Origin of the sequence: Mesorhizobium sp. M0184 (assembly GCF_040322215.1) — a bacterium.
Taxonomy (GTDB): domain Bacteria; phylum Pseudomonadota; class Alphaproteobacteria; order Rhizobiales; family Rhizobiaceae; genus Mesorhizobium.
The window spans coordinates 1-54,397 of the sequence record NZ_JAMYSZ010000027.1; the positions used below are offsets into that span (position 1 = coordinate 1).

Annotated in this window: 56 protein-coding genes, 1 tRNA gene and 1 pseudogene (1 of these 58 cut by a window edge); 32 read left to right on the forward strand and 26 right to left on the reverse strand. The window is 62.2% G+C overall.

Features of this window, described 5'->3' with window-relative positions:
- Nucleotides 1-1,011: 1,011 nt before the first annotated feature.
- Entirely contained in the window at nt 1,012-1,179 is a 168-nt protein-coding gene (locus NKJ23_RS26045) for a hypothetical protein (RefSeq protein ID WP_352649049.1), read from the reverse strand.
- A gap of 158 nt (nt 1,180-1,337) precedes the next feature.
- Between NKJ23_RS26045 and NKJ23_RS26050 the strand changes: the two genes are divergently transcribed.
- A tRNA-Thr gene (locus NKJ23_RS26050) sits at nt 1,338-1,413 on the forward strand.
- Nucleotides 1,414-1,554: 141 nt separating this feature from the next.
- The gene (locus NKJ23_RS26055) at nt 1,555-1,794 is read left to right on the forward strand and encodes a hypothetical protein (RefSeq protein WP_352541361.1); all 240 of its coding nucleotides are present in this window, start codon (nt 1,555-1,557) and stop codon (nt 1,792-1,794) included.
- A 178-nt stretch (nt 1,795-1,972) separates the two neighbouring features.
- On the opposite strand, the gene NKJ23_RS26060 is transcribed toward NKJ23_RS26055, so the two are convergent.
- Nucleotides 1,973-2,392, reverse strand: coding sequence for a hypothetical protein (locus tag NKJ23_RS26060; protein ID WP_352683311.1), 420 nt, complete (start codon nt 2,390-2,392; stop codon nt 1,973-1,975).
- On the opposite strand from NKJ23_RS26060, the gene NKJ23_RS26065 reads away from it, so the two are divergent.
- Both NKJ23_RS26065 and NKJ23_RS26070 read left to right on the forward strand, forming a co-directional pair.
- Entirely contained in the window at nt 2,391-3,029 is a 639-nt protein-coding gene (locus NKJ23_RS26065; protein WP_352472779.1) for a cupin domain-containing protein, read from the forward strand. The two genes, NKJ23_RS26060 and NKJ23_RS26065, sit on opposite strands and share 2 nt — an antisense overlap.
- Nucleotides 3,030-3,077: 48 nt before the next feature.
- The gene (locus NKJ23_RS26070; RefSeq protein WP_023679908.1) at nt 3,078-3,278 is read left to right on the forward strand and encodes a DUF2905 domain-containing protein; all 201 of its coding nucleotides are present in this window, start codon (nt 3,078-3,080) and stop codon (nt 3,276-3,278) included.
- 55 nt (nt 3,279-3,333) lie between these two features.
- Here NKJ23_RS26070 and NKJ23_RS26075 read toward each other — a convergent pair whose 3' ends face one another.
- The gene (locus tag NKJ23_RS26075; protein ID WP_352472778.1) at nt 3,334-3,948 is read right to left on the reverse strand and encodes a TetR/AcrR family transcriptional regulator; all 615 of its coding nucleotides are present in this window, start codon (nt 3,946-3,948) and stop codon (nt 3,334-3,336) included.
- 90 nt (nt 3,949-4,038) lie between these two features.
- Between NKJ23_RS26075 and NKJ23_RS26080 the strand changes: the two genes are divergently transcribed.
- From NKJ23_RS26080 to NKJ23_RS26110, 7 genes are all read left to right on the forward strand, one after another.
- Nucleotides 4,039-5,145 carry a polyamine ABC transporter substrate-binding protein gene (locus tag NKJ23_RS26080; protein ID WP_352683313.1) on the forward strand — a complete coding sequence of 369 codons (1,107 nt, stop codon included), beginning with the start codon at nt 4,039-4,041 and terminating at the stop codon, nt 5,143-5,145.
- Between the two features lie 13 nt (nt 5,146-5,158).
- Nucleotides 5,159-6,001, forward strand: coding sequence for an ABC transporter permease (locus tag NKJ23_RS26085; protein WP_352683315.1), 843 nt, complete (start codon nt 5,159-5,161; stop codon nt 5,999-6,001).
- Between the two features lie 2 nt (nt 6,002-6,003).
- Entirely contained in the window at nt 6,004-6,786 is a 783-nt protein-coding gene (locus NKJ23_RS26090; protein WP_352683317.1) for an ABC transporter permease, read from the forward strand.
- Nucleotides 6,783-7,853, forward strand: coding sequence for an ABC transporter ATP-binding protein (locus tag NKJ23_RS26095; protein ID WP_352683319.1), 1,071 nt, complete (start codon nt 6,783-6,785; stop codon nt 7,851-7,853). Before NKJ23_RS26090 ends, NKJ23_RS26095 begins: the two co-directional genes overlap by 4 nt.
- On the forward strand, nt 7,850-8,611 hold the full coding sequence (locus tag NKJ23_RS26100; RefSeq protein ID WP_352636981.1) for an MBL fold metallo-hydrolase: 762 nt from the start codon (nt 7,850-7,852) through the stop codon (nt 8,609-8,611). The genes NKJ23_RS26095 and NKJ23_RS26100 overlap by 4 nt, the downstream gene beginning before the upstream one ends.
- A gap of 460 nt (nt 8,612-9,071) precedes the next feature.
- On the forward strand, nt 9,072-9,845 hold the full coding sequence (locus NKJ23_RS26105; RefSeq protein ID WP_023679915.1) for an NAD kinase: 774 nt from the start codon (nt 9,072-9,074) through the stop codon (nt 9,843-9,845).
- Between the two features lie 190 nt (nt 9,846-10,035).
- Complete coding sequence (locus tag NKJ23_RS26110; protein ID WP_352451079.1) at nt 10,036-11,631, forward strand: DEAD/DEAH box helicase; 1,596 nt, start codon at nt 10,036-10,038, stop codon at nt 11,629-11,631.
- 81 nt (nt 11,632-11,712) lie between these two features.
- Here the strand turns inward: NKJ23_RS26110 and NKJ23_RS26115 are convergent, their stop codons facing one another.
- Nucleotides 11,713-13,725, reverse strand: a complete 2,013-nt coding sequence (locus NKJ23_RS26115; RefSeq protein ID WP_352683321.1) for a BTAD domain-containing putative transcriptional regulator — start codon at nt 13,723-13,725, stop codon at nt 11,713-11,715.
- A gap of 174 nt (nt 13,726-13,899) precedes the next feature.
- On the opposite strand from NKJ23_RS26115, the gene NKJ23_RS26120 reads away from it, so the two are divergent.
- Complete coding sequence (locus NKJ23_RS26120) at nt 13,900-14,145, forward strand: hypothetical protein (protein WP_352683323.1); 246 nt, start codon at nt 13,900-13,902, stop codon at nt 14,143-14,145.
- A gap of 27 nt (nt 14,146-14,172) precedes the next feature.
- Here the strand turns inward: NKJ23_RS26120 and NKJ23_RS26125 are convergent, their stop codons facing one another.
- Complete coding sequence (locus NKJ23_RS26125) at nt 14,173-15,066, reverse strand: LysR family transcriptional regulator (RefSeq protein ID WP_352683325.1); 894 nt, start codon at nt 15,064-15,066, stop codon at nt 14,173-14,175.
- A 126-nt stretch (nt 15,067-15,192) separates the two neighbouring features.
- Between NKJ23_RS26125 and NKJ23_RS26130 the strand changes: the two genes are divergently transcribed.
- The gene (locus tag NKJ23_RS26130; protein ID WP_352683327.1) at nt 15,193-16,077 is read left to right on the forward strand and encodes an NmrA/HSCARG family protein; all 885 of its coding nucleotides are present in this window, start codon (nt 15,193-15,195) and stop codon (nt 16,075-16,077) included.
- A gap of 48 nt (nt 16,078-16,125) precedes the next feature.
- Nucleotides 16,126-16,398, forward strand: coding sequence for a DUF2798 domain-containing protein (locus tag NKJ23_RS26135; RefSeq protein ID WP_352683329.1), 273 nt, complete (start codon nt 16,126-16,128; stop codon nt 16,396-16,398).
- A gap of 90 nt (nt 16,399-16,488) precedes the next feature.
- Here NKJ23_RS26135 and NKJ23_RS26140 read toward each other — a convergent pair whose 3' ends face one another.
- The 7 genes and pseudogenes from NKJ23_RS26140 to NKJ23_RS26170 all read right to left on the reverse strand — a co-directional run bounded on the left by NKJ23_RS26140 (nt 16,489) and on the right by NKJ23_RS26170 (nt 23,912).
- Nucleotides 16,489-17,136 carry a YiaD family glycine zipper/OmpA-like lipoprotein gene (locus NKJ23_RS26140; protein ID WP_352683331.1) on the reverse strand — a complete coding sequence of 216 codons (648 nt, stop codon included), beginning with the start codon at nt 17,134-17,136 and terminating at the stop codon, nt 16,489-16,491.
- A 175-nt stretch (nt 17,137-17,311) separates the two neighbouring features.
- Nucleotides 17,312-17,679 (reverse strand): annotated as a pseudogene (locus NKJ23_RS26145) (GFA family protein).
- Between the two features lie 174 nt (nt 17,680-17,853).
- Entirely contained in the window at nt 17,854-18,240 is a 387-nt protein-coding gene (locus NKJ23_RS26150) for a hypothetical protein (RefSeq protein WP_031212810.1), read from the reverse strand.
- 473 nt (nt 18,241-18,713) lie between these two features.
- Nucleotides 18,714-19,845 (reverse strand): peptide chain release factor 2 gene (gene prfB, locus NKJ23_RS26155; RefSeq protein ID WP_352451084.1). Its coding sequence is split into 2 segments (ribosomal slippage): nt 18,714-19,778 and nt 19,780-19,845, totalling 1,131 coding nucleotides; the frame shifts between segments, so codons are not numbered across the junction.
- A gap of 133 nt (nt 19,846-19,978) precedes the next feature.
- Entirely contained in the window at nt 19,979-22,435 is a 2,457-nt protein-coding gene (locus tag NKJ23_RS26160; protein ID WP_352683332.1) for a penicillin-binding protein 1A, read from the reverse strand.
- A 30-nt stretch (nt 22,436-22,465) separates the two neighbouring features.
- Entirely contained in the window at nt 22,466-22,648 is a 183-nt protein-coding gene (locus NKJ23_RS26165) for a hypothetical protein (RefSeq protein WP_352457449.1), read from the reverse strand.
- Nucleotide 22,649: 1 nt separating this feature from the next.
- Complete coding sequence (locus NKJ23_RS26170; RefSeq protein ID WP_352683334.1) at nt 22,650-23,912, reverse strand: N-acetylmuramoyl-L-alanine amidase; 1,263 nt, start codon at nt 23,910-23,912, stop codon at nt 22,650-22,652.
- Between the two features lie 666 nt (nt 23,913-24,578).
- On the opposite strand from NKJ23_RS26170, the gene NKJ23_RS26175 reads away from it, so the two are divergent.
- Nucleotides 24,579-27,563 carry an Rne/Rng family ribonuclease gene (locus NKJ23_RS26175; RefSeq protein ID WP_352683336.1) on the forward strand — a complete coding sequence of 995 codons (2,985 nt, stop codon included), beginning with the start codon at nt 24,579-24,581 and terminating at the stop codon, nt 27,561-27,563.
- A gap of 199 nt (nt 27,564-27,762) precedes the next feature.
- On the opposite strand, the gene NKJ23_RS26180 is transcribed toward NKJ23_RS26175, so the two are convergent.
- Nucleotides 27,763-28,728: a glutaminase gene (locus tag NKJ23_RS26180; protein ID WP_352683338.1), complete on the reverse strand. Its 966-nt coding sequence runs from the start codon at nt 28,726-28,728 to the stop codon at nt 27,763-27,765.
- 11 nt (nt 28,729-28,739) lie between these two features.
- The gene (locus NKJ23_RS26185) at nt 28,740-29,888 is read right to left on the reverse strand and encodes a pyridoxal phosphate-dependent aminotransferase (RefSeq protein WP_352683340.1); all 1,149 of its coding nucleotides are present in this window, start codon (nt 29,886-29,888) and stop codon (nt 28,740-28,742) included.
- 145 nt (nt 29,889-30,033) lie between these two features.
- On the opposite strand from NKJ23_RS26185, the gene NKJ23_RS26190 reads away from it, so the two are divergent.
- From NKJ23_RS26190 to aat, 6 genes are all read left to right on the forward strand, one after another.
- Nucleotides 30,034-31,428 carry a M48 family metalloprotease gene (locus tag NKJ23_RS26190; protein WP_352472763.1) on the forward strand — a complete coding sequence of 465 codons (1,395 nt, stop codon included), beginning with the start codon at nt 30,034-30,036 and terminating at the stop codon, nt 31,426-31,428.
- Between the two features lie 70 nt (nt 31,429-31,498).
- Nucleotides 31,499-32,302 carry a DsbA family protein gene (locus NKJ23_RS26195; protein ID WP_352683343.1) on the forward strand — a complete coding sequence of 268 codons (804 nt, stop codon included), beginning with the start codon at nt 31,499-31,501 and terminating at the stop codon, nt 32,300-32,302.
- A gap of 163 nt (nt 32,303-32,465) precedes the next feature.
- Nucleotides 32,466-32,900 (forward strand): type II 3-dehydroquinate dehydratase, encoded by a 435-nt coding sequence (aroQ, locus tag NKJ23_RS26200; protein ID WP_352683345.1) that lies wholly within the window; start codon nt 32,466-32,468, stop codon nt 32,898-32,900.
- A gap of 26 nt (nt 32,901-32,926) precedes the next feature.
- Complete coding sequence (gene accB, locus NKJ23_RS26205; RefSeq protein ID WP_352451093.1) at nt 32,927-33,385, forward strand: acetyl-CoA carboxylase biotin carboxyl carrier protein; 459 nt, start codon at nt 32,927-32,929, stop codon at nt 33,383-33,385.
- Between the two features lie 19 nt (nt 33,386-33,404).
- Nucleotides 33,405-34,748: an acetyl-CoA carboxylase biotin carboxylase subunit gene (accC, locus tag NKJ23_RS26210; RefSeq protein ID WP_023674822.1), complete on the forward strand. Its 1,344-nt coding sequence runs from the start codon at nt 33,405-33,407 to the stop codon at nt 34,746-34,748.
- Between the two features lie 15 nt (nt 34,749-34,763).
- Entirely contained in the window at nt 34,764-35,381 is a 618-nt protein-coding gene (aat, locus tag NKJ23_RS26215) for a leucyl/phenylalanyl-tRNA--protein transferase (RefSeq protein WP_023674821.1), read from the forward strand.
- Between the two features lie 81 nt (nt 35,382-35,462).
- On the opposite strand, the gene NKJ23_RS26220 is transcribed toward aat, so the two are convergent.
- The 3 genes from NKJ23_RS26220 to NKJ23_RS26230 form a co-directional block, all read right to left on the reverse strand.
- Entirely contained in the window at nt 35,463-35,831 is a 369-nt protein-coding gene (locus tag NKJ23_RS26220; protein ID WP_352683424.1) for a hypothetical protein, read from the reverse strand.
- An 88-nt stretch (nt 35,832-35,919) separates the two neighbouring features.
- Nucleotides 35,920-36,402: a DUF2155 domain-containing protein gene (locus NKJ23_RS26225; RefSeq protein ID WP_352683347.1), complete on the reverse strand. Its 483-nt coding sequence runs from the start codon at nt 36,400-36,402 to the stop codon at nt 35,920-35,922.
- Nucleotides 36,403-36,543: 141 nt separating this feature from the next.
- Nucleotides 36,544-36,942: an NADH:ubiquinone oxidoreductase subunit NDUFA12 gene (locus NKJ23_RS26230; RefSeq protein WP_023674818.1), complete on the reverse strand. Its 399-nt coding sequence runs from the start codon at nt 36,940-36,942 to the stop codon at nt 36,544-36,546.
- Nucleotides 36,943-37,197: 255 nt separating this feature from the next.
- Here NKJ23_RS26230 and NKJ23_RS26235 point away from each other — a divergent pair, with 255 nt between their 5' ends.
- The 5 genes from NKJ23_RS26235 (at nt 37,198) to NKJ23_RS26255 (ending at nt 42,212) form a co-directional block, all read left to right on the forward strand.
- A complete protein-coding gene (locus tag NKJ23_RS26235; RefSeq protein WP_352683349.1) occupies nt 37,198-38,358 on the forward strand; it encodes a helix-turn-helix transcriptional regulator in 1,161 nt (386 codons plus the stop codon).
- Nucleotides 38,359-38,566: 208 nt separating this feature from the next.
- Nucleotides 38,567-39,967 carry an ArnT family glycosyltransferase gene (locus NKJ23_RS26240; protein WP_352683351.1) on the forward strand — a complete coding sequence of 467 codons (1,401 nt, stop codon included), beginning with the start codon at nt 38,567-38,569 and terminating at the stop codon, nt 39,965-39,967.
- Between the two features lie 94 nt (nt 39,968-40,061).
- Nucleotides 40,062-40,361 carry a hypothetical protein gene (locus tag NKJ23_RS26245; RefSeq protein ID WP_352646745.1) on the forward strand — a complete coding sequence of 100 codons (300 nt, stop codon included), beginning with the start codon at nt 40,062-40,064 and terminating at the stop codon, nt 40,359-40,361.
- A gap of 146 nt (nt 40,362-40,507) precedes the next feature.
- The gene (locus NKJ23_RS26250) at nt 40,508-41,719 is read left to right on the forward strand and encodes a hypothetical protein (RefSeq protein WP_352683353.1); all 1,212 of its coding nucleotides are present in this window, start codon (nt 40,508-40,510) and stop codon (nt 41,717-41,719) included.
- Between the two features lie 151 nt (nt 41,720-41,870).
- Nucleotides 41,871-42,212: a hypothetical protein gene (locus tag NKJ23_RS26255; RefSeq protein WP_352683355.1), complete on the forward strand. Its 342-nt coding sequence runs from the start codon at nt 41,871-41,873 to the stop codon at nt 42,210-42,212.
- Nucleotides 42,213-42,228: 16 nt separating this feature from the next.
- Here the strand turns inward: NKJ23_RS26255 and NKJ23_RS26260 are convergent, their stop codons facing one another.
- From NKJ23_RS26260 to NKJ23_RS26275, 4 genes are all read right to left on the reverse strand, one after another.
- The gene (locus NKJ23_RS26260) at nt 42,229-42,717 is read right to left on the reverse strand and encodes a GNAT family N-acetyltransferase (protein ID WP_352526510.1); all 489 of its coding nucleotides are present in this window, start codon (nt 42,715-42,717) and stop codon (nt 42,229-42,231) included.
- Between the two features lies 1 nt (nt 42,718).
- Complete coding sequence (gene gatB / locus NKJ23_RS26265; RefSeq protein ID WP_352683357.1) at nt 42,719-44,218, reverse strand: Asp-tRNA(Asn)/Glu-tRNA(Gln) amidotransferase subunit GatB; 1,500 nt, start codon at nt 44,216-44,218, stop codon at nt 42,719-42,721.
- Between the two features lie 189 nt (nt 44,219-44,407).
- Nucleotides 44,408-44,839, reverse strand: coding sequence for a CBS domain-containing protein (locus NKJ23_RS26270; RefSeq protein WP_352451102.1), 432 nt, complete (start codon nt 44,837-44,839; stop codon nt 44,408-44,410).
- 100 nt (nt 44,840-44,939) lie between these two features.
- Nucleotides 44,940-45,710, reverse strand: coding sequence for a rhomboid family intramembrane serine protease (locus NKJ23_RS26275; RefSeq protein ID WP_352451103.1), 771 nt, complete (start codon nt 45,708-45,710; stop codon nt 44,940-44,942).
- A 391-nt stretch (nt 45,711-46,101) separates the two neighbouring features.
- Here NKJ23_RS26275 and NKJ23_RS26280 point away from each other — a divergent pair, with 391 nt between their 5' ends.
- From NKJ23_RS26280 to NKJ23_RS26290, 3 genes are all read left to right on the forward strand, one after another.
- On the forward strand, nt 46,102-46,740 hold the full coding sequence (locus NKJ23_RS26280) for a PAS domain-containing protein (RefSeq protein WP_352451104.1): 639 nt from the start codon (nt 46,102-46,104) through the stop codon (nt 46,738-46,740).
- A 117-nt stretch (nt 46,741-46,857) separates the two neighbouring features.
- On the forward strand, nt 46,858-47,475 hold the full coding sequence (locus tag NKJ23_RS26285) for a PilZ domain-containing protein (RefSeq protein ID WP_352683359.1): 618 nt from the start codon (nt 46,858-46,860) through the stop codon (nt 47,473-47,475).
- Between the two features lie 262 nt (nt 47,476-47,737).
- Nucleotides 47,738-48,337: a transglutaminase-like cysteine peptidase gene (locus tag NKJ23_RS26290; protein WP_198023528.1), complete on the forward strand. Its 600-nt coding sequence runs from the start codon at nt 47,738-47,740 to the stop codon at nt 48,335-48,337.
- Between the two features lie 301 nt (nt 48,338-48,638).
- Here NKJ23_RS26290 and NKJ23_RS26295 read toward each other — a convergent pair whose 3' ends face one another.
- Nucleotides 48,639-49,535, reverse strand: a complete 897-nt coding sequence (locus tag NKJ23_RS26295; protein ID WP_023674806.1) for a LysR family transcriptional regulator — start codon at nt 49,533-49,535, stop codon at nt 48,639-48,641.
- 96 nt (nt 49,536-49,631) lie between these two features.
- On the opposite strand from NKJ23_RS26295, the gene NKJ23_RS26300 reads away from it, so the two are divergent.
- Together NKJ23_RS26300 and NKJ23_RS26305 are read left to right on the forward strand one after the other, a co-directional pair.
- Nucleotides 49,632-50,819, forward strand: coding sequence for an MFS transporter (locus NKJ23_RS26300; RefSeq protein ID WP_352683360.1), 1,188 nt, complete (start codon nt 49,632-49,634; stop codon nt 50,817-50,819).
- A gap of 30 nt (nt 50,820-50,849) precedes the next feature.
- Nucleotides 50,850-51,596 carry an SDR family oxidoreductase gene (locus tag NKJ23_RS26305; RefSeq protein WP_352683362.1) on the forward strand — a complete coding sequence of 249 codons (747 nt, stop codon included), beginning with the start codon at nt 50,850-50,852 and terminating at the stop codon, nt 51,594-51,596.
- Between the two features lie 57 nt (nt 51,597-51,653).
- On the opposite strand, the gene NKJ23_RS26310 is transcribed toward NKJ23_RS26305, so the two are convergent.
- Together NKJ23_RS26310 and NKJ23_RS26315 are read right to left on the reverse strand one after the other, a co-directional pair.
- Nucleotides 51,654-52,181 carry a gamma carbonic anhydrase family protein gene (locus tag NKJ23_RS26310; RefSeq protein WP_352683365.1) on the reverse strand — a complete coding sequence of 176 codons (528 nt, stop codon included), beginning with the start codon at nt 52,179-52,181 and terminating at the stop codon, nt 51,654-51,656.
- A gap of 18 nt (nt 52,182-52,199) precedes the next feature.
- A complete protein-coding gene (locus NKJ23_RS26315; RefSeq protein ID WP_352683367.1) occupies nt 52,200-52,544 on the reverse strand; it encodes a DUF6949 family protein in 345 nt (114 codons plus the stop codon).
- A gap of 119 nt (nt 52,545-52,663) precedes the next feature.
- Between NKJ23_RS26315 and NKJ23_RS26320 the strand changes: the two genes are divergently transcribed.
- Complete coding sequence (locus tag NKJ23_RS26320) at nt 52,664-53,395, forward strand: hypothetical protein (protein ID WP_352683369.1); 732 nt, start codon at nt 52,664-52,666, stop codon at nt 53,393-53,395.
- Nucleotides 53,396-53,658: 263 nt separating this feature from the next.
- On the opposite strand, the gene NKJ23_RS26325 is transcribed toward NKJ23_RS26320, so the two are convergent.
- Nucleotides 53,659-53,862, reverse strand: a complete 204-nt coding sequence (locus tag NKJ23_RS26325) for a DUF3126 family protein (RefSeq protein ID WP_023674799.1) — start codon at nt 53,860-53,862, stop codon at nt 53,659-53,661.
- Nucleotides 53,863-54,073: 211 nt separating this feature from the next.
- Nucleotides 54,074-54,397, reverse strand: partial view of a serine O-acetyltransferase gene (gene cysE / locus NKJ23_RS26330; protein WP_023717455.1) — the 3' end only. Its footprint extends 525 nt past the window's final position; the window shows 324 of its 849 coding nt (coding positions 526-849); its start codon lies beyond the right edge, outside the window — the gene reads right to left on this strand; its stop codon occupies nt 54,074-54,076.

Below are 54,397 nucleotides of genomic sequence, written 5' to 3' on the forward strand. Positions count from 1 at the left end.
CATCACAAGGTGTCCACCTATTTTGGTGGACACCTCATGCATCAGAGCACTCAACAGCAAAAGGTGCGGGGAAATTCGCGCTTACCTTGGAGATATCCCGCCTTACAAAGGAATTCCTACCCATGATCGCAGTCGGCCCGAACCAGTCATTGCACAAATGCGTTGCCTCGGATCGGGTTTACTGGCCCATTTGATTTGACGGCCCAAAGTTGCCTCCTCTCCGGTGCTCGCGAAGCGGGTTATGAGGTCGGACGTCGATCCTGCGATCACAGTGGTAAGCCTTGCCGAGATCAGACACGATTTCAACCTCGCAAAGAGCATTCGTCGGACCCACCATGGAAAATCTGATGTAGGCATCCGCAAACCAGCTATGCGGCATCTCATTCGCATCCATAAGCCGCAACACCGCTCCTTGATAGTAGGTAGCCGAGGCGCCAAATTTGGAGCACTCAGACAACGTTGATCCCCTCTGCAACTGTAGCCGCAACTCCCGTTGACCGGATTCCGTCAGAAAGGTTGCGTATTGCCCCAAGGCCCAGTAGCCATCCAGGTCGTTGTATCTACTGACAAAGCTTTCAAGAATATCGTGGCAAATTCCCCTAAATTGCTTTCTTCTCGGCATTGAAAATCCAACACAGGCGCTGCGCGACAATCTTATGGCTTGAAGGGAAGCATATCGAAATGTTTCGCAGTATCAACGGCCTCAAATCGTCGCCACTGACTGGTAGTGACGCACGTTGCCATAAGGTTCAGCGGCCAATGGCATCTGACACCGAGCGGCCGAATTATCCGAGCAATGTGTGAGGAGCACATCGCTTACAGTAAGACTGCGCTTGGACATGATGATCTCCTCGATCTTTGAATGAGGCGATCATTCGCCTCTGGAGATCAGTCGCGGCGCGGCAGCGAAAGGTTCGGAGGTTCTGAGAATTCTTAGTGAGCGGTTCTTAGTGATTTTCGTGTTGATTGGTGAGTAGTGAGAATTCGCGGTTTCACTACTCACTCTCTCGCTCAGCCCATGCCGGTGATATGGCGAAGCCAGAAGGCGAGCGCGATGAAGCCGACGATGGTGGTGACGCCGGTCCAGTCGATATTGGCGTGCTTCAGGTCCTTGATGAGCTTCACCAGGAGAACCCAGGCCACGACGACGAGCGGGAGAATGATGACAAACCTGATCATGCGACTGCCTCGCTGATGCGATTGCACCTTCCATCAATATAGGAAGCGAATTGGCCGTTTTCAGGACGCCCCGGCGGCAGAACCGGCGCGTTCGCCGGGAACCGAAAAACGGAGTTTTGTCTTTACTGGCGCATCAAATATGGTAACCGAAGCGCCGTGCCCTTGTAGCTCAGCTGGTAGAGCAGCGGTTTTGTAAACCGAAGGTCGGCGGTTCGATCCCGTCCGGGGGCACCAGCAAGCAAGGATTGCTTGCGAGGACTTCCCAACGCGCATCGATATCTGGTCATCCCCGATTTCCACAGGGTCGGGCCGTCAAGAGCGGTGGCACATCAATTCAAACGCATATAACTGCATCGGAAACCATGGGAGTTTCCGTTGGAGCAGAAACGCACGACCGCCCCCTTCATCAACGGGATGTTTGGCGGCCTTATCGTCTTCGCCTTCGCGTTCGGTTTTCGTTTGCTGACAAGTCCCGACCCCGATCCAACATCAAGAGCAACGACAAGCCTTTCCGTACTGGCCTTCGCCATTTGTTTCGGCGCAGCCTTCCTGCGCGAGCACCGACGCCAGATTGCCGCCGCCAGAGAATATCTTAGCCGCCCAAGAACGTTTTAGGGCCACGCGTTCCGTCCCCGTCGGGGAACCACAAACGTCGCGTGAAATTGCCGGCTTAATCTGACGCCAGATTGCACTTTGGCATCTCATACCAAGAGACGCCGAGCCCATTAGTGCCTAGCCCTTACAGCCATCATTTCGGCCTCTCTCCGGCTCCGGGCCATTTAACAGCATTCGATTAAATTGCCCCTGTGTATATTAGCACTCGCTCAATTAAGCGCGCCGACAATGCCCCGTGTGGCGGGCCAAACCAACGGGTGTTGTCATGCGAAGTGATTTCGCCGCGGCGCGCGAGCTTTTGGAGTGCGCACAAAACCGCCTCTGCGGCGCAGATGAAACGAGCCGACGCGTCAACGAGGTCCTCGACGCGCTGATTGAAGAAATAGCCATCGCGGAATTCCGCAAGGCGCCACTGACGGTCGTGCCGTTTCCGCGTGCGCGGCCTCCCAAGCATGTTCGGTAGAGCGCTGATCGCCCGCGTCGCCGAAGAGCCGGCAGCTGGTGTTTCCGCAATCGCCTGTTCGAGCGTCGTTGAACGATCAATCGGTTGACGATAAAGTTGCTGGACACCGGTGCTCTGAACCCGGAGCTGATCCATGTCACACTGCGGAGATGTCTACGAGAACAAGGTGACCGGCGAATATGCCGTCATCCTGCGTGGCACAGAAGACCGCGGCCAGGGACCTGGCATCGCTCATCTGACCGCCCGGCCGGGAGCCGCAGTGGTGGGCGAGCACTTCCACCCGAACCTGACGGAACGGTTTACCGTCCTCCGTGGCCGTCTCGACGCTTGCATCGCCGGGAAGACTTTGTCCCTGGAGCCTGGCCAATCCGCCACGGTCGAAGCAGGCGTCGCACATGATTGGTGGAACAGCAGCAAAACCGAAGAAGCGCATGTCCTGGTCGAAGTCGACCGGGCGCCAGGTGCGGACAATGTCGACCCGAACCGTTTCGAGCTGCTGATCGGCATGCTCTTCGGCCTGGCCAATGCCGGCAAGGTGGACAGAAAAGGTAGACCTTCGCCGCTTCAGGCAGCAGTCATCGCCAGGGAATTTGCCGACGTGATCGTCTTCACGCACCCGCCACCTGCGATTCAGCGAGTGGCGCTGGCGATCCTGGCGCCACTCGGCCATCTGCTCGGCTATCGCGCGATCGACCCGGACTACTGCAAGCCGCACGGGCATGTCACGCCGGCTCCTGAAATCCTCGCTCGAGCAGGCCTAGTAGCCGGATGATCGGGGTCCATATTGGGCGCCCGGCATTTTTGTCGGCAGGATGCTGCCATGTCGCGAACTCTGATCGTCGTTGGTCTCAGCATAGTCGCCATAGGCCTGCTGTGGCCTTGGTTGGCCCGGACCGGCCTTGGCAGGCTGCCCGGCGATATCGTGATCGAGCGTGAGAACTTCAGGCTTTATGTCCCTATCACGACGGGGATACTGGTCAGCATCGTGCTCTCGGCCATTCTATGGCTGATCAACCGGTAGGCGATGCTCCGGCTGCGGCGATTTGTGTTGCAGGCCCAACTCGCCCTTGATCTTCTTACACTCCGATCGCCGCCACCAATATCCTGTTCTGCCTGCGTATCGCCGTGCGCAGTTCGGCAATCCTCGCCTCCTCGCGCTTCACGAATTCGATGAACATCATGTTCATGTTGTTGAAGATGAGTTCGCCGAGTGCCGGCCCGTCGATGTCGCGACGCACCAGGCCGAGCGCCTGCAGGCGGACGATCAGCGCGCGGATCTGCTCGGTCAGCGCGCGGTCCAGCCCGGTATAGGCCTGGCCGAACGGGCTGTCGGGCAGCTGCGTCGAGATCGCCATCGCCTGCCGCCACATCTCCTTGCTGAGATAATGCAGCGAATGTTCGATATAGATGCCGAGCAGCGTATCGAGAGCGTCGCCGACATTGGCCGGCGGGTTGGCGACGACGCCGCGCCCGGCATTCAGCACCTCGTTGACCTCCATCGAGACGATGGCGCCGAGGATGTCGCCCTTGTTCTGGTAGTAATTGTAGATGGTGCCGACCGAGACTTCGGCCTGCGCCGCGATGGTCTCGATCTTGGCGCCTTCATAACCGGCATCGCGGAAAAGCGCCGCCGCCGCCTCGATGATGCGGCGGTGCCGATCCGCCTTCTGCCTTGCCCGCAATCCGCTCATAACGGCTGTTTGCCACAAAAACAGAATTGACTCAATTTTAGAATTGGTTCAATTTTTCCTACAAGCCAAAAAGGCAAGGGAGAACACTCGATGTCCGTCAATCCAAAGACCCCCAATCCAACCGTCAGGAATCCGCTTTCCGTTCTGAAGAGCCATCTCCAAGGCGCGTGTGCCGCGGCAGCACTGCTGCTGGCGGCGGGCAGCCTCGCTCAGGCGCAGGATCTCAACGCGCTGATCTGGTGCGATCACGCCGATCCGGCGCTGCTGCAGCCGTTCGAGGAAGCGAACGGCGTCAAGGTCAATGTCAAGGAGTTTGAAGGCACCGGCGCCGGCCTGGCCATCGTCGATCAATCACAGCCCGGCGACTGGGACGTGATGGTGATCGACAGCATCGACATACCGCGCGGCGTCGAAAAAGGCCTGTTCGAGCCGCTACCGGAAGACAAGCTGCCGCTGGCTGACCTGTTTCCGCAGGTGAAGATGGATAGCTCCACCGTCGTCGACGGCAAGCGTTACGGCATCACCGAAAAGTTCGGCTACAACACGATCGGCTACAACAAGACCAAGGTCGACCCGGCCGACATGCAGTCAATGGCGGCGCTGACCGGCGACAAATACAAGGGCAAGATCGCCATCTACGATTATTACCTGCCGGTCATCGGCATGGCCGCACTGGCGATCGGCAAAAAGACCGCCGACCTGACCGAAGCCGACCTTCCCGCCATCAAGGAAGAGCTGCTCAAAATGAAGGCCAATGCCAAGCTGGTCGGCGAAGTGACCGCCAGCCAGACGGCGCTGGCGACCGGCGAGGTCGACATTCTGGTCGGCGGCGGCGAATGGGTGACGGCGGGGCTGGCCAAGGAAAACCCTGCCCTCGACTTCTCGATCCCGAAAGAAGGCGCCGTGCTGTGGTCGCAGTCGCTGGCAATGTTCAAGGATTCCAAGAACAAGGAGCTGGCGCTTAAATTCATCCAGTACATTATGAGCCCCGAAGGCCAGGCGCGGCTCGCCACCTCGTCCTGCTATTGGGGCATGCCGGCCAACAGCAAGGCGGCGTTGAGCGACGAGCAGAAGAAGATCCTGCGCTTCGACGAGCAGCCGGAATTCCTCGCCCGCGCCCAGTCCTATCCTGCGCCGAACGCCGACCTCGACAAGAAGATGCAGGACGTCTGGACCGAAATGCTGCAGGCGCAATGACCGGCTGCCGGTCGTGAACGCCGTCAACAGTGGGCGTGCCCTGCCCTGGGCGCTGGTCGCGCCGGCGCTCGGCTGGACGCTGGTGTTTTTTGTGCTGCCCTTCGTCGCCATGGCGGTATCCAGCCTGACGGCACATGAAGGCGGCGGCTTCACGCTGTCCAACTACAGCCAGTTCTTTGCCAATCCGTCCTACTGGCAGGCGATGGTGAACTCGCTGCAGGTCACAGCGATCGTCACCGTGATCTCGGTGCTGCTTGCCTATCCTTTTGCCTGGATCCTGGCCGAACAGGTGCCGGAGCGCTGGCAGCGGCTGGCGCTGATGCTGGCGGTGCTGCCGTTCTGGACCTCCTATGTCGTGCGCTCCTATTCGTGGCTGCTGGTGCTGGCGCAAAACGGCGTCGTCAACCGCGCACTGACAGGCTCTGGCCTGTCCAGCGAACCGCTGCAGCTCGCTAATACTCGGCTGGCCACCATCACCGGCTTCGTGCATTTCTTCGTCATGCTGTTGACGCTGACGATCTTCGCCAATCTGAAGCAGCTTAGCCCCAGTTATCGCAAGGCCGCCGCCGACCTCGGCGCCGGGCCGGTTCGGACTTTCCTGCATGTCGTTCTGCCGCTGACGCTCCCCGGTATCATGGTCGGCGCCTTCCTCACCTTCGTGCTGTGCATCGGCGACTACATCACGCCGCAGATCCTCGGCGGCAACAACGAGCTTTTGATGCCGCAGCTCGTCATGATGCAGATCGGCCGGCGCGGCGACTTTCCGCTCGCTTCGGCGCTGTCGATCATCCTGATGGCGGTGGTCACCGTTGCCTATCTCGCCTGCTCCCGCTGGCTGAAGATCGAGCGGGCCTGACCATGCGCGCGCTCATCCGCCTCGTCTCCGGCCTTTACGCCATCGCAATCTACGGCTTTATCTTTCTGCCGGTCATCGTTCTGGTGCTGTTTTCGCTGCAGGCAACCTCGTTTCCGATCCCGCCCTTCACCGGGCCTTCGCTGCGCTGGTACGAGGCCGTGCTCGCCGACACGCGGCTGACTTCGGCTCTGGTCAATTCGCTGCTGGTGGCGGTCGTCTCCTCGGCTGCCGCCGACACGTTGGGCTTTCTCTCCGCCTGGGGTTTTGCGCGCTTCGCTTTGCCGGGCTCGGGCCTGATGCGCGGGCTGATCACCTTGCCCTTGACCGTCAGCTATCTCATCATCGGCATGGGGCTGCTGGTGCTGTTCAACTGGGCCGGCGTGCCGAAGTCGCTCACTGCCGCCGGCATCGGCCACGTCGTGATCAACCTGCCGCTCTGCTTTGCCATCGTCTACAGCCAGATGGGCGACCACCAGATCAACATCGAGCGCGCCGCGCGCGACCTCGGCGCGCCCGAATGGAAGGTGCTGCTGCTGATCACCGTGCCTGTCATGGCACCGGCGATCTTCGCCGGTTTCTTTCTGTCGATGACCTTCTCCTGGGACGAATTCGTCATCTCGTTCCTATTGACGCGCTTCGATACGACGCTGCCGGTCGAGATCTGGAACCTGCTGCGCTCCGGCCTCAATCCCAAGACCAACGCCGTCGGCTCGCTGGTCTTCGCCGTCTCCATCGTGCTGGTGGTATTGTTCGAGCTGATGCTGTTGCGGAGGAAGCCGGCATGAGTGCGCCACTGGTCGATATAAGCTCCGTCTCGCATCGCTTCGGCCAGCATACCGTGCTGAAGAACGTCTCGCTGACGATCGAGCCTGGCAGCTACACGATCCTGCTCGGGCCGTCCGGGTCCGGCAAGACGACGCTTCTGTCCATCCTCGGCGGCTTCGTCACGCCGAGCGAAGGCAAGGTGCTGATCCGCGGCGAGGACTGCACTGCCGTGCCACCGGCGAAGCGGCCGACGACGACCGTGTTCCAGGACTACGCGCTGTTTCCGCATATGAGCGTCGGCAGCAATGTCGGCTTCGGCCTGCGCATGCGGGGTGTCGATGCCGCAACCCGGGCAGCAAGGGCGCGCGAGGCGCTGGCGCTGGTTGGGCTGGCCACTGCCTTCGACAAGAAGCCGCACCAGCTTTCCGGCGGTCAGCGGCAGCGCGTGGCACTGGCGCGCGCCCTGGTGGTCGAGCCGGCGGTGCTCCTGCTCGACGAGCCGCTCGGCGCGCTCGACCTGAAATTGCGCCGGCAGATGCAGGATGAATTGAAGGCGATCCAGAAACGCGTCGGCACCGCCTTCATCCACGTCACCCACGACCAGGAAGAGGCGATGGCGCTGGCCGATCATTGCGTGGTGATGAATGACGGGCGCATCGAGGACGAAGGGCCACCCGAGCGCGTCTATGCACGGCCGGCGACGCGCTTTTCCGCGACCTTCATGGGCGAAAGCACGCTGTTATCGGGAACGGTGACCGAGGCAAAGAGCGGCAAGATAACCGTCACCACGAAGCTTGGGCCGCTCTCGCTGCCCGGCACATTGCCGGTCGGCTCGACCGTTGCGCTGGCCGTCCGGCCGGAGCATCTTGTTCTCGGCGCTGCCGGCGGTGCTGTGGCGCTCGGTACGGCCAAGGTCAGCGACGTCGTCTTCCAGGGCAGCTTCAAGCGTGTGCTGGGGACCTCCACGACCGACCCGGCGCTGCACTTCATCGCCAAGGTCGCGGCAGCATCGGCCGTCCAGCCGGGCGACGTGGTCGCGGTATCGTGTGATGCTGGCGACATCATCCTGCTTGCGGACCAAACATGAGCACGCTTCCAATCATCGACGCTCCTGACTGGTACGAAACTATCCGCATGGGCGATGGCGTGACGCTGATCCACGAGCCGTGGATCAAGCCGTTCTTCCGCTGCAACATCTGGCATGTGCGCGGCCGCGACCGCGATCTTCTGTTCGACACCGGCCTCGGCCATTTCAGCCTGCGCCGCCACGTGCCGCTGGTCACGGAGCGCAAGCTCACCTGCGTGGCCAGCCACACCCATTTCGATCATATCGGCTGCCATCACGAATTTCCCGACCGCTGCGTGCACCCGGCCGAGGCCGAAATCCTCGCCGATCCACGCAACGAATGGACGGTTGCCGACCGCTATGCCACCGACGAGATGTTCGACGGCATGCCGCAAGGCTGGGACACGAAGCGCTACCGGATCCTGCCCGCACCAGCCGGCCGGTTGCTCGAACAAGGCGACGTCGTCGACCTCGGCGACCGTGCCTTCGAGGTCATCCACACGCCCGGCCATTCACCCGGCGGCATTGCGCTCTACGAAAACAGGACGGGCATCCTGTTTTCCGGCGACATCATCTATGACGGCCCGCTGATCGACGACGTCTATCACTCCGAGATCGACGATTATGTCGAAACGCTGCTGCGCATGCGCGATCTCGATGTCTCGGTCGTGCACGGCGGCCATTTCCCGAGCTTCGGCAAAGTCCGCTATCGCCAGCTTGTCGACGAGTATCTCGCGCAAAAGCGCCAGGCCGGCTGCCATCTGTTGCAAGCCCGATAAGCACTGGCGCTGTGGCGTCAAAGCGCCCTTTGCGGACAGGGTGTCCCCGCCGCGTCGCCGCAGCGTGAGGCCGTGGGCTCGGGTCTAAAGCTCTTTTCCTCCGACTGGCGCACCAATTCCGCGAAAGCCAGGGCAAAACTTGCCAGCATCAGGAAGACAATAATCAAGCGTGCCAGCGGCAATAGATCGGCCTCGACTGGTTAGCCCCACGCCGCCCGTCCGCTGCCGGCTAACATGATCGATCCGGCTTTACGAGAGTTTAAGGCGGGCCTTAACCATCACATCATTTTGTCCTCCGACATGATGCGCGAGCGCGCCTTGTTTGGTCGCCATCTCCAGGCACCTCCCTCCCTTTGCAGAAATGCCCACCCATGCTAACCCGGCGCTGGCGCGGCCCAGCAACCGGTCGCCGCCAATCGGTCGCCAGACGGTCGTCGCCAATCGGTTGTCGTAGAGAGCCATGAGCAAAACCGCCAGCCGTTTCGCCTTCGTCTCATCCGGTACAGCCGACGCCAATGCAGCGCTGGAAAGCCTCTCTGCACGTTACGGCCAGGCGTCCGTCGAAGAAGCCGGGATCGTCGTGGCGCTCGGCGGCGACGGCTTTCTGCTGCAGACCCTGCGTGAGACGATGAGCACGGGAAAGAAGGTCTACGGCATGAACCGTGGCACCATCGGTTTCCTGATGAACGAATACCGCGCCAGCGGCTTGACCGGGCGCATCGCGGCGGCCGTTGCCGAAACGATCCGTCCGCTGGAGATGCAGGCGGTGACGGCCGAAGGCGAGACGATTTCGGCGCTCGCGATCAACGAGGTCGCGCTTTGGCGCCAGTCGTACCAGACGGCCAAGATCCGCATCACCGTGGATGGGCAAGAGCGGCTGGAGGAATTGCACTGCGACGGCGTGATGATTGCGACGCCGGCCGGCTCGACCGCATATAATCTGTCGGCGCACGGGCCGATCCTGCCGCTCGACGCTCCGCTGCTGGCGCTGACCCCGGTCAGCCCGTTTCGTCCGCGCCGCTGGCGCGGCGCGCTGCTCTCCAACAAGGCGATCGTGCGTTTCGACATTCTGGAGCCGGAAAAGCGGCCGGTGAATGCCGCCGCCGACCACACCGAGGTCAAGGCGGTGACGACGGTCACGGTGAGGGAATCGCCGACGGCAACGGCGACGCTGCTGTTCGATCCCAACCATTCGTGGAACGAGCGCATTCTCGCCGAACAGTTCAGGTATTGAGCCGGCGCAGCGGCCACTGCGCAAATTAAGCATCGCGATTAAGGTTACGACTTCACAATCGCGCCAATGCCGCCCGTTTGTGTTGACAAATCGTGGGCTTGCGCCTACCTGCAATACCAATCTTGCAGGCGCGCGGCGCTTGCCGCGACTGCGTATGTTGCGCCCCCGAACCAGCCAAAGACAGCCAAACTTGTCCTCAGACACCCAGATCGCTCAAGAAGCGTTGACCTTCGCAGACCTCGGCCTGTCGCCGAAGGTTCTTTCCGCAGTTACCGATGCCGGCTACACCGAGCCGACGCCGATCCAGGCTGGTGCTATCCCGCACGCCTTGCTCGGCAAGGACGTGCTGGGCATTGCCCAGACCGGCACCGGCAAGACGGCGTCCTTCGTCCTGCCGATGCTCACCCGGTTGGAAAAGGGCCGCGCCCGCGCCCGCATGCCGCGCACGCTGATCCTCGAGCCGACGCGCGAGCTCGCCGCGCAAGTCGAGGAAAACTTCGTCAAATACGGCAAGAACCACAAGCTCAACATCGCACTGCTGATCGGCGGCGTGTCCTTCGACGAGCAGGACAAGAAGCTCGAGCGCGGCGCCGACGTGCTGATCGCGACGCCGGGCCGCCTGCTCGACCATCGCGAGCGCGGCAAGCTCCTGCTCAACGGCGTCGAGATCCTCGTCATCGACGAGGCCGATCGCATGCTCGACATGGGCTTCATCCCCGACATCGAGCGTATCTGCGAGATGATTCCGTTCACCAGGCAGACGCTGTTCTTCTCGGCGACGATGCCGCCGGAAATCACAAAGCTCACCGAGAAATTCCTGCACGCACCGGTGCGCGTCGAAGTGTCGAAGGCAGCATCGGCCGCCACCAACATCATCCAGCGGCTGGTGAAATCCGGCCCGAAACCCTGGGACAAGCGCGAGACGCTGCGCAATCTGATGAAAGCCGAGGATGCCGAGCTGAAGAACGCCATCATCTTCTGCAACCGCAAGATCGAGGTATCGGAGCTGTTCCGCTCGCTGCTGAAATATGACTTCGACGCCGGCGCCCTGCACGGCGACATGGACCAGCGCGCGCGCATGCAGATGCTGGCCAATTTCCGTGACGGCAAGCTGCGCTACCTCGTTGCTTCGGATGTCGCGGCGCGTGGCCTCGACATTCCCGATGTCAGCCATGTCTTCAATTACGACGTGCCGATCCACGCGGAGGATTACGTCCACCGCATCGGCCGTACCGGCCGCGCCGGGCGCTCGGGCAAATCCTTCACCATCGCGACCAAGTCGGACACCAAATACATCGACGCCATCGAGCGGCTGATCGGCACGAAGATCGAGTGGCATGACGGCGATTTGTCGACGGTCGTTGCCAGCGAAGGCGGCGAGGATGAGGCCCCGCGCCGTGGCCGCGGTGCGCCACGCCGTGCCGGCCGCAAGGACGACGCCAAGGACAGGGGCGAGCGCAAACCGCGTGAACGCCACGCCAAGCGCAGCGAAGAAGCAGCGCCAGAAGCAGTTAGCGAGGAACAGCCGGTCGTGGCCGAAGCCACCGTCGCCGACATCGACGAGCGGCGTACCCGCAAAGAGGCGATCCGCTCGGAAAACAGCGAGCGCCAGGCTTCACCTGAACGCAAGGCTTCGCCCGATCGCAACGAACGGCGCGCGCCGGAACGGGGCGACACCAGGCCGCAGCGCGAGCGCCCTGCCCGCCAGCGCCAGGAAGACAATGACGCGACCGTCGGCTTCGGCGACGACATGCCGGCCTTCATGCGGATCGTCGCCAAGGTCTGATGCTGCAGGGCTCGCGCGTCGCGCCGACGCGCGAAGCACCGAAAGCTGCGTAAGACGGCCTCGCTTCGCGCTGATACTGCGTTAGTCCCGCAGGCCCGCCTTGCGAAGGCCTTCGATATATCTGCTGCGATCGTCCGGTCGATAAAACGGCGGCAGCACCTCGGCGAGATTCGAAAGCCGCAGCGAGGGATCGAACTCGCAAAGCCGGGCCATCATTTGCTGCGCTTCCGTTAGGCGCCCCGCAAGGGCATGACCCGCCGCCACTACACGCATTGCGCTCACGTAGTTCGGCTGGTGCCGCAGCGACTTTCCCGCCCAAGCGACGGCGTCATCGTAGTGGCCTGCACAAAAATGAGCGAGCCCGGTGTTGAACTGCCAAGCGAACAGGCGTGGATCCAATGGGCTTAGGCGCATGGCAAGCGCGGCGTGCTCGATGGCCTTGCCTGGCTCGCCCAAGCAAGCCCTCACCCAGCTGCTGACGCCCAAAGCAGCGGCCAAGTTCGGGTTGAGAGCGAGCGCGCGATCGATGCAAGCCGCACTATCATCAAGGTCGCCGCCTACATAGCCGAGGACGTATCCACCGTAGGAAAGCGCAATTGCATCGTCCCTTCCGAGTTCGACCGCTCTCCTGGCCAGTCGAGTAGCTTCGGCAATCTCTTCTGCACGGTCGACCATCCAGCCGTTGCTTTTTCGGGTAGCGTAGCACCGCGCCGCCCGCGCATGGGCTATCGCGAACTCCGGGTCACGGTCGATCGCCTTCATGAAGAGGCGCAAGGCGTCGTCAATGGCCGATCTACTAGTGATCGTTCGGTCAAAGGCCGCCAGTCCGCGGAGATAGTAGTCATAAGCATCGAGGCTTTCTGTCGGTTTGCGTTTGGCACGCTCGATCTCAGCCTCCTCCATTTTCGGTGTGATTGCGCCGACGATGCTCGAGGCGACCTGGTCCTGCAGATTGAAAACTTCGGCGAGCGTTCCATCAAAACGGTCGGCCCAGAGATAGGCCCCCGTCGAGGTGTCGATGAGCTGCCCGGCGATGCGCAGGCGGTCGCCCGCCCGGCGAACACTTCCCTCGACCACATAGCGCACGCCCAGCTCACGCCCGACCTGCTTTATGTCTATGGACCGTCCCCTGTAGGTGAAGCTCGAATTCCGTGCGACCACGAACAGGTGACGAAAGTGAGCCAAGGCGGTGACAATGTCTTCCACCATGCCGTCGGCGAAATATTCCTGCTCCACATCACCGCTTAGATTCTGAAACGGCAGCACCGCAATCGACGGCTGGTCGTCGCGCCTCGTCGGGGCCGCCAGAACCTGCGCCAGTGATGCGGCGCCAGAGCTTGGCTCCGGCCGCTGACGTTCAGTTCTTTCACGGGACTGCAGGGAAGCCGCAAGTGAGCTTGTCTGCTCCTCTGGGTCCGCATTCAGATGTTTTTTTAAAGCTGCCCGACACAGCTCGAACTGGCGCAAGGCCGCGTTTTCGTGACCTCGATGAGCGTGGATGCGGATAAGCGCCCGATGGGCTGCCTCCGCCGTCGGATCCGAGGCGAGCAATCTCTCCGCGAGCCCTTCGCAGGCCGTCTCTTCCGCTGAGCCGGGTGCGGGCAGCGCCAGGCTCAGCCGATCGACCAACTGCAGCGCCTTGCGCTGATACTTACTCAGAAAGGGTCCAAACCACTCGTCCAGTTCGTCAGGAATCGTTTGCCCGGCAAGCAGCTCACCGCGATAGAGATCCGCAGCGAAGGCGAGATCGGTGGTCCGGCCCTCCTCCAGCTTCCGGTCGAACACCGAGATGTCCGCCTCATCCGGACCGGCAATCAGCACGACGGTCTCCTGATCCCCATCGATGTAGACGGTGGCATCCAAGCTGGCCGGGAACGAGCGCCTAATGTCGACAAGCGCTTGCCGCAGACTATTGCGGGCCTGCCCATTGCTTCGCCCCGGCCAAAAGGCTTCGGAAAGCTGCTCGCGACGATGGCCGCGGCGGCCTGCGAGAACCAGAGCAGCAAAAAGAAGCGAAGTCTTGCGTGTGGCGAACCGGACGGGCCGTTGCTCCGGGGAAGCAACCTCGAGGCCACCAAGCAACCGGATGCGCACAAATCGTCTCCAGACTTCGACCGCAGCGACAGAATAGCATCTCGGCGGATCGATTTAACACCGATTTAACGGCGGATCGTCGGACTCCTCCCAATTGTTCACGCACAGCCGAACAGCCCGAAAACACCTGCGTGGCACGCTCCCACCCGCAAACTCGAAACGGGAGACTAAGAAATGGCTCACACGGGAACTCGCGCCGGCAGCAGCGCGTCCAAACGCCGCTTGCTTGGGTCTGGCCTGAAAAGCGCAGCAATGATGATCACTGCCTTCACGGGGTGGCGGCGGACCGTCGCAAGACGCAGGGCATTGGCAAATTTGACGACCGATCAGCTGAATGACATCGGCCATTCGGAGGTCCATCAACCCGTGGTCAACGCCGCCAAGGCAGTTCTGATCACGAACTTGATGTCGATGAGGTAAGATCGGCGCTCAAATTGGTTTTGCGCCCTAAAGGTTCTTGAGCTCCAGGCGGGATGCCAGCAGGTCCAGAAAAGCGCGAACTTTGGCGGAGGACGACCTGCCCTCCGGCCACACGGCGTGTATCGGCACCGGTACCGGCTCGAATTCGGTTAGAACCAGTTCCAGGCGGCCATCGTCCACGAGGTGTTTTATCTGCCAAAGCGGCGAGTAGCCCAGACCCAATCCGTGAACCGCGGCCGCATAGATGGATATCATCAAATTCGACCGGAAAGTGCCAGCGACCTTCACCGGCCGGGGCTTGCCTTCAATCTGAAACATCCATTCGCCCGGGCGACCATCGACCGTTCGTACGATGCAATCATGCCGAGGCAATTCAAGCGGATGGGCCGGTCGGCCGCGTTGCAGAAAGTAGGCAGGTGCGCCGAACACGACACGCCGCAACGCCCCCAGCCGCTTCGCACGTAAATTGGAATCCGGCAAATTGCCGATCCGGACCGCCAAATCGAGACCCTCGGCATCAAGATCGACAAATTCATCGGAAAGCTGGAGGTCAACCTCAACCCGGGGATATGTCCGCATATAGTCGGCGATAACCGGCACGAGGAAGTCCGGGCCGAACAGAACAGGGGCACTCACACGCAGGATGCCCGACGGCTCCGACCGTCGGTTGGCCGCCTGAAGCCTGGCTTCGTTAATTTCCTCGACGGCGGGTTTGATGCGCTGGAAAAAGGCCGCTCCGGCTTCGCTCGGCGTCGAGCGGCGTGTCGTCCTGTGCAGAAGCTCGACCCCGATGGATTCCTCCAACGTTGCCAAGGACCGGCTGACCGACTGCAGCGAGCGGTTCAGCCGGCGTGCGGCAGCCGTCAGGCTGCCATGCTCGACAATGGCAATGAAGGCTTCGAAATCATCTATCCGGCTCATCGCTCATCGCTCATTCTCCCGACAATCGGGATAAACTATCGCAAACTCGATCAATTGTAACGCAGTTCGCTAGATTTTATCTTCTCTGCACAGGCCGAAAGGCAGACTCGAGGGAAGGAGATCATCATGCGAACACCCAGTCCAACGGTCATGGTCGTAGGCGCCGCAGGCCGCGTTGCCGGTTTGGTGGTGCCTGAACTCGTCGGCCGCAATGCCAGGATTCGGGCGCTTGTTCGTGACGCCGCGAGTGCCGAAAAAGCCCGGAAAGCCGGCGCATCCGAGATCGCGATCGGAGATCTGCGCAACCATCGGAGCCTTGAGCAGGCCGTGAAAGGTGTCGACGGTGTCTTTCACATCGGACCGGCCTTTGCTCCCGACGAAGCCGCCATGGGGGTTGCCATGGTTGAGGCGGCGGCGCGAGCAGGCGTTCGAAAATTCGTCTTTTCGTCCGTGATCCAGCCGACCAATACGAGGCTGGAAAACCATGCAAGCAAGGTACCCGTCGAAGCTGCCCTCTATTCGACGAACATGGAATACACCGTTCTGCACCCGGCCAATTTCATGCAAAATATCGCGCCGGCCTGGCCGTCCGTCGTCGAGCACGGCGTTTTCGCCGAGCCGTTTCCAAGGACGGCGAAGCTCGCCCGCGTCGACTATCGCGATGTGGCTGAAGTGGCGGCAATCGCACTGACCGAAGCGCGTTTGTCCTATGCGACCCTCGAGCTGTGCGCCGACGGTATGCACAGCCGCGAAGAGGTCGTCGCCATGATGAGCGAAGCGCTTGGCCGGCCGGTTTCGGCCGGCGAGCCGACATTTCAGGACTGGGCGGCGAAGGCCCGCCTTCCCTATACCGACCGGCAGTTGCAGATGCTGGCCAAAGTACACAGCCACTACGCCAAATACGGCCTCGGCGGGAACAGCCTGACGTTGCGTGCCGCGCTTGGCCGCGAGCCGCGTTCGCTGCGAAGCTTCATTCGGGAATTGGCGCTGCAGGCGGCATATGCCGCCTGATCGTCCTCACAGTAACGCTGACGCATATTTTTTGATTGGGAGATTTCGATGCAAGCATCACCGGATCGAGCCTTCAAGTTGAGAAAGCTGCCGCCCTCCTACGGCGCGGTGGTGATGCCGTTGGTTCTTTCGATTCTGATGTCCTCGATTGTCTCGGCGGTTTCGACGGCAATCGGCGCAGGCTGGACGAACGGGTTCATAGTGGCCTGGAGCTATGCGTGGGGCGCTTCATGGCTTGTTGCGTTTCCCAGCCTGCTGATTGTGCTTCCGATCGTGCGCCGGATCGTTGCCGCAATTGTCGATCAGCCGGCCCGGTCCTGATATCGCGAACGAAGGGCCCCGGCGGCCGGTGGTCCGGCATAACCATTAGAGCGGCCCCTTGCGGGGCCGCTCTCGGTTCATGTGCTTGCCTCAGGTAAGCGGCGACAGCTGGATCTCGACGCGGCGGTTCTGAGCCCGGCCGGCAGCCGTCGCGTTGGAGGCGATCGGACGCGTCTTGCCGAAGCCGGTGACGGCGAAGCGGCGGGAATCGACGCCCTGTCCGGACAGATAGTTGGCGACCGCCAAAGCACGGCGCTGCGACAGGTCGAAATTGTGCTCGTCGCCGCCGGTCGAGTCGGTGTGGCCGAACACGTCGACCGTGGTCTGCCGGAACTTTTTCAGCACAAGGGCAACCGAATTCAGCACCGGATAGAAACCGGCCTTCACCGCGTCCTGGTCGACGTTGAAGGTGATGTCGGACGGCATATTGAGGATGATCTGGTCGCCGGTGCGGGTGACGCTGACGCCGGTGCCCTGAAGCTGTCGGCGCAGTTCGGCCTCATTCTGGTCCATGGTGGCACCAATGGCACCGCCGGCAAGCGCGCCGATGCCCGCGCCGATCAGCGCGTTGCGGCGGTCGTTACCGCCGGCAAGCATGCCGAGCCCGGCACCCGCCAAAGCACCGAGACCGGCGCCGGCAGCGGTGTTGGAAACCTTCTGTTCCCCGGTGTAGGGATCGGTGGTGCATGCGCTCACGAGCACAGCCGTCGCCACGATGGCGAGCACAATCTTTTTCATATGGTGGTCCCTCTCCATTCCACGGCCGCGCAACGGCGCACCGCATCAGCCCCTTCCAGCGACTTGTACCATGAAATGCGGCGAAAAGCGGACCAGCAAAAGCCGTTGCCGCGGCTTTCCCCGGCTCAATTCCACATGCCTGCAGCGGCTCGCGCGACCACCCCAATTCGACCGGCTACCAGAGATTCTTGCCGTCGATGACCACCACTTCGACCTTGTCGAGATCGAAATCGTCGAACAGCCGCGAGTTCACGCTGATCTTCGGATTGTCGAAATTCGGCTCGCCTGTCGACCAGTCCGGCGTTTCGGTGAAGGTGCCGCAGCCGCAGGTGGCGCAAAAACCGTGTTTATGGTTTTCGATCCCCACTGGTAGAATGAAACATTCTCCGGCGGGCTGGTAAGCCTGAATTGCGAAGGGGTGTAATAGGCCCACAACGAACCGCGTTTCGAACAGAAGGAACAGGTGCATCGCGTCACTGTCTGCGGCGCTTGCGAAACCTCGAACGTCGTCGCCTTGCAGTGGCAGCTTGCCTTGATGGTCATGAATTCCCTCACAATGCCGCCGCCCCGTACGGCAAAGGCAGCATAAAGAAACGCTCCTGACAACTGCCGGTCAGCAGGCTTGTGAGCCTGCGATGCACAGATCGAAGGCCCATCGATCCAAAACCGCTGCACGCGCTCGGGTCAGCCCGTGGGCAAGCTTTTGGGCGTCATGCGCTAGTAGGACGATGGGGGCACAAACAGGCAGATGGTCTTTCCGTCATTGGCACCGGCAACGGAGCACCAATGATATTCGCCGTCGGGCGAATTCTTGATCCGCTTGTCGCTATAGGCCACGACTTCCCCGGTTCCTTTGATGACATAACCCTCGGGACGTTCGCTGATCGATGTCTGAGAGACCTCGCGGCAATCATAGCCCGAGCAGCAGGAGAACGGATAGCTCCAGCCTTGCGGCATTGCCGCGGTCGGCTTGGCATCATGCGCCAGAGCAGGCGCCGCAAATGGAATGGCGGCAGCAATCAAAACCACTGCCGCGACAAGTGAATTCAGGAGTCGGCGCGCCGTGCGGGCGACTGGGGCCGGTCTGGTTGTGAGAGCAGGCATGAGCGCAGTTCCTATCAACGGTTGTCAAGCATTTCGCTTGCCCGTTCCCGGAACGTGTCTTCCCAGTGGCCGGATCGTCAGGTCGCAGATACGCCGCGTCCGGCCATAAATGCTTTTTTCCTCCCCAGCGCATGAATGCTGGGCTGATTCCTTGGTTGGCGCAAGGAATTGCTGTCGCAACCGAACGCCGACCTCTGCAGCCGGAACCAACCTGCCGTCCTGATTGACGAAACCTGGTCAACCCCGGCAGCGGGATCGCCAATAACGGCATTTGGCTCGCGCTGGTTCCAGGCTTGGCACCGGCAGGCCCGAGGCATCCGCGTCAAAAGCCGAAATCGATTTTGAAAAACTCTACGAAAAACAAAGTTGTAGAACGACAGGTAGGTGCAAATTGAGAGCTCGTCACTCTCGCACGATGGCCGTAACTCTCGCGTGATGAACCCACATTCCTGCCGGATTGGTGCCCGGCGGCCTTAGTCGATATCGGCCACCGTTTCGCCGGCGCCACCCTCGATCCGCTGCGACAGTGAGGCTTCCATGAAATCATCGAGGTCGCCGTCGAGCACGCTCGACGGGCTGGTGCTCTCGACACCGGTGCGCAGATCTTTCACCAGCTGATAGGGCTGCAGCACGTAGGACCGTATCTGGTGGCCCCAGCCGATATCGCTCTTCGACGCTTCCGTGGCGTTCGCCACGGCTTCGCGCTTCTTCAGCTCTTCCTCGTAAAGCCGCGAGCGCAACATTTCCCACGCCTTGGCCTTGTTCTTGTGCTGGGAGCGCTCCGCCTGGCAGGCGACCGCGATGCCGGTGGCGAGATGGGTGATGCGCACGGCCGAATCGGTGGTGTTGACGTGCTGGCCGCCCGATCCCGACGACCGATACGTGTCGATACGGACGTCGGATTCGGAAACGTCGATGTCGATCGTATCGTCGATGACGGGATAGACCCAGACGCTGGCGAAGGAGGTGTGGCGGCGCGCATTGCTGTCATAGGGCGAAATCCGCACGAGACGATGCACGCCGGATTCCGTCTTCAGCCAGCCGTAGGCGTTGTGGCCCTTGATCAGCAGCGTGGCGGACTTGATGCCGGCTTCTTCACCGTCATGCACTTCCAGCACTTCGACCTTGAAGCGGCGGCGCTCGGCCCAGCGCGTATACATGCGCAGAAGCATCGAGGCCCAGTCCTGGCTTTCGGTGCCGCCGGCGCCGGCATGAACTTCCAGATAGCTATCGTTGGCGTCCGCCTCGCCCGACAACAGCGTTTCGATCTGGCGCGCCTTGGCCTCGCCGCGCATCGAGCGGATCGCCGCTTCGGCCTCCGCGATGACGCCCTCGTCGCCCTCTTCCTCGCCAAGCTCGATCAGGCCGATATTGTCTTCCAGGGCCTGGGTGAGGCCTTTGACCGCGGCAATGCCTTCCTCGAGGCCCTGACGCTCGCGCATCAGCTTTTGCGCTTCCAGCGGCTCGTTCCAGAGGCTCGAATCCTCGGCACGGACGTTCAGGTACTCAAGCCGCTTTATGGCTTGGTCCCAGTCAAAGATGCCTCCTCAGCAGGGTGATTGCCTGCCTGATCTCGTCGACAATGTTTTGCGTTTCCGCGCGCATGGCTGGCTGTTCTGTCCTGTTGCTGGATGGCGGCTTGATGGCGCGATACATAGGGACGGCACCGGCCCCTGTAAAGCGGAATGGGCCGGCTCGACCATGATCGTCAAGCCGGCCCGACCTGATGTAGCGATTGTCAGTAGAGCCCGCCGCCGCCCGACTGGATGGCCTGGTTGGCCTGCGGCGACAGCGCTCCGCCGGTGGCGTTGGAGCCGTCCGCACCCATGCCGATCACCCAGTAGCTGTCGGCGGGACCGGTACCCGGCTTGAAGGCTTCGATGATGGTTCCGGCATCGCCCGCGTTGGCCCGCATGCCGGTCTTGCGATTGATCGCAATCAGCTTCATGCCTTCCGGAACCTTGAAGTCGACATTGGGCGTGCCGTCCAGCGCCACGCGCATGAAATCCTTGAAGATCGGCGCGGCAAGGCCGCCGCCGGTCGCGCCCTTGCCAAGACCGTTCGGCTGATCGTAGCCCATATAAAGGCCGACAACGAGGTTCGGCGTATAGCCGATGAACCAGGCATCCTTTTCGTCGTTGGTCGTTCCGGTCTTGCCGGCGATGTGACGGCCGAGCTCGTTGATGGTGGCGCCGGTACCGCGTTGCACGACGCCCTCCATCATCGATGTGATCTGGTAGGCGGTCATCGGATCGAGCACCTGCTCGGAGTTGTCGACCAGTTCCGGCTCTGGCTGGTCCTGCCACTCGGCGGCATTGCAGTTCGAGCAGCCGCGTTCGTCCTGCCTAAAGACGGTCTTGCCGTAGCGATCCTGGATGCGGTCGATCAGCGATGGCTTGATCGACTTGCCGCCATTGGCCATGATCGAATAGGCCGACACCATGCGCATCACCGTCGTCTCGCCGGATCCCAGCGCCATCGGCAAATACGGCGCCAGGTGGTCGTAGACGCCGAAACGCTCGGCATATTCCACGACCAGCTTCATGCCCATGTCGTTGGCAAGCCGCACCGTCATCAGGTTGCGTGATTTCTCGATGCCGGAACGCAAGGTCGCTGGGCCGGCCACCGTTCCGTCGTAGTTCTTGGGCGTCCAGGTCGTGTTGCCGCTCTGGATGGTGATCGGCCCGTCCATGATCACCGAGGCGGGCGTATAGCCATTGTCGAGGGCGGCGGAATAGACGATCGGCTTGAACGACGATCCCGGCTGGCGCATGGCCTGCGTCGCCCGGTTGAACTCCGACTGCGCGTAGGAGAAACCGCCGACCATGGCCAGGACGCGTCCGGTATGCGGGTCCATGGCGATCAGGCCGCCTTCCACTTCGGGAACCTGGCGCAAGCTGTAGCTGTTGTCCGAGCCGTCGTTCTTCTGCACGAAAATCACGTCGCCCCGCTTCAGCACGTCGGCGGGCGACTTCGCCTTGACGGTCCTGCCGTCGACCACGTGGCGCATGGCGAAGCTCATGTCTTCCTTGCTGACGGTGCCTTCGACGCGGTCCTTGACGATTTCGCCGGAGATCTGGCGCGTCGGCTGCAGGCCGATGGACAGGCCGGTGGCCGAGCTGTCGAGCACGACGGCGAGCGACCATTCCGGCACGTCCTCCAACCGCTTGACGTTGCCCAGCGGCACACCCCAGTCGCCGGAAACGTCGATGCTCGTGACCGGCCCGCGGTAGCCGCGCAGCGTGTCGAACTTCATAAGTCCGTTCTGCATGGCCTTGCGGGCAATCAGCTGCATCTTCGGATCGAGCGTCGTGCGGACGGAAAGGCCGCCCTCGTAGAGCGCATTCTCGCCATAGCGCGCGATGATCTGGCGACGCACTTCCTCGGTGAAATACTCCCCGGCGAAGAGATAGTTGCCGGTGCGGCGCGGCGTGACGCCGAGCGGCTCGGCCTTGGCCTTCTCGCCTTCCTCATGCGTGACGTAACCGTTCTCGACCATCTGGTCGATCACCCAGTTGCGGCGCTCCAAGGCGCGATCGGCATGCTTGAAGGGATGGTAGTTGTTCGGCCCCTTCGGCAGAGAGGCGAGATAGGCGGCTTCGGCCACGGTGAGCTCGTTCACCGATTTGTCGAAATAGGTTAGCGCAGCACCGGCGACGCCATAGGCGCCGAAGCCGAAGAAAATCTCGTTGAGATAGAGCTCGAGAATGCGATCCTTCGAGTAGGCCTGCTCGATGCGGAAGGCGAGGATCATCTCCTTGATCTTGCGCTCGTAGGTCTGGTCTGAAGACAACAGGAAGTTCTTCGCCACCTGCTGGGTGATGGTCGAGGCGCCGACCTGGCGCTTTCCCGAGCCAACATTCTGCAGGTTGACGACAATGGCCCGGCCAAGGCCGGTCACGTCGATGCCGGGGTGATTGTAAAAGTTCTTGTCCTCGGCCGACAGGAAGGCCGCCTTGACACGGTCCGGGATCGCCTGAATCGGCAGATAAAGCCGCCGCTCACGCGCATATTCGGCCATCAGCGCGCCATCCGACGCGTGGATGCGGGTCGTCACCGGCGGCTCGTATTTGGCCAGCACCTCGTAATCGGGCAGGTCCTTCGACAAATGGCCGATATAGATCGCCACGCCCGCCGCGACCAAAAGGGCCAGCGTCGTGCCGATGCCGAAGAAATAGCCAATGAGACGAATCATACCCGCTCCAGTCCTTGGTTCGGGAATTTCCTAAACGAAGCCGCCCTTCACGCAAGCTTTCGGGACGATCCCAAACCGTAATCGCAAAATCCATGTCGCGACCATGTGGGCAAAATACGGCAGCGCGGGATTTCGGTTTCGAATGCCGGAAATAAAAGCACAGGGTGTTGTCGCCGTGCAACGCTGCTTCAGGTTGTGGGCGCCGGCGGACATTTCAGCCTCCGGCCCCCGTTCCGCTCCTGGCCGAAGCAAACAGGGCAACGGCGTTGGTTATGCTCTGGGTCGCCTTGTTGCGCCAATCGGCGCTGAGCAATTGCGCTTCGTCCTTGGCGTTCGACAGGTAGCCGAGTTCGACCAGCACGGATGGAACGTCCGGCGCTTTCAGCACCTTGAAGCCGGCAGAACGCTGCGGGTTGTTGATCAGACCGACGCTGGTGGAAAGCTGTCCGACGAGAGTATGGGCGAAGCTCATCGAAAAATTATGCGTCTCGCGGCGGATCAGGTCGATCAGGATATCGGTCACTTCCTTGCTGTCGTCCTTGATCTCCATGCCGGCGAACTGGTCGGAAAGATTTTCACGGTCGGCAAGCGCCTGCGCCTCGGGATCGGAAGCCTTGTCGGACACGGTGTAGACCGTTGCGCCGCGAATGCCCTTGAGGCTGATCGTGTCGGCATGGATCGAGATGAGCAGGTCGGCCTCATGCTGGCGGGCAATGCGCACGCGGTCGTCGAGCCGCAGGAACACGTCGGTCTCACGTGTCAGGAACACGTCGTATTTGCCGCCGGCGGCGAGCTTGTCGCGCAGTTCCATGGCGAAGGCGAGCGTCACGTTCTTCTCGACCGTCCCGTTCAGGCCCTCGGCGCCGCCGTCGATGCCGCCATGGCCGGGATCGATGACGACGGTGAAACGATGGCCCGGATTGGAGACCGGCCCGGTACCGACCCTGCCGGCCTTGTCGGCGGAGACCGTCGAACCGGTGGTCAGCGCCTGATTGGCGAGCGCTGCGTCGAATTCCCGCTGCGAGGCCGCCGACATGTCGATGGCGATGCGGTAGCCGTTGCCGTCATCGTTCTTGAGCACGTCGAGATTGTCGACGGCGAACGGTCCCTTGCCGGTGAGAATCAGCCGCGATTTCCCCTCGCCGAGCCCGCCGTAACGCACGGCGCGGACAAGCCCGCGCGGCTTTACATCCTTGGCATTGAGGGCAAATCTGGTGGCCGGCAGATCGATGACCAGACGATTGGGGCCGCGCAGCAGGAACCATTTGATGTCGGGCTCGCGGTCGAAATTGATGACGATGCGCATCTTGGTGGCATCGCCGGCCATCTTGTAGCTTGTGGCGCCGAGCGGTACGTCGGCAGCACGCGAAAGCGGCGAAAAGACCAGGCAAGCCAGGATCAGCGGCAGCAGGCAGGCGGTGCGGAAGAACCAGCCTCCATGATGACGGCCCTTGTCTGCGAAGCCTGCCAGTCCCATCTTTCTACCAATCGCTCCCGTTGGCGTCATGCCCGATCGCTTGTCGAAATGCCCTATCGCTTGTCAAAGTGCTGGCAGGCCGCGAACTCGATTAACGATTGGTATCCAGAGAAGGTTAACCAAGCCTTTTCATGGAAGGCTTGGGACCGGGGCTTCCGCTGCGGAACGGCTTTTTGCCGGCATCGGGAATCGGGGTTGCCTTCCAACCCGCCAAATCATAAAAGCGATGGTGGATCACTGCAATCCTGGAACCGTCCTCCTCCGCAGCTTCCTGCTACAGGTCAGACGCAAGACGGCTCCTTTCGCTTCAGGCGAAGAAGGCATCGGTGATCGCGACGATTTTCGCAGGCGTGCTCCCGTGGCGGGGGAATCGCCTGCGTGAGCAAAACGGCCGGGATTGTCCCGTGCCGGCTCTGTATGAGCAAACAAGCTGGTCCGGTTTTTCCCGGGCTTTGGTTCAAAAGGTTCTGCTGGTGACGATGGCTTCAAGCGCAATCATGGAAAGGTCCGCAACAAACCGCGCCACTACGGCTGCGGGCGGCACCGCCATGGCGCTCAGGCAGCGGCCGGCGGACGTTCAATTGTCCGGCACCCATGTTCCAGGTCCACGGCAGCGGGCAGTGTCCTGCAAGCTGCGGCCGACGGCTGCCGGGAGGAAACGAAATAATGCCCAACAAAATGCTGATAGACGCCTCCCACCCGGAGGAAACACGCGTTGTCGTCGTTCGCGGTAACCGTATTGAAGAATTCGACTTTGAATCCCAGGACAAGAAGCAGCTCAAAGGAAATATCTATCTCGCCCGCGTAACGCGCGTCGAACCTTCCCTCCAGGCAGCCTTTGTCGAATATGGCGGCAACCGTCACGGTTTCCTCGCCTTCAGTGAAATACATCCCGACTACTACCAGATTCCGGTCGCCGACCGTCAGGCGCTGCTGCGTGCGGAAGCCCAGGAAGCCCAGGACGACGAGGACGAGGAAGCCGCCGAAGGCGAGGACCGCCAGAGCCGCGACCGTGGCAAGCGCGGACGCCGGCGCGGCGGCAAGAGCCGCGACCGCGGCGAGCACAGGCGCGAGGCAGGCGCGGCCGACGGTGAGAATAGCGAGAACGGCGAAGGTGCCGTCGCAGAAAAGCTGGATGCCGTTGCCGACAACACCACGTCCGACACTGCCGGACAGAGCGAGGATGCCGCTGGACAGAGTGAAGAAGTCGCCGATAGCGGCGAGACCGAGCCTTCCGAAGGCGGATCGAGTTCCATCGCTGCCAGCGTCGATGCCGACGTAATCTCCGAAGCCGTCCCGCAAGTCGAGACAAGCGGGGCCGAGACAAGCGGCGAAGCGACGTCCGAAGACAATGATCGCGGCATGCTGGAGGAGGTCCAATCCTCGCATCCGGACGATCACGAGATCGAATCGGTCGGCGCTGAAGACGCGCTCGAAGAAGTACGCAACCGCCGCAAGCCGGTGCGCCGCCAGTACAAGATCCAGGAAGTGATCAAGCGCCGGCAGATCCTGCTGGTGCAGGTCGTCAAGGAAGAGCGCGGCAACAAGGGTGCAGCGCTGACCACCTACCTGTCACTGGCCGGCCGCTATTCGGTGCTGATGCCGAACACGGCACGCGGCGGCGGTATTTCGCGCAAGATCACCAATGCGCAGGACCGCAAGCGGCTGAAGGAAGTGGTCGCCGATCTCGAAGTGCCGCAAGGCATGGGTGTCATCCTGCGTACGGCAGGCGAAAGCCGCACAAAGGCAGAGATCAAGCGCGACTACGAATATTTGATGCGGCTTTGGGAAAACGTCCGCAATCTGACGCTGCAATCCACGGCCCCTGCCCTGGTTTACGAGGAAGGCAGCCTGATCAAGCGCTCGGTGCGCGACCTTTACAACAAGGATATCGACGAGATCCTGGTTTCCGGCGAAGAAGGCTACCGCGAGGCCAAGGACTTCATGCGCATGCTGATGCCGAGCCACGCCAAGGTGGTTCAGCCGTTCCGCGACACGACGCCGATCTTTGTGCGCAACGGCATCGAAGCGCAGCTCGACCGCATGCTGCAGCCGCAGGTGACGCTGAAGAGCGGCGGCTACATCATCATCAACCAGACGGAAGCGCTGGTCGCCATCGACGTCAATTCGGGCCGTTCCACCAAGGAGCACTCGATCGAGGACACCGCACTTCACACCAATCTGGAAGCCGCCGAGGAAGTCGCCCGGCAATTGAGGCTGCGCGATCTCGCCGGCCTGATCGTCATCGACTTCATCGATATGGAGGAGAACCGCAACAACCGCTCCGTCGAGAAGCGGCTGAAGGATCACCTCAAGAACGATCGTGCCCGCATCCAGGTCGGCCGCATCTCGCATTTCGGCCTGATGGAGATGTCGCGCCAGCGCATCCGTGCCAGCGTGCTGGAATCGACCATGAAGCCTTGCCCGCATTGCGGCGGCACCGGCCATGTGCGCTCCGATTCGTCGGTCGCGCTGCTGGTGGTGCGGGCAATCGAGGAATTCCTGCTCAAGGATTCGCGCAGCCACATCACGGTGCGGACGCCGGCGGCGACCGCGCTCTATGTGCTCAATCACAAGCGCGGCACGCTGGTGGAATTCGAGCACCGCTTCGGCGTGACCATCACCATCGAAGCCGATGACGCGGTCGGTGCACAACACTATGCCATCTTCCGCGGCGCGCTGGCCGAAAAGCCGGAAGGCTTTGTCGAGGCGCGCACGTTCCCGGCCTATGTTGAGCCGGAAGAACCCGAGGACGAGATCGTCATCGAAGAGGAAGACGAGGCACCGGTGCAGGCCGAGCAGCCACGCCCTGCCCAGCAGCCGCAGCAGCCAAGGTCCGGCGAGGACGGCGAAGGCCGCGATCGCAAGCGCCGCAAGCGCCGCAGACGGCGCGGCGGCAAGGATCGTGAACACGGGGATCGTGAACACGGGGAACGCGAACATGGCGATCGCGAGCATGGCGCTGCTGTGGAAGGTGCTTCCGTTTCGGCGCCGATAGACGATGCCTTCGTAGCCGCCGGCGATCAAGGCGCCGAAGCGGAACGTGAAGCGCCGGCCGGTGTTGCCGAAACGGCGGAAGCGGCGGACGACGGTCACGGCAAGAAGCGCCGGCGCGGCAAGCGCGGCGGCAAGCGCAATCGCCGTGAGGACGGCGAGGACGGCTTGGAAGCTGCCCCCGGCGAGCCAGCCGCCATGACGGAAGGTGCCGTGTCGGAAGAAGAGCCCGTAACCGGCGAGCCGGAAGGTGCGCCGCCGGCCGAAGAGCTTGCGGTGCTCGCTCCGGCGAACGACGACATGCCGAGCGCCGAAAAGCCAAAGAAGCCGCGCCGTACCGCCAAGCCGAAGAAAGTTGCGGCGGAAGCAGTTGCCGAGATTGCGGGCGCCGAGACATCGGCTGCCGAGGCCGCCTCCGTGGCTTCCGGCGAGACCGCTGCGCCGGCTTCGCAGGAGACTGAAGTGGCGGCTGCCGAGGAAACGCCGAAGGTCCGGCCGTCGCGGCGCAAGCCGGTACCGGTGGATGCTCCGGTCGTGCCGGTCGTCTCCTCGATCGTCCCGGACGAGGCAAAGACCGACGAGGCAAAGACCGAGGAAGCAAAGGCCGAGGACAAGCCGAAGCGTGCCGGCTGGTGGCAACGGAAGGGCTTTTTCTAAGCCTTTCCGTGCATTAGCCAGACTTTCTGATTAAAAAAAAATCCCGCGCTGCCGATCGGCTGCGCGGGATTTTTTGCCCCAATTCGGGCGACAGGCACCAGAGCGGAATGCATTCAAATTGAATGGGGCATTCCGCTCTAACTGTTTGTTTTGCCGCATTTGTGCGGACGCCAAATGATTCCATTTGGCTGCAAAATGCTTATGGCGCGAAGATCGACCAGTTCATCGTCTTCGCCAGTTTTTCCAACGCGATCGAGCCCAGCCTGGAATTGCCGTTGGCATTAAGGCCAGGGGACCAGACGGCAAGCGAGGCGACGCCCGGCACGATCCCCAATATGCCGCCGCCAACGCCGCTCTTGCCGGGAATGCCGACGCGGAAAGCGAAGTCGCCGGAGCCGTCATAGTGGCCGCAGGTCAACATCATCGCGCCGATACGGCGGGCGCGCTCTGCCGAGACGACGGAATGCCCGGTCGCCGGGTTCTTGCCGCCATTGGCAAGGAAACGGCCGGCCAGGGCCAGTTGCCGGCAGCTCATGGCGATAGCGCAATGGTGGAAATAGACGCCCAGCGCCAGTTCCGGCGCGTGATTGAGATTGCCGAACGATTTCATGTAATTGGCAAGCGCGAAATTGCGAAAGCCGGTGGCGCGTTCGGACGCCGCGACCTCGCGGTCGATGATGATGGTGTCGTCATCGGCCAGGAACTGGATGAAGCGCAGGATCTCGCCGATCGCCTCGCGCGGCTGATGGCCGGCAAGCAGGATGTCCGAGACCACGATGGCGCCGGCATTGATGAATGGATTGCGCGGAATGCCGTTCTCGTGCTCGAGCTGGACGATCGAGTTGAACGGATTGCCCGAAGGTTCGCGCCCAACCCGCTGCCACAGCGCGTCGCCGACATTGCCGAGCGCCAGCGTCAGCGTGAACACCTTTGAGATGCTCTGGATCGAAAACGCCTCGTCGGCATCGCCTGCGGTCAGCATGCGGCCGTCATTGGTCACCGCGGCAATGCCGAATTTTTTCGGATCGATCTTGCCGAGCTGGGGGATATAGCTGGCGACGTCGCCGCGATCGGTACGCTCCGCCATTTCGGCAGCGACCTCGCGCAACGCATGTTCAAGCTGTGGCGCCTGTTCAAGTTGAGGCGCCTGTTCAAGCTCCGGCATCGTCGCCCCCGCTACTTCAGCCAGCGTTCGATACGCGCCATCGCCTCGACCATGTCGTCGTGGCTGCCGGCGTAGGAAAAGCGCATCGTGCGATGGCCTTGCAGCGGGTCGAAATCGCGGCCCGGCGTCGCCGCCACATGCGCCTCGGCCAGCATCCTGCGCGCAAACGCCATGCTGTCATTGGTGTGCCTGGTGACGTCGCAGAAGGCGTAGAAGGCGCCGTCCATGGGCGCGGCCAAAGCAAAGCCGAGCTCCGGCAGGCGTTGCATCAGGAGCTCGCGGTTCCAGGCATAGCGCGCCTTCACCGCTTCCAGCTCTGGCGTCGCCTTGAACGCCTCGATCGCGGCAATCTGGGACAGTTCGGGCGGCGAGATGTAGAGGCTCTGGGCGATGCGCTCGATTGGCCGCACCAGTTCCTGCGGCAGCACCATCCAGCCGATGCGCCAGCCGGTCATGCAATAATATTTCGAGAAGGAATTGATCACCGTCACATCCGCGCCGAAAGCAAGCGCCGTCGTGTCGGGCGCCGCATAGGCCAGCCGGTGGTAGATTTCGTCCGAGATGACGGCGATGCCGAGCTCTTGCGCCGTCTCGACCAGCGCCTCGAGATCGCCGGCGGGGATGACCGCGCCGGTCGGGTTGGCCGGGCTGGCGAACAGCACGCCCTTCAGCGGTTTTTCGCGATGCGCGGCTTGCAGGTGCTCGGCATGCAGATAGGCGGCGCCGTCCAACTCGATCTCGGCGATGTCGATGCCGAGCGCGGCCATGATGTTGCGATAGGCAGGATAGCCGGGCGCAGCGATGGCGACGCGGTCGCCTGGATCGAACATTGCCAGGAAAGCGAGGTTGAAGGCAGCCGACGATCCGGTGGTGACGGCTATCCGCTCGGGCGAAACGTCAAGCCCGTAGTGCTCGCCATAATGCGCCGCGATCGCCTTGCGCAGACCGGCGATGCCCAGCGCGTCGGTATAGCCGATGCGGCCTGCTTTCAAGGCATTGGCCGCCGCTTCGCGAACCCCGGCCGGCGCCGGATCGGAAGGCTGGCCGACGGCCATGGAAACGACCGGCAGGCCCTTGGCTTTCAGCCGATTCGCCTCGGCCAGGATGTCCATGGCATGGAACGGTTCGACCGCGCCGCGGCGCGAAAGCGAAACAACCATTTTTCAATCCACCACACTTGTCCGCACGTGCCGGCCATGCTGGCCGCGCCGCACAAATGCCCGATTGGTGTGGGGATCACAAGTTCGGTAAGTTTAGGCTGCCGACTTTTCATCCTTCGCCCACTCGTCTACCAGTGGACCTGCCATGTTGAGCCGACCCAAATCGACGATCGCCAGGACAGCGCGCGCCCTCGCGACGCTTTCGCTTGCCGCGGTGGTCGCCATGGCCGGCTCGGTCAATGCTTTTGCGCAGAATGTGCCGGTTGTGCGCGATGCCGAGATCGAGGCGCTGGTGCGCGATTACGCGCGGCCGATCTTCAAGGCGGCGGGCTTGTCGGGCGACGCCATCAACATCGTGCTGGTCAACGACCAGAGCTTCAACGCCTTTGTTGCCGGCCGCCGCCTGTTCATCAACACCGGCGCGCTGATGACGGCCGAAACGCCCAACGAGATCATTGGCGTCATTGCCCACGAGGCCGGCCATATCGCCGGCGGACACCAGCAGAAATTGCGAGAACAGCTCGAGCGCGCCAAGACGATGGCGATCCTGGCGACGCTGCTTGGCGCCGGCGCCATGGTGGCCGGCGCCACCAGCAACAGCCGCGGTCTCGCCGGCGCCGGCATGGGCGTGGTGGCCGGCGGCGGCGAGATGGCGCAACGCAGTATCCTCGCTTATCAGCGCACCGAAGAGATGACCGCCGACCGTTCGGCGATCACCTATCTCAATGCAACCGGCCAGTCCGGCATGGGCATGCTGAAGACGTTTGGCCGCTTCCAGAACGCATTGTCGCTCTCGGGCGCGCAAGTCGATCCCTACAGGATCAGCCATCCGATGCCGCAGGAGCGTATCGCCAATCTCGAAGTGCTGGTGAAGCAGAGCCCTTACGTCGACAAGGTCGACCCGCCGGCACTGCAGCAGCGCCACGACATGATGCGCATCAAGATCGCCGCCTACATGCAGGGCCAGGCGGCGGCGTCGCGATTGATGCGCAAGAACCCCGGCAGCCTCGCCTCACGCTATGGCGACGCGCAGATGACCTATCTTTTCGGCAATCTGGCGTCGGCGCTCACCAAGACCAACGCGTTGATCAAGGAACAGCCGAAAAATCCCTATTTCCAGGAATTACGCGGCGACATCCTGATGAAGGCGAACCGGCCGAAGGATGCGGCGGACGCCTATGCCAAGTCGGTCAGCCTCGATCCGGCGCGATCGGGGCTGCTGCCGGTCTCTTACGGCCAGGCGCTGATGGCGATCGGCACGCAGGATTCGCTGAAGAAGGCGGTGGCGCAGATCAACACCGGCCTCGGACGGGATCGCGAAAACGCCGCCGGATACCGCTATCTGGCACAGGCTTACGGGGAACTCGGCAACATCCCGGCCGCCGAGCTTGCAACCGCCGAAGGGCATTTCTATTCCGGCGACTACAAGAATGCGAAGATCTTCGCCATGCGGGCGCAGCAGAGCATGAAGCGGGGCGAGCCGGGCTGGCTTCGCGCGCAGGACATCATAAACTACGCACCATCAGGTAAGAAGAAGTGAACCTTTCGGACGCAGGCTGCGACACAGCCAAAGCGAGCGGACCCGAACACAGGCAAGAGGATCGAGGATCATGACCAAGGCAATTCTGCTGGGCACTACCGGAGTGGCAGCGGCTCTCGCCATGCTGGCGTTCGGCTTCGTCGCCGGCAATCCGCAGACGGCGAAGGCCGGCACGGCACAGCTTGCCCAGACGGCACCCTCGGGTACCAAGCTCGACCGTGCCGAAGTCGAAGGCATCGTCCGCGACTATCTCCTGAAGAACCCGGAAGTGCTTCTGGAGGCCCAGCAGGCACTCGAGGCCAAGCAGAAGGAAGAACAGCGCGTCGCCAGTCTCGGCGTCATCAAAGACGCCAAGGACCAGATCTTCAATTCCTCATTCGACGGTGTTGTCGGCAATCCGAACGGCAAGGTCACCATCGTCGAATTCTATGATTATAATTGCGGCTACTGCAAACGCGCCATCGACGACATGCGCGCGCTGACCAAGGCCGATCCGGACCTGCGCTTCGTACTCAAGGAGTTCCCGATCCTCGGCCCGGATTCGCAGAAGGCGAGCGTCGTCTCGATGGCCTTCCATTTGATGAAGCCGGAGAAATACGGCGAATTCCACAATGCGCTGCTCGGCGGCCAGGGGCGCGCCACCGAGGCGGCGGCAATCAAGTTGGCACTGTCGCTCGGCGCCGACGAGGCGGCGCTGCGCGAAAAGATGAAGGACCCGAGCATCACCGAGGCTTTCTCCAAGACCTATGACCTCGCCACCAAGCTCGCCATCACCGGAACGCCGTCCTATGTCGTCGGCAACGAGGTGGTGTTCGGCGCGCTTGGCCAGGAAGTGCTGGCCGAAAAGATCGAGGCGGCGAAGGCCGCGCTCTGATCAGCATTCGGGTTTCGATTAGGCTGCGGGTTTCCGGCACGGGCCGTTTTCCGGCTGTTGTGGACGGCGAAAGAACGCACTTGCGCTCTTTTCGCCAGCGTCTATGCCCATTATAGAGGGTCCGGCGCGCCGGCTTAGCCGCGCCGGGAAAGGTCGGCATATTTTGAAAACGGTTTTCGTCCTGAACGGCCCCAATCTCAACGCGCTCGGCAAGCGCGAGCCGGGCATCTATGGCGACAAGACGCTTGCTGCGATCGCCGACGACTGCAAGCAGGCAGGTGCCGCACTTGGGCTGGAGATCGATTTCCGCCAATCGAACCATGAGGGCGACCTCGTCGACTGGATCCAGGAGGCCGCCGACAAGGCCGCCGCGATCGTCATCAATCCGGGCGCCTACGGCCATACCTCGATCGCCATTCACGATGCCATCCGCGCCGTCGCGCCGCTGCCGGTCGCTGAGGTGCATCTCTCCAACATCCACGCGCGGGAACCATTCCGCCACGTCTCCATGGTCGCGCCGGTCGCCGTCGGCATGATCTGCGGGTTCGGGCCGCTCGGCTACACGCTGGCGCTGCAGGCGCTGGCTGCACGCCTATGACCGGCCAACAAACAGAAGGCTCGAAAATGTCGATAAAGAAGAACGGTGTTGACCAGCAGCTGATCCGCGATCTGGCGGGCATACTGAACGACACCAACCTGACCGAGATCGAGGTCGAGCTGGGCGATCTGAAGGTGCGCGTCTCGCGGCAGGCGCCGGCCGTCCATGCGGTCGCCGCAGCTCAGCCGGCCTATGCCCCGGCAGCCGCGCAGCCCGCGGCAGCGGCCGCCCCGGCGACGCCCGACTTGTCGAAGAACGCCGTCGCCTCGCCAATGGTCGGCACCGCCTATCTGGCACCGTCGCCCGACGCCAGGCCGTTCATCGAAATCGGCCAGAAGGTCAAGGAAGGCCAGACGCTGCTGATCATCGAAGCAATGAAGACGATGAACCAGATCCCCTCGCCGCGCGCCGGCACGGTGACGGCGATCCTGTTTGAAGATGCGCAGCCGGTCGAATATGGTATGCCGCTCGTCGTGATCGAGTAGAGCCGGGAACAGGCGAAAGATGTTCCAGAAAATCCTGATCGCCAATCGCGGCGAAATCGCCCTCAGGGTGCTGCGCGCCTGCAAGGAGCTCGGCATCCAGACGGTGGTGGTGCATTCGACCGCCGACGCCGACGCCATGCATGTGCGTCTCGCCGACGAGAGCGTCTGCATCGGCCCGCCGCCGTCGCGCGACAGCTATCTCAACATCCACCAGATCGTCGCCGCCTGCGAGATCACCGGCGCCGACGCGGTGCATCCCGGCTACGGTTTTCTGTCGGAGAACGCCAAGTTCGCCGACATCCTCGCCGCGCACAACATCACCTTCATCGGCCCGACCGGCGACCATATCCGCATCATGGGTGACAAGATCGAGGCCAAGCGTACCGCAAAACGCCTCGGCATTCCCGTGGTGCCCGGCTCCGACGGCGCGGTCACCGAGGACAAGGAAGCCAAGCGCATTGCCGCCGCGATCGGCTACCCCGTGATCATCAAGGCGTCGGCCGGCGGAGGCGGGCGCGGCATGAAAGTGGCGCGTAGCGAGGCCGATCTCGAGGTGGCGCTGCAGACGGCACGCTCGGAGGCGGGTGCGGCCTTCGGCGACGACGCAGTCTATATCGAGAAATATCTGCAGAAGCCGCGCCATATCGAAGTGCAGGTGTTCGGCGACGGCGCCGGGCGCGGCGTGCATTTCGGCGAGCGCGACTGCTCGCTGCAGCGCCGCCACCAGAAGGTCTGGGAAGAAGCGCCCTCGCCGGCGCTCAATGCCGAGGAGCGCGCGCATATTGGCGGCGTCTGCGCCAGGGCGATCGCCGATCTCGGCTATTCCGGCGCCGGCACCATCGAATTCCTCTATGAGGACGGCGAGTTCTATTTCATCGAGATGAACACGCGCCTGCAGGTCGAACATCCGGTGACCGAGGCGATTACCGGCATCGACCTCGTGCACGAGCAGATCCGCGTCGCCTCGGGCGGCGGGCTTTCGGTGCGCCAGGAGGATATCCGCTTCCACGGCCATGCCATCGAATGCCGCATCAATGCCGAGGATCCGCGCACCTTCACCCCCTCGCCGGGCACCATCACCCATTTCCACACGCCGGGCGGCCTCGGTATCCGCGTCGATTCCGGCGTCTATTCGGGCTACAAGATCCCGCCCTACTACGACAGCCTGATCGGCAAGCTGATCGTGCACGGCCGCAACCGCGTCGAATGCATGATGCGGCTGCGGCGCGCGCTCGACGAATTCGTCGTCGACGGCATCAAAACGACGCTGCCACTGTTTCGCGACCTCGTTGGCAACGCCGACATCGCTAATGGCGACTACGATATCCACTGGCTGGAAAAATACCTGGCCGAAGGCGAGTGACACAGGGGCGAAGCGATGACCCGTCCCTACGCACCCGGTTATCGCATCCCGACCGACCTTTTGCTCAAAGCCTATGCCTCCGGCGTCTTCCCGATGGCCGAAAGCGCCAATGACCCCGAAGTATTCTGGGTGCGGCCGGAGACGCGCGGCATCATTCCGCTCGACGGGTTCCACATACCGAAAAGCCTGAGAAAGACGATCCGCAAGAACCTGTTCGAGTTCCGCATCGATTTCGACTTCGAGGCGACGATCGAGGCCTGCGCCGAAAGGCGCGAGGAACGTCGGTCGACCTGGATCAACGCGCCGATCCGCGAAGCCTATATCGAGCTGCATCGGATGGGCCATTGCCATTCGGTCGAGGCCTGGCACAACGACCGATTGGTCGGGGGGCTCTACGGCGTATCGCTCGGCCGCGTGTTCTTCGGCGAGAGCATGTTCGCCAGGGAGACCGACGCGTCAAAGGCCTGCCTGGTTCACCTCGTCGAACGCCTGAAGGCGCGTGGCTTTGCACTGCTCGATACCCAGTTCACCACCGAGCATCTCAAACGCTTCGGTGCAATCGACGTGCCGCGCGGCAAGTACGAGAAGATGCTGGCCGAGGCGCTGAAGGGCGAGGCCGTGTTTTTTCCATAACCTGGAATGGTTCATCGTTTCACAGAAACGCAATTCCGGACGGAAAGCCGTTCACATTTCCTGGAATGCTCTTGCGGCCGGTCAGCCTTTTGCTGCCGTCACCAGCGGCGTCTGTGCGTGGAACATCATCTTCCAGCCATTGACGCGGTGGACATAGCCGGTGCTGACCAGCGCCGCATAGGCTTCGCCATCTCGCCGCGTCGCACGCGCCTCGTAGGTCAGCATGACGATGTCGCTGCCCGGCTCGATGATGCCCTTGAGGTCGATGTCGAGATCGCGCCAGCGGTTCGGGTCCGTGGCAGTTGCGGCCAGATCGGTATTGCTCATCACCCGCGCCATCTGCGGGAAGGCCACCAGGCAGTCGGTATCGGCATTGGCCTTGAAATAGTCGGCACCGCCGCTCCAGAATCCCCTTTCGATGTCGAGAAGTTCGTTCTTGTTGGCCATCATCATGGCAACCTCCTCCGTAGAGACGCACCAACGCTCGGGCAACGCGGCGGTTCCGCAAGACGCGGTATCCGCCGCGCGCTGACAGATTTTAGTTGGTTTTGGGAGCGGCGGGTGCTGGCACGTCGGACTTCTGCTTGCAGCCCTTCAGCCAGATATCATAGACGGCATGCTCGACGGCATTGATCCCGGGGCTTTCGGCAAACATCCAGCCGGTGAAGATACGGCGTATTTTCCGGTCGAGCGTGATCTCGTCGACCTCGACGAACGAATCCGTCTTCGGCTCTTCGTTTTCGGGCCGCGAATAGCAGATGCGCGGCGTCACCTGCAAAGCGCCGAACTGCACCGTCTCGTCGATATAAACATCGAAGGTGATGATACGGCCGGTGATCTTGTCGATGCCGGCGAATTCAGCGACGGGATTGGTGATGCGCTCGGATACTGCGGGTGCTTCAGGCGCCACCGACGCGTCCGGCGCAGGCGGCACCAATTCCTGCGCAGTAGCAAGCGCCACCATAGAAGCGAGAACGACCGCGGTTAATCCGCCCGTCAAAATTCGGCTGAACATGCTCATCCAAGATCCGGTGGTTTGCGCCCGGGTGATTCTCTTAACGCCAAGGCTAGTTGCTGCTGTCGGATCAGCAAACAGCTAAACAGCAATTGTGGCGACAAAGGACCGCCCCCGTGGGGACCGCGCGCGTGTCGCGGCGATCGATCACGAACCAGGCGTCCAGGCGTCGTAGTCGCCCGTCACCTGCGGACGATGCTGGTTGGTCAGCACCGAGCCTTTCGGGCGATAGGCCGCGGGGCTGCCGGTGAGGTTCGGCACATGCGGCTTTTGCCAGTCGCGTGGCTTGTAGTCTTCGCTTGGCGGCGCAACGTCGACACGATGATGGATCCAGCCATGCCAGCCGGGCGGAATCGCCGAGGCTTCCGAATAGTCGCGGTAGATGACCCAGCGACGGGTGCGGCCTTCCGAATCGACGCCGCCCTCATAGTAGACGTTGCCGACCTCGTCCTGCCCGACCTTCTTGCCGTGCCGCCAGGTATGGAAGCGCGTTCCCAATGTCTGGCTGTTCCACCAGGTGAAAAACTGCAGAAGGAAAGTCTTCATCCAAATCCTCGTGGCAAGTCCTTGAAGCAAGTCCTCGCGGCGGCTGCGGCGCCTGTTCCTGCTTATGGCGTCACGGCATTGCGAAGGCAAGCGTCTTGCCGCAACCGAGGAGCAAATGGGTGGCGGGAAAGCGAAACGATCATGTTATTTTCGCGGCCGCCCGAAGCAGATGAAATGGGTTGTTGGCAACCTTACGCAGCGTTATTCTAGGAGTTGAAGCTTCGTTGCCTCTAGGACGGCAAATGAGAGGGGCTCATGTCATCGCTGGCGGGCACGGCCGGTCGCGCATTGCCGCAGGTCGTTGAGGCGATCTACGATTCGATTGCCGACGTCGACCGCTGGCAGGCGACACTCGAGGCCATCTGCAACCTGGCGGAAGGCCAGCTTGCCATGCTCGCCGTCATCGACACGATCAGCAGCTCCGCGCGGTTTTCGGTGTCTTGCGGCGATCCCGCAGTTCTTGAGCCGTTGAAGCACGACTACGGCTCGCAAGTGCCGTTCTATGCGGCGGTTCCCAAGATGGAGATCGACGTGCCGTTCACCGTCGATTCGATCTACGCCCTGCAAGGCCCGGATACGCGACAGAGATGGCTCGAAAGCCGCATCGTGCGCGAATGGGTGCAACCCAACCGCCTGGACGATTTCTTCTGGGTGGCGTTGATGAAGCGGCCGACCCGGATCGGCACGCTGATGGTGGTTACCGACAAGGACAGGCGCCAGATTTCCCGCGAGGATATCGAGCTTGTCTGCCTGTTGGCACCGCATGTGCGGCGCGCGGTGACCATCGGCGACCTGTTCGAGGCCGAGCGGCGCAAGGCCGAAATCTTCCGCTCCATCATCGAAAGCCTCGACCATCCGGTGCTGATCGTCGCCGAAGACATGACCATCATCTTCGCCAATCCATCAGCCGAAGCGCTGCTCGCCGAAAACATTTCGGTTGCTTGCGTGCGCGGCCAGCTTTCCTTCACCTATGCCAATGCCAATGCCGCGATCGGCCGCGCCGTCCAGCTCGGCACGCGCGACGAATTCGCGCTCGGACCTTGCGGCATCAACATTCCCCTGGCCAAGACGGCCGTTCCGGCGGTGGCCCATGTGATGCCGCTGGCGCGGCGTGAGATCTCGGCGCGCATCTCGCAGCGCGCCGCTGCAGCGATCTTCATCGCGGCGGCCGGTTCGGCACCAATCCCGGCGCTGGACGCCATTGCGGCGCTGTTCGGATTGACCGCGGCAGAAAGGCGCGTCGCCGGTCACGTTGCCGCCGGCCTGACGCGAAAGGAAATCGCCGCGGCCGGCGGCGTCTCGGACGGCACCGTCAAGTCGCAGCTGGCGACGATCTTCGACAAGACCGGTACAGGCGATCAGCGCGAGCTCGAACTGTTGATGCGCGAATTGTCGCCACCCTTGCGCTCCAGTTGATTTTGCTCAGGTTCCCGGGACCGGCAGCGGTCCAAAAGACTCGGCCGGCAAGTTTTTCAAGCCCTTGAGACCATCCTCCGCAAAATCTGCGAAACGAAACCGGCATCGTTGCAATTCGGCCAAAATCATGGTGCGGTCGTTCGCGGTCCAGAAACGCGGCACTATGCTCGGCTGGAATGAAAATGGTTTCTGGCGCGGATCTCGATCTTTGACACCGACATCTACCGAGCGGCTGCTCCCCTACCTCTTTCTGCTTGGGCTGATCGTAATCGCGGTCGCTTTCCGGCCACTGCTGCCCGTCGACGAAACGCGATATCTCAGCGTCACCTGGGAAATGTATCTGAGCGGACAGATCTTCGTCCCGACGATGAATTTCGCGCCCTATCTGCAGAAGCCGCCACTGCTGTTTTGGCTTATCGACCTTGTCTGGAACATTTTCGGCGCCAGCCGGCCGGCGGCGATGCTGGTCATCTTCGGCGCCTCCTCGCTCGTCATCTGGCTGACGACGGCGTTGGCAAAGACCCTGTTTCCGGGCCGCGACGACATCGCGCGGCGCATCCCCTGGCTGGTCGCCGGAAGCAGCGTGTTCGTCATCTATTCGACGCTGATCCTGTTCGACCTGTTGCTGACGGTCTTTGTGCTCGCCGCGCTGTTGTCGTTGATTGCCTTTGCCCGCAGCGGCAACCGCTGGCAGGCCGTTCTGGCCGGGTTGTTCATCGGCATGGGCGTGCTGACGAAAGGCCCGGTGGTGCTGATCCATATCGGCGCGCCCATCCTGTTCTACCCGTTCTGGCGCGACGGGCGGGCGGGACTGACGACACCGAACTTCCTCGCTGGAGTGGGCATGGCCCTGCTCGCCGCGCTAATTCCGGTGGCGATCTGGCTGGTGCCGGCGACCATCCTGACAAAAGGCAATTTCGTTTATGATCTCGTCTGGAACCAGTCGGCGGGACGCGTCACCGGCAATTTGCGCAATTCGCACGGCCGGCCGTTCTATTTCTATCTGCTGCTGCTGCCGGTCATGTTCATACCGTGGATCTTCATACCCGAGGTGTGGCGGTTGAAGCTGCGCACGCGGATACGCAGCCTGATCGACACGAAGTCGCCGGATCTGCGCGCCTTGCGCCTGCTGTCATTCTCGTTCGTTGCCGTGTTTCTGGTGTTCAGCGCGATATCCGGCAAGCAGCCTCATTATGTCGTGCCGATGTTGCCGTTCGTGGTCATCCTGCTCGGCTATTTCATGGCGGAGATCCCGCTCGCCAGGCTGAAGAGCTCGGCCATCGTCATGCTTGTCATTTTCGGCATTGGCCACGCGGTGGCATCGGCAACCGCGTTCAAACGCTATGATCTGACGCCGCTCGCCAACTTCATCGACGAGCGAAAGGATGCGGACTGGGCCGTGGCTTTCGACTATCAAGGCGAAGTCGGCTTCCTGGCCCGGTTGCAAAAGCCATTCGAAACCACCGACAAACCGGAAGAATGGCTTGGCTCGCATCCCAGCGGCTATGTCATCGACAAGGTTTCCAAGGATCCCGGCACTGCAGGGCAAATCGCGTTCCGGCTTCGCGTCGAACGCGGCTATCTCGTCGTGCTGAAGGGACAGCATTGACGATCGTCACCGGTATGCGAGTTCGTCCCCCGCGCGGGAGATGAAGGCGTTGCTGCTTCGTGGTTCCATCGCTCGATAGAACCGGGAGGTATTCATGCGCAAGCTCATCTCGACGACGCTTTTTGCCTTATCGCTCGCTGTGGCCGGCCTTGCCGCCGATCCGGCATGGAGCTTCAAATGTCAGTCCGGAACGATTGGGCAAGGCAGTTGCTCCTGCTCCGGGACCGCCGACTGCACCGATATGCGGCATTCCAAAATGTGCAAGGGCGACCTGAACTGCGGTTCGGGCAAATGCTCCTGCACGGCCGCATTGGTAGTCGACCCCGGCCCGAAAACCCCCAAGCCCAAGGTCGTCGCGCCGAAGGCGACAACCAAAGGCGTCGTGAAGCAGTAGATATCCAATTCGAAAGGACGGCGGCTCGACGTCGCTGGGCCAGCCCGATGTTTCGCGGTTCATCCCCCGTGCGGGCGATGAACCGCCATCGAACAAATGCTGCTGTCTAGCCGGAGGGTGGTTTCCAACGACAGAGCGAGGATACCATGTTGAAAACCTGCACGATCCTGTTCTTCTGCCTGATGGCGGCCACCGCGGCCGCCCAGCCGCCGCCTTCGGGGCCGCCGGTTCCCAGTGCGGCACTTGCCCCATGCAACGCCACACAATCGAACAGGCCCTGCAAAGCCGAACTCGGCGTGTTCCTGATCACCAACACCGTCCGCAACCTGGCGCAAGCCAAAGTCGACGCCACCAACGCACAGCTGGCCGCCCAGGGACGATCGTCACGCGCATCGATCGAATCGCTGAAGCAATGGCGGCCGTCGCGCTTTGCGACGCAGATGCTGAACCAGCCGAACAGCTGGTTTGTCAAAGTTCCTTACATCCTGACCATCAAAGTCTCGATCCCGGTGACCTCCGACCGCCACATCGGCATTCCCATAGACGTCAACGTCTTCTGCAGCGGCTGGCAGACCGATTCCAGCCAGGTCATCATCCGCTCGCAACCCGGCCCGGCGAGCTTCGAGGGCGGCAACATCCTCGAAGACGTTTTCAACGTCGGCAATTACATCGACGCTCAGGTACGCAGCTCGTTTTCGGCACCTCTGCCGGTGACGACGCCGGTTCCAAATTCGAAATGCTCGGCAATAGACGGCTCCGATGCCGGCACACAGGCCACCGGCGATGATCTCATCTTCTGGACGGTGCCGCGGCGCAACCTGGTGGTGACGGACGCCATAGCCAAGCCGACGGTTGAAGTGACCTTCGACAGCCTCACACGCCTGCCAGCCCGCGACTTCCACAACAATGTCGTCTATGCGGAATCCGAGGCCATAAACCTCAACGTCTATGCCAATGAGGATGGCCGTCAGAAGGCGCTGACGATGCGCGAAGGCGACGTGGCTGCGCTGAACCTTCCCGCGGTACGGCTGGACGCGCGAAAATACGATTCGCTGGTCGTCATCGGCAATGTCGACCAGCCGCCGAACGACCCCAGAGACAGCGCCTTCGCAGTAGCGGCCAAGACTGCGGGATTCGGTGCCGGTTCCAAGATCATGCAGATCCCGAAGTGGTATTCGAGGCCGCCGGACCAGTTCAATCCCAAGCCTACATGGATCAGAGTTCCCGGCTATGAGCTGCACTATACGGTGCGCTATCTCAACAGCGGCGGGCTGGCCGTCGATGGTGGAGCCAGTACGGTCCGGCCTCCAAAAGTCGCCGTTCCGATAAAGACGCTCATCAAGCCGAAAACGCCCTGACGCGGCCGCTCGCGGATGACGGCGGCGGTTCAGACCGCTGCCGCCTTGCCCCGCGCGGCAGATGCGGCAGCGCCGGCATCATGGCCTGATCTTGCTGGAACAAACGCGCCGCTGCGCCACGAGCGAGCGGCGCCATCGATGGAGACAAACGATGCTGCACCTTCCTCACACCATGCCCGCCATCAGGATCATTGCGGCAATCTCGCTGCTTGCTTTACCGAACTTCTTGCCGCCGGTCACGAGCCCGGCGAACGCTTTGCCGGTCAGCCAATCCTGCCGGATCACCACCTATTACAAGACGGCGGCGAAGGCGACGGAGGTTGGCGTGCGCTCGACGTGCCAGGGCGTTAAAAAATGGGGCGTCACCTCGAAATATTACGAGGTCGAAAAAATCGAAGCCGCTACGCCCCCGCACACGTCGGGCGGCGGCGGCAGCCTGCCGTGCGAGTTTCTCGCTGCCGGCTGCTCCAACCTGCCTGAGAAACGCAACTGAGCGTCAGGCGAACGAGCTATCCGAGTGGCTTCTCCAAAACCAGCGCCGGCAACCCTGAGGCGCCACCGCAATCGGCCGTGTTACCGGCGGGCAAGAACCCCCTCGAGCGGTAGAAGGCGATGGCCGGAGCATTTGCTTCCTCGACCTCGACGCGCAGCGTTCGGGCCTCCGGAAAGCTGGCCTCGATCTCGTCCAGCAGCGCCTGGCCGATGCCTTGCCTCTGCCAGGCAGGATGCACGTAAAGCTGGTTCAGCATGACGATCCTGGCATCCGTGGTGGCGGCGGCGAAAGCCATGCCGCCAATGCTTTTGCCGTCGTCGGCGACCAGGAACTCCGAGTTCGGCCGCGTCAGCCGCGCTTTGAGCGCGGCGATCGAATGCCATTCATCGGTGATTTCGGTAACCCGCGCCGCGCCGTAGATGGCGTCATAGGTGGCATGCCACGTCTCGATCAGCAATGCGCGCACCGCCGCCAGATCGCGCTCGCCGGCGGTGCGGATGAACATCCTACTCGATCCCGAGCTTGGCCTTGACCAGCTCGTTGACCGCTTGCGGATTGGCCTTGCCGCCGGTCGCCTTCATCACCTGGCCAACGAACCAGCCGGCCATGGTCGGCTTGGCGCGCGCCTGCTCGACCTTGTCCGGGTTGGCCGCGATCACCTCGTCGACCGCCTTTTCGATGGCGCCGGTGTCGGTGACCTGCTTCATGCCACGGCTTTCGACCAGCTGACGCGGATCGCCGCCCTCGTTCCAGACGATCTCGAACAGATCCTTGGCGATCTTGCCGGAGATGGTGCCTTCCTTGATCAGGTCGATGACCGTACCAATCTGGTCGGGCGAAACAGGAGCGTTTTCAATATCCTGGCCGGCCTTGTTCAAGGCACCCAGCAGATCGTTGATGACCCAATTGGCGGCGAGCTTGCCGTCGCGCCCGGCCGCCACCTTCTCGAAATAATCGGCAATCGCTTTTTCCGACACCAGGATCGAGGCGTCGTAGGTCGACAGGCCGAGCGAAGCGATCAGCCGCGTCTTCTTGGCGTCCGGCAGTTCCGGCAGGTCCTTTGCCAACTCGTCGACATAGGCCTGGTCGAATTCCAGCGGCAGAAGGTCGGGATCCGGGAAATAGCGATAGTCGTGCGCTTCCTCCTTGGAGCGCATCGAGCGCGTCTCACCCTTGTTGGGGTCGAACAGCCGCGTTTCCTGCTCGATCCTGCCGCCGTCCTCGAGGATGGCAATCTGGCGGCGCGCCTCATAGTCGATCGCCTGGCCGATGAAACGGATCGAGTTGACGTTCTTGATCTCGCAGCGCGTGCCGAATTCGCCGCCGGGCCGGCGCACCGAGACGTTGACGTCGGCGCGCAGCGAGCCTTCGTCCATATTGCCGTCACACGTGCCGAGATAGCGCACGATGGTGCGCAGCTTGGTGACGTAGGCCTTGGCTTCATCGGCGGAGCGCATATCCGGCTTGGAGACGATCTCCATCAGCGCCACGCCGGAGCGGTTGAGATCGACATAGGACATCGTCGCATGCTGGTCGTGCATCGACTTGCCGGCGTCCTGCTCCAGGTGCAGGCGCTCGATGCCGACCTCGATGTCCTCGAATTCGCCCTGTCGGTCCGGGCCGACCGAGACGATCACCTTCCCCTCGCCGACGATCGGCTGCTTGAACTGCGAGATCTGGTAGCCCTGCGGCAGGTCGGGATAGAAATAGTTTTTCCTGTCGAAGACCGATTTGTGGTTGATCTCGGCCTTTAGGCCCAGCCCGGTGCGGATCGCCTGCTTGACGCATTCCTCGTTGATGACCGGCAGCATGCCGGGCATCGCCGCGTCGACCAGGCTGACATTGGCGTTGGGCGCGGCGCCGAAAATGGTCGAGGCGCCGGAAAACAGCTTTGCCTGAGAGGTCACCTGCGCGTGGACCTCGAGGCCGATGATGATCTCCCAGTCGCCGGTGGTGCCGGGAACCAGGCGCTTGGCGTCGGGCGTGCGGGTGTCGATAATGCTCATAAGGGCCTGCATATTGAAATTGCGGATATGCGAGAACGCATATTTTGATGTGCAACTTCGCTAGTGCAAACCGCCAAAAGAGACAAGCGCAAAGCCGCAGGCGCCGACGCGGCACAGGCCCGCACCTGCCGCGACGAACTGCGATAGCAGCTTGAAAAATCGACCTGTCGGCAACCCGGCCGCCGTCACCTATGCCGTGGCGATGTAGGCCCTGATCTCCTCGGCCTCGCGCTCGACATCCTCGATGCGGCGCTTGACCACGTCGCCGATCGACACGATGCCGTCGAGCAGCCCGTTCTTTTCCACCGGCAGATGGCGGAAGCGGCCCTTGGTCATGATCTCCATGACCTCGTTGACGGTGTGGTTCTCATTGCAGATCTTCACCTTGGGCGTCATCGCCGAGCGGATGGCAAGGTCGAGCGCCGCCGCCCCCTCCTTGGCGAGAACCCGCACCACATCGCGCTCGGAAAGAATGCCGACGATCTTGTGATCGCCGTTGGTGATGACCAGCGCGCCGATCCTGTGTTCGGAAAGCATGCGGATGGCTTCGCTGAGCTTTTCGTTCGGCCCGAGCGTCACCACGCCGTGGCCTTTTGCCTCGAGAATTGCCTTAACAGTCATGGCGTCCTCCTCTGCATTTCCTGCCGGCTCCTGCCCTGGCCGGCTTTCCCTGGGATGAACATGGTGCGCCGCGATCGGTTGCTTTTCAAGTGCGGCGGTCTCAGGTCTCCGGCTCGTCCGCCTGCCGGGGCACCTGCTCTCGTCGATCAAAAAACCGCAGGCCGAAGAAGCCGGCAAGAAAGCCGCCAATATGGGCTTCCCAGGCGATCTGGCCGTCAATGCCAGGCGCCAGGCCGAAGAGGCCGGTCGCGAGGTTGATCACCATCCACATGGCGAGAAAGGTGACGACGCCGCGCGAGCGCAGCACCGCCGCCATCGGCAAAGGCCGGCCGGCGAAGGCGGCCTTGCCCGACGAGCGGTCGATGCGGAAGCCGTAGCGTGCCGCCGCGCCCATCATGCCGGAAATCGCGCCGGAGGCGCCGACCAGCGGCGCCTCGCCAAGCGGGTGCATGGCCCAGAACAGCGCCACCGCCGCCAGTCCGGTCGCGGCGAAGAACAGGCTGAAGCGCAGGGCGCCGAAGCGGTTGGCCAACGGTGAGCCGAAGGCCGCGAGCCACACCATGTTGATGGCAAGATGGGCAAAGCCGCCATGCAGGAAGGCATATGTAAAGGGCCGAGAAAACAGGAACCAGTCGAAGCCGTATTGGCCAGTGTAGAGAACAGGAATGAAGGCCCCGTCGTACAATAGTGTCAGCTGCTGGTCTTGGCTAAGCACATACTGCTGCATCAGAAAGACGACGACGCAGATGGCGATCACCGCCAGCACCACGGGCGGCAGGTTGAACACCGGCTCGCGGCGCTGCTCCGGTTCGCGGGCGACAGGCCCACCCTGGCCCTGCTCGATCTCCGGTGGGCTTTCTGGGTCGCTCATATGGCTTGCACTCAGTCGCTGGATTGGACTTGCGAGCATGTAGATCACGGCCAACCGAATCACAAACGGCGAATCAGCAGCCCCGAATCAAAAAAGAAGCCGTCCAAGGTTTCCCTTGAACGGCTGGTCGAGCCCCCTTGCTCCCCCTGAACTCTTGACTGAAGTGCTGCCGATCGTCGCAAAACGACCGCTTCTGGAGTGGTTTTGGTGTGCCACAGGGCTGGCAGGCGCGCAACGTAAACCAGTTGTTAACCTTAACCGCCCCGACCCGTGAACAAGTATTAACGATGCTGGCACGCATCCTGCTCCGCAACGCATGTAGGTCTTCGGAGGGCGCCCTTCTGTTCACCGATGGGACATCAGAAGACAGAATGCGCGGAGCAGCATTAGCATGAACCAGACCGGATCGATCACGCTGTTCCATTATTGGAACCGGTTGCGTGACGGACGCCCTGCCCCGAAGCGCTCGGAAGTCGAACCGGCCGATATCAAGTCGCTGCTGGCCGACACGTTCATCCTGGAAAAGGACACGCGCGGCGAAGCGGTGTTCCGGCTCGCCGGCACCAGGCTCTGCGCGGTCTATGGCCGCGAACTCAAGGGGTTTTCATTCCCTTCGCTGTGGCGCGAGAAGGACCAGCGACTGATTTCGAAGCTGACCGATGGCGTCTTCGACCTGAAATCGGTGATGCTCATCACCTATGAGGGTTTCAGCCGCAACGGCCGGTCCAACAGGTTCGAGCTGCTCGCGCTGCCGCTCGACGGCGGTGTCGAGAGCCCGCGCTGCCTCGGCGTGATAAGCGCCGTCGAAAAACCTTTCTGGCTGGGTGCCGACCCGGTTCTCGACGCCTTGATCGATTCGATCCGTGTCGTCGATCCCGACAAGGAGCCGATGTTCCCGGGGAACCGGCCGGCGATAGAGGTTCCCTCGCTCGCCCCGTCGGAATTCGACCCGCCCGAGACGATTTCGGCGCTCGGCCAGGCCCGCCGCATCCGTCACCTGGTCGTCTTCGACGGCGGTCGCGAGGAATGATGCCCAAAGCTTAAAGCAACAGCGCCGGGCTTTGCCCTTTGTTAACCTGCTTTGTTGTAGTTTTCCGCTGAAATTCCCCGCATCCATGCGCGGAATGCCGAACGGGGTATGGCAGTGATGAGGTCAGCGGCGGTCGACCATGCGCCGTCCCAAGCTGAAAGGCGTAACTTTCAGCGCGTCCGCGTGAAAATTTACGGACGTTTCATGCTGGAAGACCGCACCGAACATCCCTGCCAGGTGGTCGACATGTCGCCCGGCAACGTTGCGTTGCGCACCGAGCGCACCGGCCTGGCTGGCGAAAAGGTCATTGCCTATATCGATCACATCGGCCGCATCGAAGGCGTCATCACCCGCACTTTGCAGGATGGCTTTGCGATGACCGTCATCGCGTCGGAGCGCAAGAGGGACAAGCTCGCCGCGCAACTGACCTGGCTTGCCAACAAGCACGAGCTCGACCTGCCGGAAGACCGCCGCCATGAACGCGTCGCACCGCGCAACCCGACGAGCGTGATGCAGCTTGCCGACGGACGCCAGTACCAGTGCCGCATCATCGACCTGTCGCTGTCGGGCGCGGCGATCGAGATCGACGTCAAGCCGGCCATCGGCGTCCAGGTGACGCTGGGCACCATGCGCGGCCAGATAGTGCGGCATTTCGAAGATGGCGTCGCCATCGAGTTCGCCGTCATCCAGCGGCCGGAAACGCTCGATACCGAATTCAGCTCGTCGCGCGGCTGACGCGGAAGCGTTAGCACTATCGGGAAGAGAGGCTGGCGATCCTTCGCGCCCCCCTCTGTCCCGCCATCCTAGCTGTTCGAACGGTGCGACGAAGCATGGGAACATGCCCGACTGGAATCCTTAAACAATTCTATATTCAATTACGTCAAATTTTATGTTTATTCTATTGGCGTTTTACTTAATGTCTACTTCGCGCTTTTGCGTCAAATAAATCCAGCCGTGTCATTGTCTCCTCAAACGGGGAGACTGAATAATGAACAGGATGAGGGGCAAGCTGTTGCTGGCGGCAATAGCGATGCAGCTTTTCGGTTGGGGGACTGTAAACGCGGCGGAGCCGGCCTTCATGCACACCGGCGGCCGCACCACGCAGCCGGTCGGACACTACGAATTATGCCAGCAGCTTCCGCAGGAATGCAATCAGAGGACGCCTGGCCGGGCACCCGTCGAGCTGACCCGCAAGCTGTGGGCAACGATCGTCAAAGTCAACAATTCGGTCAACAGCAGGGTCGCGCCGCGCACCGACATGGAAATGTGGGGCAAGGAGGAAGTCTGGTCCTTTCCCAATAGCGGCTTCGGCGACTGCGAGGACTATGCGCTGGAAAAGCGCCGCGAGCTGATGAGCATTGGCGTGCCGGCCGGCGATCTGCTGATGACGGTGGTGCGCCAGCGCAATGGCGACGGCCATGCGGTGCTGACCGTGCGCACCAGCCTTGGCGAGTTCATCCTCGACAATCTCCAGCCCAAGGTGCTGTCCTGGACCAATACCGGCTACACCTACCTGAAGCGCCAGTCCGAGCGGAATTCCGGCGCCTGGGTGACGATCAACGACGGCCGCTCCGACGCGGTCGCCAGCGTCCGCTGAGGACGCCAAGGCATGTCGCCCAAAAGTGCGTAGCGGTTTTGGGATAACGACATGCATAAAACAGAGGTTAAGTGCGTCGCATGACTTCGCGCTTTAGGAGAAACCCGGTCGAGTCCCCACCCTCCCCGTCCCCAACGACCGGGTTTAAGGAGCCGGCCCCGTCCCCGGGCCGGCTCCACCATTTCTGGCGGAACACATCTCGATAAAGTTATCTCGGCTTTGCCTCCAACTGCGCTTCGTCATCCAAGCTGTCTCACGATCGTTTGTGGGATACGAGCTGCCGTTTGCCGTCGAAACGCTGTTACTTGCCCCTGATACGGAACGCGTCGACAAAGGCGGAAAACGCCGGAGAGGGATGGCGCCGGCTTGGATAGTACAGGTGGTAACCCTGGAACGTCGGGCACCATTTGGTCAGGACTTCCTGGAGAAGGCCACTCTCAATGTGTGGAAGGACGAGTTCGCGCGGCAGATAGGCCAAGCCCACTCCGTCAAGCGCGGCTTGGATCGCCGGCCCCATGTTGTTAAGCGTCAGTTGCCCCTCGACCCGAGCACTGAACTCGCGCGCTCCTTCCCGCAATTCCCAGGCATAGACCGATCCTGACGTCGGCAGCCGGTAGTTGATGCAGTTATGGTCGGTCAGCTCCTGCGGCGTCTCCGGCGGTGTCCGGTGGGCGAAGTAATGGGGTGAGCCGACCACAGTGTAGGTCACGTCGGCTCCGATGCGCACGGCTACCATATCCCGGGCAATGGACTCGCCCAGACGCACGCCGGCATCGAACTGGCGCTCGACGATGTTGGTGAAGGCGTTGTCGACCACCAACTCGACATTGATATCGGGGAAGTCGCTCAGGAACTTTGGCAGCCGGGCGCGGAAGACAATGTCGACCGAATCGTCGGTGCACACTAGGCGAATGTTGCCGGACGGCCTGTCGCGAAGGACGCCGAGAGCGCTGACCTCAGCCGCGATGCCTTCGAAATGCGGTTCGATGCCTTCCTTGAGGCGTTGACCGGCCGCCGTCGGGGCCACGTCGCGCGTGGTGCGAGACAGAAGACGGACGCCAAGCCGCGACTCCAGCGACTTGATGGTGTGGCTAAGGGCCGAAGGAGTGACCCCGAGCTTGGCGGCTGCTCGGGTGAAGCTCCGCGTCCGGGTGATCTCCAGGAACGCGCGCATTTCGGCGAACTCGTCGCGTGGCATTGATGAGCCTCATTCACAACCACATCAAAATTATACCCGCTAGTCGCATTTGGCCAGCCCGACTACTTAGTTCGGGAACGGACAGGAGACTGCCTTATGACCATCGATTTCGTGCTGGACGAGGCCACTGCTGCTGACAGCGGGACGACCCCATGGTCTGCGGTGGTCTGCCTGTCGCTGCTGACCTTCCTCCTGGTCGGACTGGAGTTCCTCCCGGTGAGCCTGCTCACCCCGATCGCTCAGGATCTGGCCGTCTCCGAGGGTCAGGCAGGCCAGGCAATCGCGGTATCCGGATTCTTCGCCGTGGTTACCAGCCTCTTCGGCAACTCGCTGTTGCGAAACGTCGATCGACGGACGGTGGTTCTGGTCTATACGGCAGTGCTGGCCGCATCGAGCCTGGCGGTGGCGCTTGCTCCCAACTTCCTGGTCTTCCTGGCCGGGCGGGCGCTGGTGGGCATCGCGATCGGCGGTTTCTGGTCACTGTCGACGGCCATTCTGGCCCGCCTGGCCGCGGGACCCGACCTGCCCAAGGCCATTGCCTTGCTCCAGGGTGGCACTGCCTTCGCATTGGTGATCGCCGCGCCCGTCGGCAGCTTCCTCGGATCGCTGATCGGATGGCGGGGAACCTTTTTCGTCACTGTCCCCATCGGCCTTGCGGCGCTCGTGTGGCAGTTGGCCGTTCTCCCGAAGATGCCGCCGATAGAGATCGCCTCGGTGTCGAGCATGTTCGGCCTGCTGCGGAATCGCAGATTCGCCATCGGCATGGGCGCGACCGGGCTCGCTTTCATCGGGCAGAACGCGCTCTCGATCTATCTGCGGCCGTTTCTGGAAAACGTGACGGGCCTTGAGGTCAACACCCTCTCACTGGCTCTATTGGGCGTCGGCCTCGGTGGCGTGGCGGGACTGTCGATTGTCGGCTTCATACTCCGGCGGCACCTCACAGCCGTGCTGATCGGGCTGCCGAGTGCACTCGCGGTCTTCGCTCTACTGCTGATTGCCTTTGGACCGTTTGCACGCGCCACGGCCGGCCTGCTGGTTCTTTGGGGACTGTTCGCTACCCCGATCCCGGTGGCGTGGAACACCTGGATGAGCACGCTCATCCCTGAAGACCTGGAGGCCGGGGGCGGACTCCAGGTCGCCCTGATCCAGTTCGCGATCGCAGGCGGCGCTATTGCAGGAGGCCTGCTGTTCGACGTGGCCGGCTGGTGGAGCGCCTTCCTTCTCGCCGCCGTCCTGCTCACGGGCTCGGCCTTGCTCGCCGCCTCGGCCGGCCCCCGCACCTGAACTCTTTCAATTCTTGTCTAGGAGAATCTCATGTCCGAAGGAATCGAGAACAAGGTCGTCGTCATCACCGGTGCCAGCAGTGGCCTCGGTGAAGCGACGGCACGCCATCTTGCCGCACGAGGCGCTTCCGTGGTCCTGGGTGCACGGCGGTCACGCCGCATCGACGCCCTTGTCCAGGAACTGACCGCCGCTGGGCACAAAGCCAAGGCCGTTACTACGGACGTCACCGACGCCGGCCAGGTCCAGAACCTGGTGAACACGGCGGTCCGGGAATTCGGCCGCATCGACGTGATGCTCAACAATGCGGGCCTCATGCCGTTGGCCCCGCTCGAACGGCTCAAGGTCGACGAATGGGACCGGATGATCGACGTCAACATCAAGGGCGTCCTTTACGGCATCGCGGCCGCGCTTCCGTACATGAAGGAGCAGCGATCGGGGCACATTATCAATGTCTCATCCGTATACGGCCATGTGGTCGACCCGGGTGCGGCGGTCTATTGCGCCACCAAGTTCGCGGTGCGTGCGCTATCCGAGGGTCTGCGGAAAGAGGTGAAACCCTACAATATCCGCACCACGGTGATCTCGCCGGGCGCTGTCAGCACAGAGTTGCTCGAGCATATCAGCGAGAAGGATATCCAGCAGGGGACCAGGGACTTCGTGAGCAACATCGCCGTGGGGCCAGATACGTTTGCCCGAACGGTCGCCTTCGCGATCAACGAGCCCGACGACGTCGATATCAACGAGATCTTGTTCCGGCCGACCGCCCAGCCGGTTTGACTTGGAAGGGGTTATGCTTCGATATCTTAAGGCCCGGCTCCGCCATTTCCGGGTCGGCTATGCCTTCCTCAGCCCGGCCCTAAACCGCCTGCCGTTGGCCACATAATGCGCGGCCGAGGCGCGCAGCCTGGCGATTGCGGCCTCGTCGAGCATCCTGACGACGCGCGCGGGTGAGCCGACGATCAGCGAATTGTCGGGGAATTCCTTGCCTTCGGTGACCAGCGCGCCGGCGCCGACCTGCGAGTTGTTGCCGATCTTCGCGCCGTTCAGCACGATGGCGCCCATGCCGATCAGGCTGTTGTCACCGATGGTGCAGCCATGCAACAAGGCGCGATGGCCGATCGTGCAGCCTTGGCCGACGGTCAGCGGAAAGCCGGCGTCGGTGTGCATGATTGTGTGCTCCTGCACGTTTGTGTCGGCGCCGATGACGATCGGCTCGTCGTCGCCGCGGACGACGACGCCGAACCAGAAGCCGGCATTGCGGCCGATCCTGATATTGCCGATCAGCGTGGCATCGGGCGCGATCCAGTTGCTGTCGGCGTCCTCGAAGGCGGGCGCTTTTCCGTCAATCGCGTAGATCGGCATTGCTGTCTCCAGATTGTCTCACACCGACAAGCTGCCAGACCCTAGAAGCGAAGCCGCCCAGGACGCAATGGCGATCACCACCATGCCCAGCGCCAGCGCCCAGATGGTCGCCGTACAGCCGCAGGAGACCAGCCCCGGCACCGAGATGCGACGCTCGCGCCAGGCGTCCAGCGCCTCGTTGGCGAACATCAGCGGCCCGGCGCAAGCCGTCGCGGCGAGCGAGCGCAGCATGTGCTTCGACGATACATACGGCTGGACGAAGGCAAGCCTACGGCCGGCGATCAGTTCCATCGCCGATCCGGCCAGGCCGCAAGCCGTCAGCCCAGCCATAAAACTGAATATGATTTGTTCGACCGGGCCCATCTTTACCCTCCGTTTACCATGAAATCGCAAAGTCGCCTGCAAAAGCTGCGAAGCAAGAGCCGTGCCGGGCCGAGATGTGCCGCTCAGGCGCACCCGATGGACGGTAAACGAGGGTCGCGATGAAGCAGGCAGCCGCCACAGAGGGCCCGCAACTCAGCGTCGTCGATTCGACGCTGATGAAGCGAGTGTTTTATGCGTTCGCGACGCTGGCGCTGCTTTCGGTGGCGATCAGCCTTGGCGGCAAATGGTTCGGCCGCTCGATTGCCATGGCCGGGTACACCGACGACACCACGGTCCACAAGGTCGTCATCGGCAACAACGTCATCGCCGTGCCGGCCAATGTCATCCGCTTTGCCCAGGCCCGGCGCGACGGCATCGCCTCGCGACTCGACCTCTATCTGCGCTATCCCGAGATGGACGGCTACAGCGAGGCTGCCCGCAACGACTTCAACCACACCGGACCCAGCAAGGACATCGTCTTCCTGTCGTTCGAGCCGCAGATGATGTCGCGCGACATGAGCGGCCGCTTCGCGCCGATCTACAGCGCGCTGATCGCCAAGCCGGGTACGCCCGGCCCTGGCGGCACCACGCTTTACGCCTTCAGCGAAAAATCAGGCTATCTGAACGAAGTGCTGGCGGTCGCCGACCGCCCCGGCAAGGATCCGTTCGTCGCACGCTGCCTGAGCGGCCCGAGCGCGGACGAATCGCTGGCGCCCTGCGAGCGCGACATCCTGGTCGGCGACAATCTCAGCCTTACCTACCGCTTCCCCCGGGAATTCCTGGGCGACTGGCAGGGGCTCGACGCGGCGATTTCTGCCGAAGCAGCGCGTGTGCTGAAGACCGGGCGGTAAGCAACGAAACGAGCCGTTCCGTAGCGATCCTTCGCGCCCTCTCTGTCCTGCCGGACATCTCCCCACGAGGGGGGAGATCGGCCGTCATCTTGGCTTTCGCCAATCTCCAATGTTGCAGGAAGAGTGCAGCGCCGAGGCTGCCAATCTCCCCCCAGGTGGGGGAGATGGCCGGCAGGCCAGAGGAGGGCGCTGTCCCGCCGGCGTCCTGCAAGGTTCCGTACCGCCGCAGCGCTTGAGGCGTAGCGGTCAGCTAAACTCCCAACTCAGGCCAGATCGATGTCGAGGATCGCCATCGAGAAATTATAATCGCCGTCGTCCTCGTCCTTGAAGACGATGCCAAGGAACTCATCGCCGACATAGACCTCGGCCGAATCTTCCTTGCGCGGCCGCGCCTTCACTTCGAGTTTAGGGTTCTGGAAGGTGCGCTTGAAATAGGCGTCCAGCTTTCTGATTTCGTCCGGCTTCAACAGTCTTCTCCGATCGTCGCTTGCTAAAGTGCGTCGCGTCTGAAGAGACGATGCGACGCGCTTTAAATCTTGCTTCATGCATGTCGCTATCCCAAAAACCGCTGGGCAGTTTGGGCGACATGCATTGGTGAGCGCGCTTCTGGCACGTCGACAATGGCCATGTAAAGGCAAGCCGGCATGGGGGGCAGGAATTCAGCCCCTGCCCGAGCACTCAGATGTCGAAGCTGACGACGTGGTCCATCGTCTGCGATGGCAACAGCTGGTCCATCTGCCGCGAAGGCTGGTCGCAGCCGGTCTCGCCGACGACGCGGGCCGGCACGCCGGCAACCGTCTTGTTGTGCGGTACCGGCGACAGCACTACCGAGCCGGCCGCGATCTTCGAGCAATGGCCGATCTCGATGTTGCCGAGGATCTTGGCGCCGGCGCCGATCAGCACGCCGTAGCGGATCTTGGGATGGCGGTCGCCGCCGGCCTTGCCGGTGCCGCCCAGCGTCACGCCGTGCAGGATCGACACGTCGTCCTCGATCACCGCCGT

What these genes read in the sequence shown, in the direction of transcription:
- NKJ23_RS26045 (WP_352649049.1), bottom strand. Translation starts at nt 1,179, where the DNA reads ATGATCAGGTTTGTCATCATTCTCCCGCTCGTCGTCGTGGCCTGGGTT.
- NKJ23_RS26065 (WP_352472779.1), top strand. Translation starts at nt 2,391, where the DNA reads ATGTCACACTGCGGAGATGTCTACGAGAACAAGGTGACCGGCGAATAT.
- NKJ23_RS26060 (WP_352683311.1), bottom strand. Translation starts at nt 2,392, where the DNA reads ATGGATCAGCTCCGGGTTCAGAGCACCGGTGTCCAGCAACTTTATCGT.
- NKJ23_RS26070 (WP_023679908.1), top strand. Translation starts at nt 3,078, where the DNA reads ATGTCGCGAACTCTGATCGTCGTTGGTCTCAGCATAGTCGCCATAGGC.
- NKJ23_RS26075 (WP_352472778.1), bottom strand. Translation starts at nt 3,948, where the DNA reads ATGAGCGGATTGCGGGCAAGGCAGAAGGCGGATCGGCACCGCCGCATC.
- NKJ23_RS26080 (WP_352683313.1), top strand. Translation starts at nt 4,039, where the DNA reads ATGTCCGTCAATCCAAAGACCCCCAATCCAACCGTCAGGAATCCGCTT.
- NKJ23_RS26090 (WP_352683317.1), top strand. Translation starts at nt 6,004, where the DNA reads ATGCGCGCGCTCATCCGCCTCGTCTCCGGCCTTTACGCCATCGCAATC.
- NKJ23_RS26095 (WP_352683319.1), top strand. Translation starts at nt 6,783, where the DNA reads ATGAGTGCGCCACTGGTCGATATAAGCTCCGTCTCGCATCGCTTCGGC.
- NKJ23_RS26100 (WP_352636981.1), top strand. Translation starts at nt 7,850, where the DNA reads ATGAGCACGCTTCCAATCATCGACGCTCCTGACTGGTACGAAACTATC.
- NKJ23_RS26105 (WP_023679915.1), top strand. Translation starts at nt 9,072, where the DNA reads ATGAGCAAAACCGCCAGCCGTTTCGCCTTCGTCTCATCCGGTACAGCC.
- NKJ23_RS26120 (WP_352683323.1), top strand. Translation starts at nt 13,900, where the DNA reads ATGGCTCACACGGGAACTCGCGCCGGCAGCAGCGCGTCCAAACGCCGC.
- NKJ23_RS26125 (WP_352683325.1), bottom strand. Translation starts at nt 15,066, where the DNA reads ATGAGCCGGATAGATGATTTCGAAGCCTTCATTGCCATTGTCGAGCAT.
- NKJ23_RS26130 (WP_352683327.1), top strand. Translation starts at nt 15,193, where the DNA reads ATGCGAACACCCAGTCCAACGGTCATGGTCGTAGGCGCCGCAGGCCGC.
- NKJ23_RS26135 (WP_352683329.1), top strand. Translation starts at nt 16,126, where the DNA reads ATGCAAGCATCACCGGATCGAGCCTTCAAGTTGAGAAAGCTGCCGCCC.
- NKJ23_RS26140 (WP_352683331.1), bottom strand. Translation starts at nt 17,136, where the DNA reads ATGAAAAAGATTGTGCTCGCCATCGTGGCGACGGCTGTGCTCGTGAGC.
- NKJ23_RS26150 (WP_031212810.1), bottom strand. Translation starts at nt 18,240, where the DNA reads ATGCCTGCTCTCACAACCAGACCGGCCCCAGTCGCCCGCACGGCGCGC.
- NKJ23_RS26160 (WP_352683332.1), bottom strand. Translation starts at nt 22,435, where the DNA reads ATGATTCGTCTCATTGGCTATTTCTTCGGCATCGGCACGACGCTGGCC.
- NKJ23_RS26165 (WP_352457449.1), bottom strand. Translation starts at nt 22,648, where the DNA reads ATGTCCGCCGGCGCCCACAACCTGAAGCAGCGTTGCACGGCGACAACA.
- NKJ23_RS26170 (WP_352683334.1), bottom strand. Translation starts at nt 23,912, where the DNA reads ATGGGACTGGCAGGCTTCGCAGACAAGGGCCGTCATCATGGAGGCTGG.
- NKJ23_RS26175 (WP_352683336.1), top strand. Translation starts at nt 24,579, where the DNA reads ATGCCCAACAAAATGCTGATAGACGCCTCCCACCCGGAGGAAACACGC.
- NKJ23_RS26180 (WP_352683338.1), bottom strand. Translation starts at nt 28,728, where the DNA reads ATGCCGGAGCTTGAACAGGCGCCTCAACTTGAACAGGCGCCACAGCTT.
- NKJ23_RS26185 (WP_352683340.1), bottom strand. Translation starts at nt 29,888, where the DNA reads ATGGTTGTTTCGCTTTCGCGCCGCGGCGCGGTCGAACCGTTCCATGCC.
- NKJ23_RS26190 (WP_352472763.1), top strand. Translation starts at nt 30,034, where the DNA reads ATGTTGAGCCGACCCAAATCGACGATCGCCAGGACAGCGCGCGCCCTC.
- NKJ23_RS26195 (WP_352683343.1), top strand. Translation starts at nt 31,499, where the DNA reads ATGACCAAGGCAATTCTGCTGGGCACTACCGGAGTGGCAGCGGCTCTC.
- accB (WP_352451093.1), top strand. Translation starts at nt 32,927, where the DNA reads ATGTCGATAAAGAAGAACGGTGTTGACCAGCAGCTGATCCGCGATCTG.
- accC (WP_023674822.1), top strand. Translation starts at nt 33,405, where the DNA reads ATGTTCCAGAAAATCCTGATCGCCAATCGCGGCGAAATCGCCCTCAGG.
- aat (WP_023674821.1), top strand. Translation starts at nt 34,764, where the DNA reads ATGACCCGTCCCTACGCACCCGGTTATCGCATCCCGACCGACCTTTTG.
- NKJ23_RS26220 (WP_352683424.1), bottom strand. Translation starts at nt 35,831, where the DNA reads ATGATGGCCAACAAGAACGAACTTCTCGACATCGAAAGGGGATTCTGG.
- NKJ23_RS26225 (WP_352683347.1), bottom strand. Translation starts at nt 36,402, where the DNA reads ATGAGCATGTTCAGCCGAATTTTGACGGGCGGATTAACCGCGGTCGTT.
- NKJ23_RS26230 (WP_023674818.1), bottom strand. Translation starts at nt 36,942, where the DNA reads ATGAAGACTTTCCTTCTGCAGTTTTTCACCTGGTGGAACAGCCAGACA.
- NKJ23_RS26235 (WP_352683349.1), top strand. Translation starts at nt 37,198, where the DNA reads ATGTCATCGCTGGCGGGCACGGCCGGTCGCGCATTGCCGCAGGTCGTT.
- NKJ23_RS26245 (WP_352646745.1), top strand. Translation starts at nt 40,062, where the DNA reads ATGCGCAAGCTCATCTCGACGACGCTTTTTGCCTTATCGCTCGCTGTG.
- NKJ23_RS26250 (WP_352683353.1), top strand. Translation starts at nt 40,508, where the DNA reads ATGTTGAAAACCTGCACGATCCTGTTCTTCTGCCTGATGGCGGCCACC.
- NKJ23_RS26255 (WP_352683355.1), top strand. Translation starts at nt 41,871, where the DNA reads ATGCTGCACCTTCCTCACACCATGCCCGCCATCAGGATCATTGCGGCA.
- NKJ23_RS26260 (WP_352526510.1), bottom strand. Translation starts at nt 42,717, where the DNA reads ATGTTCATCCGCACCGCCGGCGAGCGCGATCTGGCGGCGGTGCGCGCA.
- gatB (WP_352683357.1), bottom strand. Translation starts at nt 44,218, where the DNA reads ATGAGCATTATCGACACCCGCACGCCCGACGCCAAGCGCCTGGTTCCC.
- NKJ23_RS26270 (WP_352451102.1), bottom strand. Translation starts at nt 44,839, where the DNA reads ATGACTGTTAAGGCAATTCTCGAGGCAAAAGGCCACGGCGTGGTGACG.
- NKJ23_RS26275 (WP_352451103.1), bottom strand. Translation starts at nt 45,710, where the DNA reads ATGAGCGACCCAGAAAGCCCACCGGAGATCGAGCAGGGCCAGGGTGGG.
- NKJ23_RS26280 (WP_352451104.1), top strand. Translation starts at nt 46,102, where the DNA reads ATGAACCAGACCGGATCGATCACGCTGTTCCATTATTGGAACCGGTTG.
- NKJ23_RS26285 (WP_352683359.1), top strand. Translation starts at nt 46,858, where the DNA reads ATGAGGTCAGCGGCGGTCGACCATGCGCCGTCCCAAGCTGAAAGGCGT.
- NKJ23_RS26290 (WP_198023528.1), top strand. Translation starts at nt 47,738, where the DNA reads ATGAGGGGCAAGCTGTTGCTGGCGGCAATAGCGATGCAGCTTTTCGGT.
- NKJ23_RS26295 (WP_023674806.1), bottom strand. Translation starts at nt 49,535, where the DNA reads ATGCCACGCGACGAGTTCGCCGAAATGCGCGCGTTCCTGGAGATCACC.
- NKJ23_RS26300 (WP_352683360.1), top strand. Translation starts at nt 49,632, where the DNA reads ATGACCATCGATTTCGTGCTGGACGAGGCCACTGCTGCTGACAGCGGG.
- NKJ23_RS26305 (WP_352683362.1), top strand. Translation starts at nt 50,850, where the DNA reads ATGTCCGAAGGAATCGAGAACAAGGTCGTCGTCATCACCGGTGCCAGC.
- NKJ23_RS26310 (WP_352683365.1), bottom strand. Translation starts at nt 52,181, where the DNA reads ATGCCGATCTACGCGATTGACGGAAAAGCGCCCGCCTTCGAGGACGCC.
- NKJ23_RS26315 (WP_352683367.1), bottom strand. Translation starts at nt 52,544, where the DNA reads ATGGGCCCGGTCGAACAAATCATATTCAGTTTTATGGCTGGGCTGACG.
- NKJ23_RS26320 (WP_352683369.1), top strand. Translation starts at nt 52,664, where the DNA reads ATGAAGCAGGCAGCCGCCACAGAGGGCCCGCAACTCAGCGTCGTCGAT.